This window comes from Acidovorax sp. Root217 (genome assembly GCF_001428645.1).
GTDB lineage: Bacteria > Pseudomonadota > Gammaproteobacteria > Burkholderiales > Burkholderiaceae_C > Acidovorax.
Map to the genome: position 1 here is coordinate 714,516 of NZ_LMIH01000012.1, position 55,949 is coordinate 770,464.

The following is a 55,949-nucleotide window of genomic DNA, read 5'->3' on the forward strand; positions in this document are numbered from 1 at the left end:
GGGAGTCACTGCCTTGCCGTGCGTACGTTGCCCGGCAGGGCCTGCGGGTGGCTGGTGCGCAGCGGGTTGATGTCCAGGCCGCCGCGGCGTGTGTAGCGCGCGTAGACCGTGAGTTTGAGCGGCTTGCAGCGCGTCCACAGGTCCATGAAGATGCGCTCCACGCACTGCTCGTGGAACTCGTTGTGGTTGCGAAAGCTCACCAGGTACTGCAACAGGCCTTCCTGGTCGATGGGGGCACCGGTGTAGCGGATCTGCACGCTGCCCCAGTCGGGCTGGCCGGTCACCAGGCAGTTGCTCTTGAGCAGGTTGCTGGTGAGCACTTCGGTGACGGCGGGCTCGTCGTGCACGGCATGCAGCAACTGCGGCGCAGGCTGGTAGTGGGTGCACTCCACGTCCAGGCGGTCCAGGCTCAGGCCGTCGAGCTCGTGCACGGGTTCCTGGTCAAACAGTTCTGGCAGCAGCAGCCGCACGCCCACGGTGGCCGGGTGTTCAGCTCCGCGCCACACGGCCTCGCTCACGTCGGCACGGATGCGTGCCTGCACCTCGGAGGCATCAGCAAAGCGCGTGTTGTTGAAGCTGTTGAGGTAGAGCTTGAACGACTTGCTCTCGACGATGTTCGGCGTTTCGCAGGGGATGGTGATGTGCGCCAGGGCCACCTGCGGCTTGCCGCGCTGGTTGAGCCACGACAGCTCGAACGCTGTCCACAGGTCGGCGCCGAAAAAGGGCGGTGCGGTGGTGACGCCGATCTCGGCGCGCTTGCCCGCGCGCGGGATGGGGAACAGCAGCGAGGCATCGTACTGGTCCACATAGGCCGAGGCCTTGCCCAACTGGGATTTTTCGGGGGTGTTGTCGTTCATGGAGGGATCCCTTGGTGGCGAGCCTGCGGCGTGCCCGCAGGACTGGCGGCAGGCCTTTGGTTACTTGAATTCGCGTTCGCGCAGCCACTTGGTGGCAATCCACTTCTCGCCGGCGATCACGGGCGCGCCGCCGTGCAGGGTGCGGGTGGAGGGCGCTGCGCGCTCGTAGCTGAAGAACACGGCATTGCCGCGCTGCGGGCCGACTTCGACATGCACGTCGGGGAAGGTGGTGCCGCCGCCTTTTTCGGGCGTGTTGAGGTACATCACCAGGGTGCCCACGCGCTGGCCGCCGCGCTTGAGGATGGTCGCGGTACCGGGCTCGCCCGGGTCGAAGTAGTCGTAGTGCGGCTTGTATTCGGCGCCGGGGCGGTAGTGCAGCACCTGCAGGCCCTCGCCATTCTCGATCGGCCAGTCCAGCAGGCGGGCGATGCGCTCCTCGATGCGCTGCACCACGGGATTTTCGCCGCGCTGGAAGAACATGCCGTCGCTGGTGCGGTCGTCGTTGACTTCCTCGCCGCCGGTCTTGGTGGCCACCGTGAGCGAGCGCGCCATGCGCGGCTCGGCAGCGGCGATCAGGGCATCGCACTCTTCCGGCGAGAGCAGGTTGCCGAAGACCACGATGCGCGGCTTGGCCATCGCCAGCAGAATGCTCACCATGCGGTCGCCGGCATCGATCTGGGCGGGCGATTCACCCATCAGGGGCTCGGGCACCTTCACGGCGGACGGCTGGCCCTGCTGCTCGGCAAGCGCGTTGAGGTGGTCCTGCAGCGTGATTTCCAGCGCCTCGGCGGCTGTGTCCTCGTTCCAGCCGGCATCGCGCATGGACTGCAGCACCACGGGTGCGGCAAAGCCGGCCTCGGCCTGCTCGATGATCCAGCGGCGCAGCTCGGGCGTGATGGCCTGGCGTGCCGCTGCGGCGGTGGTTGCGGTGGACGGCGACTGTTCGGAAGACGATGCCATGGCAGATCTCACTCGTTGGTCTTGCGCCGGAACACCAGGCGCTCGGGTTCTGAGGCGGCGGGAGCAAAAGTGTAGCCCTCCAGGTCAAAGCCCTGGAGGGCATGCGGGGTCGCAAGGCGGTGGGTCACGGCGTAGCGCGCCATCAGCCCGCGTGCGCGCTTGGCGTGGAAGCTGATGATCTTGTAGGTGCCACCCTTCCAGTCCTCGAACACGCATTCGACCACGCGCGCCTTGAGGGCCTTGGTGTCCACCACCTTGAAATACTCCTGCGAGGCGAGGTTCACCACCACCGGCGTGGTGTCGGCCCGCAAGCGCTTGTTCAGGTGCTCCGCGATGCGGCTGCCCCAGAACTGGTAGAGGTTGCTGCCGGCATCGGTGGCCAGGCGTGTGCCCATTTCCAGGCGGTAGGGCTGCATCCGGTCCAGCGGGCGCAGCATGCCGTACAGGCCGCTCAGAATGCACACATGGTCCTGCGCCCATTGCAGGTCTTCGCTGTCCAGCGTGCGCGCATTCAGGCCTTCATAGACGTCGCCGTTGAATGCCAGCAGGGCCTGGCGCGAGTTGGCGGCGGTGAAGCGCGGCCTGAAGGCCTGGTAGCGCGCCACATTCAGGGCCGCGAGCGGGTCGCTCAGCGACATCAGTGTGGCGATGTCCTGGTGCGACTTCTCGCGCAGCACCTTGATCAGGGCCGTGGATTGGGCCACGAACTGCGGCAGCGTGTGCGGCATGTCCGGCGGCAGCGGGGTTTCATAGTCCAGCGATTTGGCGGGAGACAGCAGGAACAGCATGGAGGCGTGGTGGTTCGTCGAGGTCGAACAGAAGGAAAGTGAGACACCGAGGTCGTGGCCGCAAGGATACCGGCATCGGCCGTGCGCCAGCGCAAAGGCGGGGCCCAAAAAGCAAGAAGGCGGCCGAGGCCGCCTTCTTGCGCGCTCACCGCATCAAGCCGCTGGAGGCTGCTCGAAGGGGAGTTTCATCGCCGAGAGGTCGCGGCGGGTTTCCACCAGCACCAGCGGGCCCTCATCGGCCACCACCACGGGTGGACGCTCGCGCGGCACATGGATGGGCTTGGGTTCTGCCGCGATGGCGGCCTGCACGGCAGCGATCTTTGCGGCATCGGAGTTCACCCACTGCAGGCCCGACGATTCGGCGACCTGCTGCAGCGCATCCAGTGGCAGCGTGAACGCCTGCACACGGGGCAGACCCGCTGCGGGGGCCGGCGCTGCCACGGGGGCGGCGGCTGCAGGCGCAGGGGCCGCTACCGGTGCTGCCACAGGTGCTGCTATGGGGGCGGGGGCCTGTACCACCGGTGCGGGGGCTGCCACGACCGGTGCAGCAGCAGGAGCCGGGGCCGGTGCGACGGGAGCGACGGCCACAGGGGCCGGGGCGCTCTCTTGCACTGGAGCCGCGACAGGTGCCGCCACGGGCGCTGCGGCTTCGGTGGCGGCAGCAGGGGCTGCTGCGCTGAAGTAGCTGCGGCGTGGTGGCTCGTCCTGGGGCTCGGCCGTTGCTGTGGCCGGTACATTCGAGGTATCGAAGTCCAGCAGGGGGGCTGCCGGTGCTGCGGCAGCTTCGGCGCCATCGCGTGGACCGCGCTCACCGCGTTCACGGCGGTCACGGCCATAGCGGTCGCGCGAGCGGCGCTCACGGCGCTGCTCTTCAGTGCCTGCGGCTGCGGACTCGTTGCCCGTCAGGTCCAGATCAGGCAGCAGCGCCAGCGGCGAGGTGTCGGCAAAGTCGCCTGCCGGTGCAGCGGCTTCCGTGCCCTCGGCGTTGCGGGGCGCACGCTCGCCACGTTCGCGGCGGCCGGTGCCGTCGCCGCGCTCGCGGCGGGGGCCGCGCTCGCCACGTTCACTGCGCGGTGCCTGGCCGGCGGCGGCGTCGGCGCCACTGCCGATCGGGCCTTCCACCTGGGCACCGGCGACTGCCGCTGCCTGCTCGCCATTCAGGGCGGCGCCATTGGCCTGGTTGCGGCCTTCGCTGTCGTTGCGGCCACCACGGCCGTTGCGGCCGCCGCGTCCTTCACGTCCCTCGCGGCCTTCACCCTCGGGGCGGCGCTCGCCGCCTTCGCGCGGTGGGCGGCTGCCCTGGACTTCGGCGTCGCGGGGTGCACGGCCTTCGGCCGGGCGTTCGCCACGGCGGCCACGTCCTTCTGTGGCGCCATCGCGGTTGCCGCCTTCACGGCCGCCACCTTCGCGCTGGCCATCGCTGCGGCCGGGCGCATCGCGGTTGCTGCGGCGTCCGCCACGGCCTTCGCCGCGGCCATCACGGCGGGGTTCGCGGGCGGTGGTTTCCGCGGCGGGTGCGGCTGCTGGTGCAGGGGCCGCCACCGGTGCAGGTGCTGCCGCCGGTGCGCCACCAAAGCCGAACAAGCCCTTGATGAAGGCAAGAATCCCTTGCTCCTGAGGTGCAGCAGGCGCTGCCGCAGCGGGTGCCGGTGCGGGCGTGGGCGCAGCAACTGGCGTGGCCGCAGGGCGCTGGCCCTGGCCGGCGCGCGGTGGGCGGGCCGCGCCTTCGGGGCGGGGCTCGACCTGCGGTGCCGGTGCGTCGGGCAGCACGCCCTTGATCACCGGGGTCTGCTTGTTGGTGGGCTCCTGCGAGCGGCGCGTCACGGCCGTGGGGTCTTCCACTTCTTCGGCGAGCTTGTAGCTGGCTTCGATGTGGTCCAGGCGCGGGTCGTCGTGCTTCAGGCGTTCCAGGCGGTAGTTGGGGGTTTCCAGCGTCTTGTTGGGAACCATCAGCACGGCCACGCGTTGCTTGAGCTCGATCTTGGCGATTTCGGTGCGCTTTTCGTTCAGCAGGAACGAAGCCACTTCCACCGGCACCTGGCAGTGCACGGCGGCCGTGTTGTCCTTCATCGACTCTTCCTGGATGATGCGCAGGATCTGCAGCGCCGAGGATTCGGTGTCGCGGATGTGGCCCGAGCCGCCGCAGCGTGGGCAGGGGATGGACGAGCCTTCGGACAGCGCGGGCTTCAGGCGCTGGCGGCTCATTTCCATGAGGCCGAACTTGCTGATGGTGCCGAACTGCACGCGGGCGCGGTCCTGGCGCAGCGCGTCGCGCAGGCGGTTTTCCACTTCGCGGCGGTTCTTGCTCTCCTCCATGTCGATGAAGTCGATCACGATCAGGCCGCCCAGGTCGCGCAGGCGCATCTGGCGGGCCACTTCGTCGGCGGCTTCCAGGTTGGTGCGCGTGGCGGTTTCCTCGATGTCGCCGCCCTTGATGGCGCGGGCCGAGTTCACGTCCACGCTGACCAGCGCTTCGGTGTGGTCGATCACGATGGCGCCGCCCGAGGGCAGTTGCACGGTGCGGGCGTAGGCCGATTCGATCTGGTGCTCGATCTGGAAGCGGCTGAACAGGGCGGCGTCGTCGCGGTAGCGCTTCACGCGGGCGGCATGCTCGGGCATGACGTGCGCCATGAACTGCTGCGCCTGTTCGTAGATGTCGTCGGTATCGATGAGGATGTCACCGATGTCGTTGTTGAAGTAATCGCGGATCGCGCGGATGACGAGGCTCGATTCCTGGTAGATCAGGAAGGCGCCCTTGCCACCCTTGGCCGCGCCGTCGATGGCGTTCCACAGCTTGAGCAGGTAGTTCAGGTCCCACTGCAGCTCGGGCGCGGTGCGGCCGATGCCGGCGGTGCGCGCGATGATGGACATGCCATTGGGGTACTCCAACTGGTCCATCGCCTCCTTGAGCTCGGCGCGGTCCTCGCCCTCGATGCGGCGCGAAACGCCACCGCCACGGGGGTTGTTGGGCATCAGCACCACGTAGCGGCCGGCCAGCGAGACGAAGGTGGTCAGGGCCGCGCCCTTGTTGCCGCGCTCTTCCTTTTCGACCTGGACCAGCAGTTCCTGGCCTTCGCGGATCACTTCATTGATGCGCGCCTGGCTGGGCGAGACGCCCGGGGCGAAGTAGCTGCGCGAGATTTCCTTGAACGGCAGGAAGCCGTGGCGGTCTTCGCCGTAGTCGACGAAGCAGGCCTCCAGCGAGGGCTCGACGCGTGTGACGACGGCCTTGTAGATGTTGCCCTTGCGCTGTTCGCGCCCTTCGATCTCGATCTCGTAGTCGAGGAGCTTTTGTCCGTCGACGATGGCCAGGCGCCGCTCTTCGGGCTGCGTGGCGTTGATGAGCATCCGCTTCATGATGCGTTTCCTTCTTGTGTTTCGCGGAGGGCAGCGGCGCAGCCAACACAGCTGCAGCGGGCTGCCACCCGCAGTTCCAAAACAATGAACAAGCTCTACAGGAGCTGTGAATGCCTGGACTGACGCATCGAAACGAAGGGAATTGCCGGGGATGCCGAAAGCCTGCCGCGCGTTAGCGCGGCAGCGAAAGGCAGGGGCGCATGGAAGGGGGCGAGTGGGAGAGGCGCAGTTTTGCCACGAACAAGGTGGCTGGTTGCGCTGGCCGGACGGTCGTTGCAGGCAATTGCGCGCGCATGGCCAGGGGCATGCGCCACCGCCACAAGGTCACAATCCAAGCCATCAACAACCACATGCTCGCTTCGATCCGCTGACAGACCCTGCCCTGGTGGGGCGCATCTGCCAGCTTGGGGGATTCCGTATCAGTGTTTCAATCTGTCAGCCCGCCGGCTGGCACCCAGGCCATTGCAGGCATCTGGCCTGCAATCTGCGTGGGCGACACCCGCTGGCATCGACCTGCCTGCGCCCGTGTTGTGATCGCGTGGACTAAACTCCAGACAAATCAACCACTTACACAGCAACGCGCAGGTGAAACACATTATAGGGGGCAAACCGCCGTCCGGCCCCGCCCCGGCTTCCAACCCGCCCGCCGCCCGGCTCGTCGAGGTCGATGAGGACTCTGCAGGCCAGCGCCTCGATAACTTTTTGATACGCCACCTCAAGGGCGTGCCCAAGACGCATGTCTACCGCATCATCCGCAGCGGCGAGGTGCGCATCAACAAGGGCCGCGCCAGCGCCGATACCCGCGTGGAAGCGGGCGATCTGGTGCGCCTGCCGCCCGTGCGCATCTCCGAGAAGGTGGCCGAGAAGGCCGAGCGGCCTGCGCCCGCGCGCGAATTCCCCATCCTGCTCGAAGATGAGCACGTGATCGCAATCGACAAGCCTGCGGGTGTGGCCGTGCATGGCGGCAGCGGGGTGAGCTTTGGCGTGATCGAGCAGCTGCGCCAGGCGCGACCCACCGCGAAGTTCCTGGAGCTGGTGCACCGGCTGGACCGGGACACCTCGGGCATTTTGCTGGTGGCCAAGAAGCGCTCGGCGCTCACCCACCTGCAGGACCAGTTCCGCGAGCGCGAAACCGGCAAGACCTACCTGGCGCTGGTCACCGGGGTGTGGACCGCCAGCAACAAGGTCATCGACCTGCCACTGCACAAGTATTTGCAGGCCGATGGCGAGCGCCGCGTGCGCGTGACCACGGCCGACGACCCTGACGGCATGCGCTCGATCACCCTGGTCAAGGTGCGCCAGGCCGTGCCGGCGCGCCAGGAACAGGGCCTGCCGGCCATGACGCTGCTGGAGGTGACGATCAAGACCGGGCGCACGCACCAGATCCGGGTGCACTTGGCGAGCCAGGGCCACGCCATCGTCGGTGACGACAAGTACGGCGATTTCGAGTTGAACAAACGCTTGCAGAAGCTGGGCATGCGGCGCATGTTCCTGCACGCGTGGCGGTTACAGTTCAACCACCCGGCCAGTGGCGAGCGCGTGGCGCTCAACGCCCCACTGCCGCCCGAGCTGGCCGATTTCGTACCCTCTGCCTGAGTGCCTTGCCCCATGCGTCCCACGTCCCGCCCCCGCCGTTTCGACCTGATTGCCTTTGACTGGGATGGCACCCTGTTCGACTCCACGCAGATCATCGTGCGCTGCATCCAGGCGGCCGTGAAGGACGTGGGCGGCACCGTGCCCACGGACCAGGCGGCCTCGTACGTGATCGGCATGGCCCTGATGCAGGCGCTGGCCCATGCCGCGCCCGACGTGCCGCCCGAAAAGTACCCGGAGCTGGCCAATCGCTACCGTTTTCACTATGTGCAACACCAGGACGACCTGAGCCTGTTCGAGGGCGTGCTGCCGATGCTGGCCGACCTGCGCGATGCCGGGCACCTGATCACGGTGGCCACGGGCAAGAGCCGGCGCGGCCTGGACGATGTGCTGCATTCCAAGGACCTCAAGGGCGTGTTCGACGGTTCGCGCACGGCCGACCAGACGGCCGGCAAGCCCCACCCGCTGATGCTGCAGGAGCTGATGGCTGAGTTCGACGTGCTGCCCGAGCGCGTGCTCATGATCGGCGACACCACGCACGACCTGCAGATGGCGCTCAACGCCGGCTGTGCCAGCGTGGGCGTGAGCTATGGGGCGCACGAGCCCGACGCCTTCCACGTGCTGCAGCCGCTGGCCGTGGCGCATTCGGTGCGCGAGCTGCACGACTGGCTGCGGGCCAACGGATAGCCTCTTCATCGGTCACTTTCTTCATCTGCCACTGCCGTTGTCCTCCCATGAGCACTGCCGAGCCTGCCTCCATTCCCTTGTGCAACAGCGCCGATCTGGTGGATGGCGGGCTGGCGGTGCCCTTTGATGTGAAATACGCGGGCCAGACCTGCAGGGCCTTTGCCATTCGCTACAGCGGGGCGCCGCATGCCTACCTCAACCGCTGCACGCATGTGGCGATGGAGATGGACTACCAGCCCGACCGGTTTTTCGACGATTCCGGCAACTGGCTGCTGTGCGCCACGCATGGCGCGGCCTACCTGCCCGACACGGGCCAGTGCGCGGGCGGGCCGTGCAGGGGCGGGCTGGTGAAGATAGCCCTGTCGGAGTCCGATGGTGCAGTGCACTGGCATACTGCATACAACCTCCAGCCCGTCGAGTTTTAGGGGCGTTCCCTGGCTCGTCCTGTTTTTTGCATATTTGCCTGTGGCGGCCTGCCCGCCAAGGGCCGCATGGTGTCTCAAAAGGCCTGAAATGACCGATCCCCAACAGCCTGGAATCCCGGGTTCCGACAAGAATTTCCCCCCGTCGCAGGACCTGTGGTCGCAATCAGCCGCCCCGTCCGGCGCCCGCGCGGCTGTGCAGGAGCCTGGGTGGGAGCGCGCCACGCTGGAGAAGCTGGCCTTTGCGGCCCTCAGCGAGCAGCGCTCGGCCCGCCGCTGGAAGATCTTTTTCCGCTTTGCCTGGTTGCTGCTGATCGTTGCGCTGGCCTGGGGCGCCATGCGCCAGGCATCGACCGGCGCGAGCAAGAGCACGCCGCACACGGCGGTGGTGGACATCAAGGGCGAGATCGCCTCGGGTGCCGAGGCCAGTGCCGAGTTCGTGGTGGCCGCCATGCGCAGCGCCTTCGAGGACGAAGGCTCTCAGGCCGTGGTGCTACTGATCAACTCGCCGGGCGGCAGCCCGGTGCAGGCCGGCATCATCAACGACGAGATCGTGCGCCTGAAGGCCAAGTACAACAAGCCGGTGTATGCCGTGGTCGAGGAGACCTGTGCCTCGGCCGCCTATTACATCGCTGCGGCGGCGGATGAAATCTTCGTGGACAAGGCCAGCATCGTGGGCAGCATCGGCGTGCTGATGGATGGCTTTGGCTTCACCGGCATCATGGAAAAGCTCGGTGTCGAGCGCCGCCTGCTCACGGCAGGCGAGAACAAGGGGTTCCTCGATCCCTTCAGCCCCCAGACCGAAAAGCAGCGCGAATACGCGCAGGCCATGCTCAACCAGATCCACCAGCAGTTCATCGGCGTGGTGAAGGCTGGCCGGGGCGACCGGCTCAAGGTCACGCCCGAAACCTTCAGCGGCCTGTTCTGGACCGGCCAGCAGGCCGTGGAGATGGGCCTGGCCGACAAGCTCGGCAACCTCGACTACGTGGCGCGCGAGGTGGTCAAGGCCGAGGAGATCATCGACTACACGCGCCGTGACAACGTAGCCGAGCGCCTGGCCAAGCGCTTCGGCGCGGCCATGGGCATCGGCGCCGCCAAGGCGATGATGTCTGCCGGGCCGCAGCTGCGCTGATCAGGAATCCAGTCCGCCAGCCTTGCGCTGGCGCGATCCGTCTTCCAGGATGGTGTCGTCGGCCAGCAGCTTGCCGGATTCGTCCCACTGCTTGCGCGCTTCCAGCCGCGTGCGGCCCCGGTTGTCCGGTGCCGTGTATCGGTCTTCCTGGGCCACGCGGCCATTGGCGTGGAACTGCTGCTGAATGCCGGTGCGCTGCTGCTGTTCGGTGAGCAGTTCCCGGCGCGTGAGCCGGCCCTCGTCATCGCGCAGTTCGCGCTGGATGCGGGTGGACTCCCCGATGCCGGTCATCGTCGAGCGTTCGCGTGCTGCCCCGTTGAGGTACCAGCGCTCAAGCAGCACTTCGCGCCTATCGGCATAGCCATGCTGTTCGATCAGCTGGCCCGTGCTGCCAAAACGGCGCAGGCTGTGCAGCGGGCCGCGCGTGTCGCGCAGGAAGCGCTGCTCATCTGGCGTGAAGATGCGCTCTTCGCGCAGCACGCTCTTGCCGCCTTCGGTGAAAAAGCTGCGGTGCACGCGCCGCCCTTCCTCGTAGAGCATCTGCTGCGCCACCACGCCATCGCTCGTCCATTCGGTGGACAGCAGCAGCCGGCCCTGGTCGTAGCGCACCTGGCCGGCCTTGGTGCCAGCACTGGTATACAGCGGGGTGTCCGCAGCGCCTTCGAAGCCGCAGGGCTTGCGGTCTTCGGGCAGGACGCTGGCGCGCGGGCACTGCAGCCGCGTGGGCTGGCCGGTAGCGTTGTATTCGATGACGAACTGCTCCTGCCCTCCCGTATGGAAAGAAAGGCGTTCGGGCCGGCCATTGGCATCGAAGCGGCGCACTGCCCCGACCGTGCTGCCGTTCTCGGCGAATTCCTCGCGCTTGAGCTGTCCGTTGGGCCAGAACTCGGCCACGCGGCCCTGGCTGTTGCCGCGCTCGTTCACGCTGCGCTCGCGCGTGAGCTTGCCTTCGCGGTCGAAAAAGCGCTCCCGGCCCAGGTACTTGCCGTCCTTGAGTTCCTGCTCGCGCTGCAGCTGGCCGGTGTTTTCGTCGCGGCAGCGCAGCAAGCCGGTCAGGCCCGCGGTCTCGGCGCCGTTGGACGGGTTGACGCTCTTGCCGTTGAATTCGCAGCGGACGATGGCGTGTGCGCCCGTGGCACAGGTGCCCAGGGCAAGGAGCAGAAGGGCTGCTGAGAGGCTTTGCATGGCATGGAGCGGGCTCAGCGGCCCAGGGCAAACACGATGGGGGTGCGGTTGCTGGGTACCAGGGGGTGGGCGCGCCACTGGCGCACGAGCTGGCTGCGGATCTGGGCGCTGGGCAGCGTCAGGCCACTGGCCAGTGCCAGGCGGGTGTGGGGCTGAAGGGTCTGCACCAGGGCCTGCCAGAGCGCGGGGTTGCGGTAGGGCGTCTCGATGAACAGCTGGGTCTGGCCGGTCTTGAGGGCCAGGGATTCGAGCTCGCGGATGCGCTGCGTGCGTTCCTGCCCGTCCTGTGGCAGGTAGCCGGCAAAGGCAAAGCTCTGGCCGTTCAGGCCGCTTGCGGACAGCGCCAATAGCAGCGAGACTGGGCCGACCAGTGGCACCACGAGAATGCCCAGGTCGTGCGCGGCGCGCACCACGGACGATCCCGGGTCGGCCACCGCCGGCATGCCGGCCTCGCTGACCAGGCCCATGGCGTGGCCAGCCAGTGCCGGGGTCAGCAGGGGCTTGGCGTCGAACGTGGCGGAGCCCTTGTCGCCGTGGTCGCCTTTCTTGTGCACCTCGCGTGGTAGCTCGGTGATCTGTTGCTGCTGCAGAGGTGTTGCCAGTGGGTGCAGGGCATCGATGCGCTTCAAATATGCGCGGGTGCTCTTGGCGTTCTCGCAGATCCAGTGGGTGAGCTGCGCGGCCTGCTGCAGGGTGCCGGCGGGCAGGGCGTCCTGCAGGGGGGCTTCCACCTCGCAGCCGAAGTCGAGGGGGGCGGGTACCAGGTACAGCGTGCCGCTGGCGGCGGCGCCTGATGGTGCATCCGTGGGGGTGGCGGGGCGGGTGCTCATGGCAGAACCACTCCGGCAGCGCGCAGCATGCGGCAGGTGCGGATCAGCGGCAGGCCGATGAGGGCTGTGGGGTCGTCGCTGTGGATGGCGTCGAGCAGGGCGATGCCCAGGCCTTCGCTCTTGGCGCTGCCGGCGCAGTCGTAGGGCTGCTCGGCGCGCAGGTAGCGCTCGATTTCGTCGTCCGACAGGTCGCGAAAGCGCACTTCCACGGGGGCGATGTCCACCTGCTCGAAGCCGCTGGCCTGGCACACGGTGGCCACGGCGGTCTGGAAGATGACTGTCTGTCCGCGCATCTGGCGCAGCTGCTGAACGGCGCGCTCGTGGGTGCCGGGCTTGCCCAGCGGCTGGCCGGCCAGGTCGGCCACCTGGTCGGAGCCGATGACCACGGCCTCGGGATAAAGATGTGCCACGGCCCGGGCCTTGGCCAAAGCCAGGCGCAAAGCCAGATCGCGCGGGGCCTCGCCCGCGCTGGGGGTTTCGTCCACATCGGGAGAGGCGACCTCGAAAGGCAGGTTCAGGCGCGAGAGCAGTTCGCGGCGGTAGCGCGAGGTGGAGCCCAATACCACAGGGCGTTGCAGGGCAGGGGATTGATGCATTCGCTGATTCTCTTACACTGCCGCCATGACCAAGGAATTCTCAGTGGACCGGCTCGACGTCAAAGCGTTTGCTTTGGCCGGCGCGCGCCTGGCCGGCCATGATTCCCTTTTGAAGTATGAGCGCCTGGCCCAGGAGGCCCGGGGGCTGCACCCCGACCTGCTGGTGGACTGGCAGGCGCAGGGAGAGGTGCGCACGGCGCTTGGCGGCGCAGGCCAGGTGTGGCTGGTGCTCAAGGTGCGTGCGTCCTTTCCCATGGAGTGCCAGCGCTGCCTCACGCCGGTGGATGTGCTGCTGGAGGTGGACCGCGCGTTTCGCTTCGTGGCCGACGAGGCTACCGCCGAAGCCCTCGACGACGAGAGTGAAGAGGACTTGCTGGCAATGACCCGTGAGTTCGACCTGCACGAGTTGATCGAGGACGAATTGCTCATGGCGCTGCCCGTGGTGCCCAAGCATGACGAGTGCCCGACGGCTGTGCCGCTGGCATCGACGGACGATGACTTCGAGGCGGCAAGCGCCGACAAGCCCAATCCTTTTGCAGCGTTGGCAGGCCTCAAGAAAGACCGCAAGGGACACTGAATCCATTTGGGATATAATCGAGGGCTTCGCGCGAATCCCCTCGTGTCTTCTATGGGCTCATCGCGTATTTACCAACCTATTTAAGACCAGGAGCCATCATGGCCGTTCAGCAAAACAAAAAGTCCCCTTCCAAGCGCGGTATGCACCGCTCGCACAATGCCCTGAATGTGCCAGGCATTGCAGTGGAGCCCACCACCGGCGAAACCCACCTGCGCCACCACATCAGCCCCAACGGTTTCTACCGCGGCCGCCAGGTGCTCAAAAACAAGTCTGAAGCCTGATCTTCAGTACCCTTCAAAGGCCCGTAGCTACGGATTCTGTAGCGCGGGCCTTTGTTTTGACCGTTGTATCCATCTTCCGGCCAGCGCAGTTGGCCGGACAAGTCGCCCATGATCACACTGGCTGTTGACTGCATGGGGGGCGATCACGGCCCCCGCGTCACGCTCGCGGCGTGCCGTCAGTTCCTTGGCAATCACCCGGATGCCCGCTTGCTGCTGGTCGGCCTGGCGGACAGCCTGAAGGATTTTTCCCATGACCGCGCCACCATCGTCCCCGCCACCGAGGTGGTGGCCATGGACGATCCGGTCGAGGTGGCCCTGCGCCGCAAAAAAGACTCTTCCATGCGCGTGGCCATCCAGCAAGTCAAGGATGGAACTGCGGGAGCGGCGGTTTCTGCTGGCAACACCGGTGCCCTGATGGCCATTGCGCGCTATCTGCTCAAGACCCTGGACGGCATCGACCGGCCTGCCATTGCCACCCAATTGCCCAACAACCAGGGGCGCGCCACCACGGTGCTCGACCTGGGTGCCAATGTGGACTGCTCGGCAGAGCATCTGCTGCAGTTTGCGGTGATGGGTTCGGCCCTGGTGTCTGCCTTGCGCGATGATGGCGGCGAGCCCACCGTTGGGTTGCTCAATATTGGTGAAGAGATCATCAAAGGCAGCGAAGTCATCAAAAAAGCGGGTGAACTGCTGAGATCTGCTGCCGAAGCGGGCGATCTCAATTTCTACGGCAACGTCGAAGGCAATGACATCTTCAAGGGCACGGTGGACATCGTGGTCTGTGACGGATTTGTCGGCAACGTGGCGCTCAAGGCCAGCGAAGGGGTGGCTGCGATGGTGATAGGAGGGCTCAAAAATGAGTTTTCTCGCAACATTTTCACAAAAGCTGCTGCTATCGTTGCCTATCCGGTGCTAAAGGCGCTCATGATCCGCATGGATTATCGGCGCTACAACGGCGCGGCACTTTTGGGGTTGCGCGGACTGGTGTTCAAGAGCCATGGCTCGGCCGATGCCATGGCCTTCGAGCAGGCCTTGAACCGGGCGTATGATGCAGCCCGCAACAACCTGCTCGACCGTGTCCGGACCCGGATTGCGCATGCGGCGCCGCTCCTGGCCCCTGCCGATGCCCAGCCCAGGCCTGCTGCGGCGACGACGACACATTAATGAGACGCTATTCCCGCATCACCGGCACTGGCAGCTATCTGCCACCGCGCCGGCTCACGAATGCCGACCTCGTGGCCGAGTTGGCCCGCGCTGGCATCGAAACCTCGGACGAGTGGATCGTTGAGCGCACGGGGATCCGGGCGCGGCATTTCGCCGCCTCTGATGTGACGGCCAGCGACCTGGGTCTCGAAGCAGCTCGCAATGCCTTGCAGGCTGCGGGCCTGCAAGCGCAGGACATCGACCTGATCATCGTCGCCACGTCCACGCCGGACATGGTGTTTCCCTCGGTCGCTTGCATCCTGCAGCACAAGCTGGGTGCCAATGGCTGCCCGGCGTTCGATGTGCAGGCCGTGTGCAGCGGTTTCGTCTATGCATTGGCCGTAGCCGATTCGATGATCCAGACCGGCGCGGCGAACCGTGCCCTGGTGATTGGCGCCGAAGTCTTCAGCCGCATCCTCGACTTCAAGGACCGGACCACCTGCGTGCTGTTCGGTGATGGTGCCGGTGCCGTGGTGCTGGAGGCGTCCGAGACGCCCGGCATCCTGTCGAGCGACCTGCATGCCGATGGCAAGCATGTCGGCATCCTGTGCGTGCCGGGCAATGTCTCGGGTGGCCAGGTGCTGGGCGACCCGGTGCTCAAGATGGACGGCCAGGCCGTGTTCAAGCTGGCCGTGGGCGTGCTGGAAAAGGCCGCCCATGCCGCGCTGGCCAAGGCGGGCATGACCGAAGCCGATGTGGACTGGCTGATCCCCCACCAGGCCAACATCCGCATCATGCAGGGCACGGCCCGCAAGCTCAAGCTGTCGATGGACAAGGTGGTGGTCACGGTGGACCAGCATGGCAACACCTCGGCAGCGTCGATTCCCCTGGCGCTCGACCATGCGGTGCGCAGCGGGCAGGTCAAGAAGGGTGAAACGCTGCTGCTGGAAGGCGTGGGCGGTGGATTCACCTGGGGTGCCGTGCTCCTGAAGCTGTAGCCCGCCGCCTTTTGGGCGGCCTGCAGAACCCGATTCCTCTTATCTATCTGTGCTGGCATGAAGTCATTTGCATTTGTTTTTCCCGGGCAGGGCTCGCAGTCGGTCGGCATGCTCGATGGCTGGGGTGGCCACCCTGCGGTTGCCGAGACCCTGCGTGAGGCCTCGGATGCCCTGGGCGAGGACATTGCCCTTTTGATCAAGGCAGGCCCCAAGGAGGCGCTGGCCCTGACCACCAACACGCAGCCTGTGATGTTGGCCGCCGGTGTGGCGGCATGGCGCGTGTGGCGTGCCGAGGGTGGTGCGGCGCCCGTCGCGCTGGCTGGGCACTCGCTGGGTGAGTATTCGGCGCTGGTTGCGGCAGGTGTGCTGACGCTGTCGCAGGCTGCGCCCCTGGTGCGTCTGCGCGCTGCCGCCATGCAGGAGGCTGTGCCTGTGGGTACCGGTGCCATGGCGGCCATTCTTGGCATGGATGCGGCCAAGGTCATCGCCGGTTGCGCCGAAGCGGTGGCCACATTTGGCCCTGGCAGCGCCGAGGTGGTGGAGGCCGTGAATTTCAACGACCCCATCCAGACCGTGATCGCCGGTACCAAGGCGGCGGTGGACAAGGCCTGCGAGGTGCTCAAGGCCGGCGGCGCCAAGCGTGCGCTGCTGCTGCCGGTGTCGGCGCCTTTCCATTCGAGCCTGATGAAGCCCGCAGCCGACAAGCTGCGCGAGGCCCTGGCTGCGGTGGTGCTGGCGGCGCCCGCCATTCCCGTGGTCAACAACGTGGATGTGGCAGTGCACAGCGATGCCGACGCGATCCGCGACGCCTTGGTGCGCCAGGCCTTTGGCGCCGTGCGCTGGGTGGAGTGCGTGCAGGCGCTCAAGGCGCGCGGCGTGACGCACATTGTGGAGTGTGGCCCCGGCAAGGTGCTGGCGGGTCTGACCAAGCGCATCGACCCCGAGTTGGTCGGTGCTGCAGTATTTGACACGGCCTCGCTGGCCGAAGCACGGGAGTTGCTGGCATGACGGATTCTGTTCAACCCACCCAGGTGGCCCTGGTCACTGGCGCATCGCGCGGCATTGGCGCGGCGATCGCGCTGGAGCTGGCCGTGCGCGGCTACCAGGTGGTCGGCACGGCCACTACCGATGACGGCGCTGCCCGCATTTCGGCGGCCCTGGCGGCCTACCCGGGCTCCAAAGGGGTCAATCTGAACGTGAACGACGGTGCGGCCATCGAGGCCACCATCGATGCCATCGTGAAACAGCAGGGTGGCCTGCACGTGCTGGTGAACAACGCCGGCATCACGCGCGACACCCTGGCCATGCGCATGAAGGACGACGATTGGGATGCGGTGTTGGACACCAACCTCAAGGCGGTCTTTCGCGTGAGCCGCGCCGCCATCCGTCCCATGATGAAGCAGCGCTTCGGGCGCATCATCAGCATCACCAGCGTGGTCGGTGCATCGGGCAACCCAGGCCAGGCCAACTACGCGGCCGCCAAGGCCGGCGTGGCCGGCATGACGCGCGCATTGGCGCGTGAACTGGGCAGCCGCAGCATCACGGTGAACTGCGTGGCCCCTGGATTCATCGAGACCGACATGACCGCCGGCCTGCCCGAAGAGCAGCAAAAAGCCCTGCAAACGCAGATCGCTTTGGGTCACCTTGGCAAGCCTTCGGACATCGCACACGCGGTCGCCTACCTCGCATCTCGCGAAGCGGGCTATGTGACCGGGCAGGAGTTGCATGTCAATGGCGGCATGTACATGTAATTATTGAAAGATAACGCCGGTTCATCCGGACGGCGGGCTGCTGAGGGGCTTCTCCTTAAGCGGCTAGAATCGCGGATTCATTCACAACCCCCAGAGGGAAACCATGAGCGATATCGAAGCACGCGTCAAAAAAATCATTGCCGAACAACTCGGTGTGGAAGAGTCCCAAGTCACCAATGAAAAGGCCTTCGTGGCAGACCTCGGTGCCGACTCGCTCGACACCGTGGAACTGGTGATGGCCTTGGAAGACGAGTTCGGCATCGAGATCCCTGACGAAGACGCCGAGAAGATCACGACGGTGCAAAACGCCATCGATTACGCCAACACCCATCAGAAGGCCTGAGCCGGCGCACTGCGCCTGACTTGAGCGATCAGCAGAAGGTTTTTACGCATGAGCCGTCGTCGCGTTGTCGTGACCGGCCTGGGTTGCGTCAGCCCCGTGGGAAACACGGTGGCCGATGCCTGGGCCAATGTCCTCGCTGGAAATTCCGGCATTGACCTCATCACCAAGTTCGATGCGTCGAACTTTTCCTGCAAGATCGCAGGGGAGGTCAAGGGGCTTGACCTGGAGTCGTACATCAGCGCCAAGGACGCGCGCGCGATGGACGCCTTCATCCATTTCGGCATTGTCGCGGCAGCGCAGGCCATACAGGATGCCGGGCTGCCCACCGGAGAGGCGCTGGACGACGAGTTCGCCACGCGCATCGCCTGCGTGATCGGATCCGGAATCGGCGGCCTGCCGCTGATCGAGGACACCCATGCCGAGCTGACCAACCGCGGACCACGGCGTATCACGCCGTTCTTCGTGCCGGCATCCATCATCAACATGGTGGCGGGCCATGTGTCCATGCGTTTTGGCTTCAAGGGCCCGAACCTGGCGGTGGTGACCGCCTGCACGACGGGCCTGCACTGCATTGGCGAAGGCGGGCGCATGATCGAGTACGGCGATGCCGATGTGGTGGTCGCTGGCGGTACGGAATCGACGGTGTCCCCGTTGGGCATTGGTGGCTTTGCCGCGATGCGTGCGCTGTCCACCCGCAACGATGACCCCAAGACGGCGTCGCGCCCCTGGGACAAGGACCGTGACGGCTTCGTGCTGGGTGAGGGTGCGGGGGTGCTGGTGCTCGAAGAGTACGAGCACGCCAAGGCCCGTGGCGCCAAGATCTATGCCGAGCTCAGCGGCTTTGGCATGAGTGCCGATGCCGGGCACATGACCGCGCCGAACATGGACGGCCCGCGTCGCGCCATGATCAGCGCCATGCGCAATGCCGGCATCAATCCCGGCGATGTGGGTTACCTGAACGCGCACGGAACCTCCACACCCCTGGGCGACCTCAACGAGACCAATGCCATCAAGGCGGCCCTCGGCGAAGCCGCATACAAGACGGTGATCAGTTCCACCAAGTCGATGACGGGCCACCTGCTCGGCGGGGCGGGCGGGATCGAAAGCGTGTTCACCGTGCTGGCACTGCACCACCAGAAGGTGCCGCCGACCATCAACCTGTTCAACCAGGATCCCGAGTGCGATCTCGATTACTGCGCCAACACGGCCCGTGATGTGAAGATGGACTATGCGCTCAAGAACAACTTCGGCTTCGGCGGGACCAACGGTTCCCTGGTATTCAAGCGGGTTTGACGGCTTGATGCCAGTGCCCTTGCGGGTACTGGCATGCTGTTTGCGGCAAACTGCAGGACGATGATGCACCTGCATTCCCCCTCCTTTCCATGAATTCCATGGCGCGCCAGGCCCCTGCCGTGCGCTTGCCCGTGCGGCGCAGCCGCGCCGTGGGCGCTGTGCTGGCCGCCGTGGCGCTGGCCGGTGCTGCGGTGCTTTGGGCCTGGTGGCTGCTGGGGGCCGGGCAGGGGCTGATCCCTGCACTGGCCGGTTCGAGCGCCTGGCTGGCCGCCGTGGCAGGTGCCTGGCACTGGTGGCTGGGCCAGTTTTGCGGAGAGTTGCATTGGGATGGCCAGCAGTGGTGGCTGGATGCGTTGCTTCCAGGAACCTCGCCGGTGATGCTGCAAGGTGCTCCAGAGGTGCAGTGGGACCTGCAAGGCCACTTGTGGGTATGCGTCCAGGAGGCGCAAGGCCGTCAGCGCTTCTGGCTATGGCTGGAGAGCCGCCAGCAGCCCGAGCGGTGGACCGATCTGCGCCGTGCGGTATATTCGCGCGCCGGAACGGGCACTGTGAGTGCCGGAGAGTTCGCGCCGATCCACAGCCGAGAGGCGTGAACCCAGAGATTCGATGACAGCCCAAACGCCGCCTCCCACACCCGACAACAGCGATCTTCTCCTGGTGGAGCGCGCGGTGGCGGGCGATCAGCGGGCGTTCGAGCTGCTGGTCATCAAGTACCAGCGCCGTATCGAGCGCCTGATCGGCCGCATGGTGCGCGACACCGACATCATCCCGGACATCGCGCAGGAAACCTTCATCCGCGCCTACCGGGCCTTGCACCAGTTCCGGGGCGACGCCCAGTTCTATACCTGGCTGTACCGGATTGCCGTCAATACCGCCAAGAAGGCGCTGATGGACATGAAGCGCAACCCGGTGATTTCAGAAAATGCCTTGAGGGGCTCTGACGATGAAGATGAAACTTCTCGTGTCGGGCATGAACTAACCAGCGACGAGACCCCTGAAACGGTGCTGGCTGCCCAGGAAATCGCCCAGGCGGTAAATGCTGCCATGGAGGCGCTGCCCGAGGATTTGCGCCAGGCAGTGACGCTGCGCGAGATCGAGGGGCTCAGTTACGAAGAGATCGCTGCTGCCATGGGCTGCCCCATTGGCACGGTGCGGTCGCGTATTTTCCGCGCGCGGGAGGCGATTTCGGCCCGCGTGCGCCCGATGCTGGAAAACCAGACGGGCAAAAGGTGGTGATGGTGCGGTGTACGGCAAGGGTAAAGCAGTGTCTGGTGACGGATATGCAGGTGAGACCATGAACAATGATGTGATGACGACGAAGCGCGAACAGATTTCGGCGTTGGCCGATGGCCAGTTGCATGGCGATGCGTTTGCGGATGCCATCGCCTGCACAGGCGATGACGAAGGGCTGGCCACATGGCAGCTCTACCACCTGGTGGGTGATGTGCTGCGCTCGAACGAGCTGGCGCGTGCCGACAGTGGCAATGTGCTGCTCTCGCGCCTGCGCGAACAGATGGCCCAGGAGGCGCCGGTGCGGCGCCCGGCCGCGTTGGTACCCGAACCGGCCCTGGGTGTGGTGGCGCAAGCCCGGTTGCCTGCGGCCAATGCCTCGGTGTTTCGCTGGAAGATGGTGGCGGGGGTGGCCTCGCTGGCTGCCGTGGCGGCCATCGGGTGGTCTTCCGTCGGCATGCTGCAGGGCGGCAGCGGGGTTTCGGGGGCCCAGATGGCTTCTGTGGGAGCGCCTGTGATCCAGACTGCTCCGGCACCGCAGGGTGTCACGCAGTCGGGCTCCATGATCGCCGTGGCCGAGAACGAAGGCCAGCAGGTGATGATCCGCGATCCGCGCCTGGACGAGCTCCTGGCGGCCCACAAGCAGTTTGGCAGCACGTCCGCGCTGCAGATGCCTGCGGGCTTCCTGCGCAATGCCACCTTTGCCACGCCCAGCCGCTGAATTTGCCTGACCTGACGCGCCACAATGGGATGGATCTCTGACTTTGCCCTGGCGCATGCCGCCGCACGGGTGTGGCGGCGTGCTGCGATCGCTGGCCTGGCCTTGTGGCTGTGCGCTGGCTTGTGGCCTGCTCCAGCGCATGCGCAGTCTGCGCAGAGTTCGGTAGCGTCCGCGTTGCCGCCCCTGTCTCCGGTGAGTCCCGTGCGCGACATCGGCCAGTGGATAGAGCGCATGCACCAGGCGCCCCGCAATCGCCCCTATGTCGGTACCTTCGTGGTGCTGTCCTCCTCGGGCGCGATGTTCAGCTCGCGCATCTGGAATGCCTGTGACGGCAAGCAGCAACTGGAGCGGGTGGATGGCCTGAGCGGCACGCCGCGCAAGGTGTTCCGGCGCGACGGTGAAGTGCGCACCTTCTTGCCAGAGGAGCGCACGGTGCGCACCGAGCGCGGTGACGCGCGCGGGCTGTTCCCGCAGTTGCCGTCGGTGCAGGGCACGTCCCTGGCCAGGCACTATGAGGCCCAGGTGCTGGGCCAGGAGCGCGTGGCCGGCCTGGATGCGGACGTGGTCTGGTTCAAGCCGCTGGATCCCCTGCGTTTCGGCTACCGCATCTGGAGCGAAAAGGAGTCGGGCCTGGTGGTCAAGTTGCAGACCCTGGCGACCGATGGCCGGGTGCTGGAGCAGGCGGCCTTTTCCGAACTCGACCTCAATGCCACCGTGCCTCTGGACAAGCTTTCGCGCATGATGGACGACGTATCGGGCTACAAGGTGATTGCCCCTGCGGCGGTGAAGACCACGGCGCTGGAAGAGGGTTGGCGCATGCGCCAGCCGGTGGCCGGCTTTGTGCCGCAAAGCTGCCACAAGAGGCTGGCGGCTGCGGGGCCCGCAGAGGCGTTGCCGGTGCTGCAGTGCCTGTACTCCGATGGCCTGGCGACTGTGTCGTTGTTCATCGAGCCCTTCGATGTGAAACGGCATGGCGCACAAGGCCAGTTGGGCAGTGTGGGCGCCACGCAGATGCTGGGCCAGCGCATGGCCTCCGATGCCTGGGTGACGGCCGTCGGTGAGGTGCCCATGCAGACGCTGCGCCTTTTCGTCGGTGCATTGGAGCGCGCGCGCTGACCTGGCGCGGCGAACAGCCCTGGTACTGCGTGGTTTTCGGGAACCAAATGCAGGCCCGCCTCTTCACAGGCTGTGACACTCTTTTTCGCGTTCCCCACAATTTGAAAGGTCGATGATGCCCAAGTTTGATTGGAGTATGCTGCGCGCCCTCGCCGTTTCGGGCGTGGTGGCGACGGTGGCCAGCGTGGCGGTGCTGCCCCAGGGCGCGGCCATGGCGCAGTCTGCCGTGGTCCGGGGCTTGCCGGACTTCACTGACCTGGTGGACCAGGTTGGTCCGTCGGTGGTGAACATCCGAACGCGCGAGAAGGCGTCCGAGCGTTCGGGCGCCAACGGCATGGACGAGGAGATGGCGGAGTTCTTCCGCCGCTTCGGCGTGCCGATTCCCAACGTGCCGCGCCAGCAGCGCCCTCAGCGTCCGCAGCAGGATGAGGAGGCGCAACCGCGCGGCGTGGGCTCGGGCTTCATCCTCACGGCCGATGGCTTCGTGATGACCAATGCGCACGTGGTCGAGGGGGCCGATGAGGTCATCGTTACGCTCACCGACAAGCGCGAGTTCAAGGCGCGCATCGTGGGTGTCGACAAGCGCACCGACGTGGCCGTGGTCAAGATCGAGGCCACCGGGTTGCCGGCTGTGAAGGTGGGCGACGTGAGTCGCCTCAAGGTGGGTGAGTGGGTCATGGCCATCGGCTCGCCCTTCGGCCTGGAAAACAGCGTGACCGCCGGCATCGTGAGCGCCAAGCAGCGCGACACGGGCGACTACCTGCCCTTCATCCAGACCGACGTGGCCATCAACCCCGGCAATTCCGGTGGCCCGCTGATCAACATGCGCGGCGAGGTGGTGGGGATCAACAGCCAGATCTACTCGCGTTCGGGTGGTTTCATGGGCATCTCGTTTGCGATCCCGATGGACGAAGCGATCCGCGTCAGCGAGCAGTTGCGCTCGTCGGGCCGCGTGACCCGGGGCCGCATTGGCGTGCAGATCGGCGCGGTGAGCAAGGACGTGGCCGACGCGATTGGTCTGGGCAAGTCGCAGGGTGCAATGGTGACGGGGGTGGAGTCGGGCTCGCCGGCCGACAAGGCCGGGGTCGAGGCAGGGGACATCATCACCCGCTTCGACGGCAAGCCCATCGAGAAGGTGGCCGACCTGCCGCGCCTGGTGGGCAACACCAAGCCCGGTACCAAGAGTGCCATCACGGTGTTCCGCCGCGGCAGCGCGCGCGACCTGACCATCACCATCGCCGAAATCGAACCCGACAAGCCGGTCGCCAAGGCCGTGGAGCGCGAGGAGAAGCCCAAGGCGTCGGCGGCAGCCCAGCAACTGGGTCTTTCCGTGCTTGAACTCACCGATGCACAGAAGAAGGAACTCAAGCTCAAGGGCGGCGTGGCCGTGGCATCGGCCACCGATGCCGCTGCGCGGGCGGGCCTGCGTGAAGGCGATGTGATTCTGTCTGTGGCCAATACGGAGATCGCGGGCCTCAAGGACTTCGAGTCGGTCGTGTCCAAGGCGGACAAGAGCAAGCCCTTGAGTCTGCTCTATCGCCGCGGCGAGTGGGCCCAATATGCGGTGATCCGCCCTCTGCGCTGAAGGAGGAGGTGGCCGAATTCCAGATGGGCAAAGGGGTAGTCCCATGGGCTATTCCCTCGGTATTTGATGGGTTTTCCCAAATAACTCCCTGGAGGCGGGCCCCTGCTGCGGCCCTGAAAAAAACTTAGAGGTTAGCTTTCGCTAACTTCCGGAACGGGGCATCAACCAGTTTCGATAGAATGCAGGGGTCTGTTCAACCGTTATGTGCATATTGAACGGTTCCTGCTCCACCATGCGGGATGCACCGTGTTCATGCACAGCTGATCCACAGCTCACCCACAAGTTGTTCATCATCGCGCGGACTGAATCTGTGAATAAACTGTGTATAAAATCCCTGTTGCAGTCAGGCAACGACCCTTTTCGTGCCAGTGCCGGGCTGCTTCCGACCCGCTTTTTGCCTACAATGAAGATCCAACTATCGCAGTTGCCAATGATTGTTGGTTCAGGGCGCGTCGCCACTCGACGCGCCCTTTTTTCTTGTGCGCGCCGTTTTAATTCAATTACTTGACGCTTCCCGTTGATGAACCACATCAGAAATTTTTCCATCATTGCGCACATCGACCATGGCAAGTCGACGTTGGCTGACCGCTTGATCCAGCGATGTGGTGGCCTTGCAGACCGCGATATGGAGGCCCAGGTTCTGGACTCGATGGACATCGAAAAAGAGCGTGGGATAACCATCAAGGCGCAGACCGCTGCGCTGCAGTACAAGGCCCAGGATGGGCAGGTCTACAACCTCAATCTGATCGACACGCCAGGTCATGTCGACTTCTCGTACGAGGTGAGCCGTTCGCTGTCCGCATGCGAAGGCGCGCTGCTTGTTGTCGATGCCTCGCAGGGCGTGGAAGCACAGACCGTGGCCAACTGCTACACCGCGCTGGACCTCGGTGTGGAAGTGGTGCCGGTGCTCAACAAGATGGACCTGCCCAATGCCGATCCAGAGAATGCGAAGGCCGAGATCGAGGACGTGATCGGCATCGATGCAGAGCATGCAATTCCCTGCTCGGCCAAGACCGGCATGGGCATCGACGAGATCCTCGAAGCCATCGTGGCCAAGGTGCCCGCACCGCGTGGCAATGCCGACGGTCCGCTGCGCGCGATGATCGTCGACAGCTGGTTCGACAGTTACGTGGGCGTGGTGATGCTGGTGCGCGTGGTCGATGGCCGCCTGCTCAAGGGCGAGCGCATCAAGATGATGGCCAGCGAAGCGGTGTACAACGCGGACAACCTGGGCGTGTTCACCCCCGCCAACGAGCCGCGCAACTCGCTTGACGCGGGCCAAGTGGGCTACATCATCGCAGGCATCAAGGAGCTGCAGGCCGCCAAGGTGGGCGACACCATCACGCTGGAAAAGAAGCTGCCCAACAATGCCGGTCCCGCCACTGAAGCGCTGCCGGGTTTCAAGGAAATCCAGCCCCAGGTGTTTGCAGGCCTGTACCCGACCGAAGCCAGCGAGTACGACTCGCTGCGCGATGCGCTGGAAAAGCTCAAGCTCAATGACGCCTCGCTGCACTACGAGCCCGAGGTCAGCCAGGCGCTGGGTTTCGGCTTTCGCTGCGGCTTCCTGGGCCTGCTGCACATGGAGATCGTGCAGGAGCGCCTGGAGCGCGAGTTCGACCAGGACCTGATCACCACCGCGCCCAGCGTGGTCTACCAGGTGGTCCGCGCCGATGGCGAGACCGTCATGGTCGAGAACCCGTCCAAGATGCCCGACCAGGGCCGCCTGGAAGAGGTGCGCGAGCCCATCGTCACGGTGCACCTGTACATGCCCCAGGACTACGTGGGCCCGGTGATGACGCTGGCCAACCAGAAGCGCGGTGTGCAGATCAACATGGCCTACCATGGCCGCCAGGTCATGCTGACCTATGAGATGCCGCTGGGCGAGATCGTCCTGGACTTCTTCGACAAGCTCAAGTCCGTCTCGCGCGGCTATGCGTCGATGGACTACGAGTTCAAGGAATACCGCGCATCCGACGTGGTCAAGGTGGACATCCTGCTCAACGGCGAGAAGGTCGATGCGCTGTCCATCATCGTGCACCGTTCGCAGTCGCAGTACCGCGGCCGGGCCGTGGTGGGCAAGATGCGCGAGATCATCAGCCGCCAGATGTACGACGTGGCCATCCAAGCCGCCATCGGCGCCAACATTATTGCGCGCGAGACCATCAAGGCCCTGCGCAAGAACGTGCTGGCCAAGTGCTATGGCGGGGACATCTCCCGCAAGCGCAAGCTGCTCGAAAAGCAGAAGGCGGGCAAGAAGCGGATGAAGCAGATCGGTTCGGTCGAGGTGCCCCAAGAGGCCTTCCTCGCCATTTTGCAGGTGGAAGATTGATGCAGTTCATGCAAATTCTCACGGCCGCCATCCTGGCTGCCTTTCTTGGCTACGTGGGGTCCTGGTACTTTGGCCTCATCGAGGGCAATTTTGCGCTGCTGTTGTTCCTGTCCACAGTGGTTACGGGGGCCTTCTGGCTGGCCGAGCGGCTGTACTTCCTGCCGCAGCGCCGCCGTGCAGCCCAGGCGATCGAAGACGCTGCCGTGCAGCGCCGGGCTGAACTGGACCGCATGGGCATCCAGAAGGTGGATCTGGATGTGCAGGAAGCCCAGGGGCGCCTGCTCATGCAGCCTTGGTGGCTGGACTGGACGGCCGGGCTGTTCCCGGTGATCGCAGCGGTGTTCGTGCTGCGCTCTTTTCTATTCGAACCGTTCAAGATTCCCTCCGGCTCGATGATCCCGACCTTGCTGGTAGGCGACCTGATCCTGGTGAACAAGTTCACCTATGGCGTGCGCCTGCCGGTGATCAACACCAAGATCATCGAGGGCAACAAGCCTGCGCGCGGCGATGTCATGGTGTTCCGCTACCCGCCGCAGCCCAGTCTGGACTACATCAAGCGCGTGATCGGCGTGCCGGGCGACGAAGTGGCGTACCTGAACAAGCGCCTCACGATCAACGGGCAGGTGGTGCCCACCACGGCCGTCCCGGATTTTCTGGACGAAGTGAAGTACTACCCGCAACTCGAAGAGCAGATCGATGGCAAGGCACACCGGTTGCTGAACTATCCGGATGCTCCCGCCTTCATCCAGGGTGCGACCAGTTTTGCGTATCGTGACAACTGCCGCTACAGTGTTGAAGGCGTGGTGTGCAAAGTGCCGGAAGGCCACTATTTCATGATGGGGGACAACCGCGACAATTCGCTGGATTCTCGCTATTGGGGCTTTGTGCCCGACGCCAACATTGTGGGCAAGGCCTTTTTCGTCTGGATGAATTTCAGCAACCCCAGGCGCATCGGGTCTTTCCAATGATCCATGGCCTGTTTTAATCAGTAAGCACGGAGAGGGGAGAGTATGTATTCCAACCGTTTTGCCAGCCGTTCGCGCCAGCGTGGTCTGTCGTTCATTGGCGTGATTTTCATTGGGTTGATCTGCGTGGCCGCGTTTGCCATCGGCGGGCAGTCTGTGCCGATCTTTCTGGAGTACCAGGCGATCAACAAGGCGGCAACCAAGGCAGCCAGGGAAGAGACCACGGTTGCTGGTGTACGCGGCAACTTTGACCGGGCTGGAGCGATTGACAACATCAGCTCAGTACAGGGCAAGGATCTGGAGGTCACCAAGCGCGGTGACAAGACTGTGGTGAGCTTCAAGTATTCACGCGAGATCCCCCTCGCTGGTCCAGCTTATCTCGTCTACCGCTTCGAGGGACAGACCAAGTAGTGTCCCCCAGTCTTCTTGCGCTGCAGGACCGCCTGCAGCACCCCTTTTCCGACCCCTTGCTGCTGCAACGTGCCATTACGCACCGCAGCTTTTCGGCCGACCACAATGAGCGGCTGGAGTTCCTGGGGGACTCCGTCCTGAACCTCGCGGTAGCGAGTCTTCTGTACCAGCGCCTGGGGTCCTTGCCTGAAGGCGACCTCTCGCGCGTGCGGGCCAACCTGGTCAAGCAGGACACCCTGCACCAGTTGTCCCTGCGCCTGCGTGTGTCCGAGGTGTTGCGCCTCGGTGAGGGTGAATCCAAATCCGGTGGCCACCAGCGTCCTTCGATCCTTGCCGATGCGCTGGAGGCGCTGATCGGCGCGGTCTACCTCGACGCCGGTTACATCCAGGCCGAAGCCCTGGTGCACCGCCTGTTCCAGGCCATGGAGATCAACCCGCAGATGCAGGCGGCCTCCAAAGACCCGAAGACCGCGTTGCAGGAGTGGCTCCAGGGCCGCAAAATGAAGCTTCCGCAGTATGCCGTCGTGGCCACCGTGGGGGCGGCGCACCGCCAGACCTTCGATGTCGAGTGCGATATTCCCGAACTGGGCCTGATAGAGCGTGGCATCGGCGGCTCCCGCCGTGCCGGTGAGCAGGCTGCGGCAGCGGCCATGCTGGCCACACTGAAAGCAAAGAATCTATGAACGACGACAACGCCACCAACGACACAGCGGGCGATGCCGGTACCCCTGCAGACCATCCCCAAACCCCGGGGGATCTGGATGCCATGCTGGCGGCTGCAGGTGCACCTGCGGCCATGCCAGGCCAGCGCTGCGGCGTGATTGCCATCGTCGGCAAGCCCAACGTGGGCAAGTCCACCCTGCTCAATGCACTGGTGGGCCAGAAGATCAGCATCACCTCGCGCAAGGCACAGACCACGCGCCACCGCATCACCGGCATCCGCACGCGCGAGCAGACCCAGTTCGTCTTTGTCGACACCCCAGGTTTTCAGACCCGGCATGCCACGGCCCTGAACAAGTCGCTCAACAAGACCGTGATGGGCGCCATCGGCGACGTGGACCTGATCCTCTTCGTCGTGGAGGCGGGCAACTTCACGCTGGCCGACGCCAAGGTGCTGTCGCTGTTCAAGCCCGGCATTCCCACCTTGCTGATTGCCAACAAGCTCGACATGGTCAACCGCCGTGCCGAGCTGGCCCCCTGGCTCAAGAGCATGCAGGAGCGCCACCCGTTCGCCGAATTCGTGCCCATGTCGGCCAAGAACAAGGGCGATATCGAGCGTCTCTTCGGTATCTGCGCCAAATACCTGCCCGAGCAGGCCTGGTGGTATGGCGAGGACGAGCTCACCGACCGCAGCGAGAAATTCCTGGCCGGCGAAACCGTGCGCGAAAAGCTGTTCCGCTTCACGGGTGACGAGTTGCCTTACACCTCCACTGTGGTCATCGACAAGTTTGAGGAAGAGGCGAGCAAGCAGCACAAGCGCCTCGTGAAGATCGCCGCCACCATTGTGGTCGAGCGCGACAACCACAAGATGATGGTCATCGGCGACAAGGGCGAGCGCTTGAAGCGCATCGGCACCGAAGCCCGCCAGGAACTCGAAAAGCTCATGGATGCCAAGGTGTTCCTGGAGCTATGGGTCAAGGTGCGCTCGGGCTGGGCCGATGACGAGGCGCGTGTGCGCTCCTTCGGTTACGAGTGAGGATGGCCGCCGCGCTGCTCCGTGCAGAGGCGCTTCAACGCCTGCGGCCTGGCTGAAAGCCGCCCATGGCCGTTGCCAAGCGCATTTCCGATGAACCGGCCTTCGTACTGCACAGCTACGATTGGAGCGAGTCGAGCCTGATCCTGGAGGTGTTCTGTCGCCGCCAGGGCCGTGTCGCCCTGGTCGCCAAAGGCGCCAAGAAGCCCACCTCCAATTTTCGCCCCGTGCTGCTGCCGCTGCAGCCGCTCTTGCTCACCTACACCCTGTCGGGCGATGGCTCGGCCGACATCCACACGCTCAAGGGGGCCGAGTGGGTTGGCGGGCATGTCATGCCGACGGGTGATGCCCTGCTGTCGGGCATGTACCTCAATGAGCTGCTGCTGCGCCTGCTGGCGCGGGCTGATGCACACACTGCGCTGTTCGATGACTATGCCGGCGTGGTGCGCGTGCTCGCCAGCGAGCATGGCGATGCACTCGAGCCCGTGCTGCGCAGTTTCGAGCTGCTGCTGCTGCGCGAAATCGGCCTGCTGCCCAGCCTGGACGCGCAGACCATGACCCTGGAGCCCTTGCATGCCAGCACGCGCTACACGCTGGTCGCCGAAGGGGGGCTGCGTGCTGCCTCGCCGGGCGATCGCGTCGCGCTGCCCGGAAGCCAGTGGCAGGCCCTGCAGGCGGCACTTGACAGCAATGCATCCAGCTACACCGCCACCCTGCGCGCCTGCGCTCCGGTGGCTGCCGAGCTCAAGCCCCAGTTGCGGGCGCTCTTGCAATACCATTGCGGCAGTCCCACGCTGCGCACCCGCCAGCTCATGATGGATCTGCAGTCTCTCTGACCTCTACATACCGCATGCCACACCCCACGCCGCACCGTACCGCCCTGTCGGTCAACGTCAACAAGGTCGCCCTGGTGCGCAACACGCGCCACCTGGGCATTCCCAGTGTCACGCGTGCGGCCCAGGTGTGCCTTGAAGCCGGCGCGCGGGGCATCACCGTGCATCCCCGTCCGGACGAACGCCACATCCGCAGCCATGACGTGTTCGAGCTGGCCGAGCTCATGAAGGCCTGGCCCGACCGGGAGTACAACATCGAGGGCAACCCCTCGCAGAACCTCATGGACTTCATCCGCCAGGTGCGCCCGCACCAGGCCACCTTCGTGCCCGACAGCGAAGACCAGTTCACCAGCGACCATGGCTGGAGTTTTCCGCAGGACGCCGCTCGCCTGGCGCCCCTGATCGCCGAGTGCAAGGCCCTGGGCGTGCGCGTAAGCCTGTTTATGGACCCCATTCCCGAGGCCATGGCCGCGGCCAAGGCCGTGGGCGCCGACCGCGTCGAGCTTTACACCGAGCCCTATGCCGACGCCTGGGGTACGCCTGGACAGGCAGAACAGCTGGAGCGTTACCGCACCGCCGCCCAGGCCGCGCTCGACGCCGGGCTGGGCGTCAATGCCGGCCATGACCTGAACCGCGACAACCTCACCGCTTTCGTGCGCGAGGTGCCCGGCGTGCTGGAGGTGTCCATTGGCCACGCGCTGATCGCCGATGCATTGGAGCTGGGCTACGCCGCCACCGTGCAGGCCTACAACGCCTGCATCGCCGCAGCAGGCTGAGCGCCTTGCCATGATCTACGGTATCGGAACCGACATCTGCGACGTGCGCCGTATCCAGGCCAGCCTGGAGCGCCATGGCGACCGCTTCGCCGAAAAGGTGCTGTCGCAGGGCGAGCTCGCCACCTGGCGTGCGCGCACGGCCCGCTGGCCGGACCGGGGTCTGCGCTATCTGGCCACGCGCTTTTCCGCCAAGGAAGCCTTCAGCAAGGCCATCGGCCTCGGGATGCGCATGCCCATGACCTGGCGCCATTGCGAAGTGGCCAAGCTGCCTTCGGGCCAACCCGTGATCGTGCTGCACGGCGCGCTCAAGGAATGGTTCGAAGAGCGTGGCCTGCAGGCCCACCTGAGCGTCACGGACGAGACGGACTACGCCGCCAGCTTCTGCGTGGTCGAAAAAGCGCCTTGATCCCCACGAGCACGCATTCGCTCGCGTATCCGCAATTTCATTTCCCCTGATTTCGAAAAACCCATGACCGAACACGCACCCGTCATCCTCGATGTGGCCGGCACCGCGCTCAGCGCCGACGACCGCCGCCGCCTGGCCCACCCGCTCACCGGCGGCGTGATCCTGTTCGCCCGCAACTGGGAAAACCGGGCCCAGTTGCTGGGCCTGACCAGCGCCATCAAGGCCGTGCGCGATGATCTGCTGGTCTGCGTGGACCATGAAGGCGGGCGCGTGCAGCGCTTTCGCACCGACGGCTTCACCCACCTGCCGCCCATGCGCGCCCTGGGCGCGATGTGGATGGACGATGGCAAGGGCGCCAAGGCGGTTGCCGGCAGCGGCGCCCTGCGCGCCACCAATGCCGCCACCGCCGCAGGCTATGTGCTGGGCACCGAACTGCGCGCCTGCGGCGTGGATTTCTCGTTCACCCCGGTGCTCGACCTCGACTGGCAGGACGAAGACGCCGGCTCGCGCAGCGGCGTGATCGGCGACCGCTCCTTCCACCGCGATCCGCGCGTCGTGGCGCTGCTCGCCAAGAGCCTCATGCATGGGCTGCTGCAGGCCGGCATGGCCAATTGCGGCAAGCATTTCCCTGGCCATGGTTTCGTCAAGGCTGACTCGCACACCGAGGTGCCGGTGGACACGCGCAGCCTCAAGGCCATCCTGGCCGATGACGCGGCGCCCTACCCCTGGCTCAGCAGCACGCTCACCAGCGTGATGCCGGCCCACGTGATCTACCCCAAGGTGGACAGCCGCCCCGCCGGGTTCTCCCAACGCTGGCTGCAGGACATCCTGCGCCGCGAGATGCGCTTTGACGGCGCCATCTTCAGCGACGACCTGAGCATGGAAGGAGCCCGCCGCCTCGACGGCCAACTGGTCAGTTACACCGATGGCGCCTTGGCCGCGCTGGAGGCCGGCTGCGACCTGGTGCTGCTGTGCAACCAGAGCGTGGGCGATGGCAAGGCCGTGGACGAACTGCTGGGCGGCCTGGCGGATGCGCAGGCCCAGGGCCGCTGGCAGCCCAGCGTGGACAGCGAGTCGCGCCGCATCGCCCTGCTGCCCGAGACCCTTCCCCAGGCCTGGGACGACCTCATGTACCAGCCGGCCTACCTGCAGGCGCTGGACCTGCTGCCCTGAAGCGATCGAGGCCTGCTGCCGCAGGCTCAGGGTGCTGGATACGCTGATGGAGCGCTCTGCGCGGGCAGTGCTGGAGCGGGTTCCGCCACAGGTGCCGCCAGGGGCGGGGGCGGCCCTCTCCAACGCCGTATCACGCGCTGGAAGATCAGGGCATTGGGTATCTGCAGCCAGGTGCCATCCGGGCCCGCATGGAGGTGGTCTTCGAGCGTGGTGTACAGCAGGTTGATGTCCACCACCCGGCCTTTGGCGCCGGGCTTTTCTGCCGTGTCCAGCACCTCGATGTAGTCGCCCACGCGGAACGGCCGCACCGTGAAGATCAGCAGCGCGCAGAACAGGTTGGACAACACGCTCCACGCCGCGAAAAAAGCCACGGCGCCCACGGTGGCAAAGCCCGTCAGGGCCGTCCACAGCACCGTGGCCGAAACCCCCATGCGTTCGAGCACCAGCAGGGAGGCGCTGGCCACGATGGTCCAGCGTATCAATCCCTTGATGGGTACCAGCAGCTCGTCGGGCAACTGGTAGTGGGCGGCGGCACGCGCCACCAGGCGCCGCAGCAGGCGCTGCAGCATCCAGGCCACAAAAACGACCAGCAGGATCTGCAGGCCGGGCACGATCACATCGAGCCAGTCCTGCACCCAGTCCGGGAGCCGTGTCTTCAAAACATGCAGACCGTTGGTGGCCATGGAAAAAGGGCGCGCTCGGGCGCGCAGAAAACGGAAAAGATCGCCATCAGCTGCGCAATTGCTCCACGGTGTCCATCTGCATCTCGAAACTGAAAAAGCGGTTGCGGCCCTGGGCCTTGGCCGCATACAGGGCCTGGTCGGCGCGCATGATCATGCTCTCGGCATTGGTGCTGTCGTCGGGTACGCAGGTGGTGATGCCACCCGACAGCGTCAGCGTGTCCCCCAGCGGCGAGTCGGGGTGGGCAATGCCGCGCACCTTGAGCAACTGGCCCAGGGCCCGCGCAAAGGTCATGGCGCCAGAGCGCGGGGTGTTGGGCAGGATCAGTGCGAACTCTTCGCCGCCATAGCGCGAAGCCACGTCGCGCGGCCGCACGCACACCTCGCGCAGCAACCGCCCCACCTCTTTCAGGCAGGCGTCTCCCTGCACGTGGCCGCTGGCATCGTTGAACAGCTTGAAATGGTCCAGGTCGCAGAGCATCAGCGTGAGCGGCGTGCCGTCACGCCGGGCCGATAGGATCTCGTTGTGCAGCATGCGGTCAAAGCCCCGGCGGTTCACCAGGCCGGTCAGCGAGTCCACTTCCACCATCTCGTTGAGGCGCTGGTTGGCCAGGTGCAATTCGGCCGATACCGACACCAGCCGCCGGCGCATGTCCAGAAGGCGCTGCATGGCGCGCAGCTTGGCCATCAGCACGATGGGCTTGACGGGCTTGACCAGGTAGTCGTCGCCCCCCACCTCAATGCCGCGCCATACGTCGAGTTCATTGTCCAGGCCCGAGAGGAAGATGATGGGCGTCCAGTCACCCGCCTCGCTCTCGCGCATCTGCTGGGCCACCCAGTAGCCGTCCTTGCCGGGCAGCCGGATGTCCAGCAGCACCAGGTCCGGCCGATGTGTCTTGAACAGGTGCAGTGCCGCTGCGCCTTCGGGGGCCTCGAAGATCTCCGACACCCCTGCGTGCCGCAGCTCGGCCACCAGCGCAGCCCTCACCGAATTCTGGTCCTCCACCACCAGTACCGAAAAACTGTTGCGGGAGGACGCAGTGGCGTGCGCTGCAGGGTAGGGCGCGCTGCTGGGGGTGAAGGGCACGGTAGCTCTCCTTGAAGCGAAGGGCGTTGCGCAGCAGCCGCTCAGGACTCCCGCCGCAATGCTGGGAACAGTATCACGTCGCGGATGCTCGGGCTATCGGTCAACAGCATCATCAGGCGGTCGATGCCGATGCCGCAGCCGCCCGTGGGAGGCATGCCGTACTCCAGCGCGCGCACGAAATCGTGGTCGTAGAACATGGCCTCGTCGTCACCGCTGTCCTTGGCGGCCACCTGGGCGTGGAAACGCGCGGCCTGGTCCTCGGCGTCGTTGAGCTCGCTGAAACCATTGCCGAACTCGCGCCCGGTGATGTACAGCTCAAAGCGCTCGGTCACCTCGGGCCGGGTGTCGTTGGCACGCGCCAGCGGCGAGATTTCGGTGGGGTGCTCCATGATGAAGGTGGGCAGCCACAGCTTGTCTTCCACCGTCTCTTCGAAATACAGCACCTGCAGGCTGGCCAGCGAACGCGTGGACAGCTTGTTCTTTTCTTCGTTCAGGCCCAGCTTCTTCAGTGCACTGATCAGCCACGCGGCGTCGTCCACATGGGCGCCTGCCTCGGTGTACTGGAAGATGGCTTCGCGGATCGTCAGGCGCGCAAACGGCTGCGACAGGTCCACCGCGCGCCCCTGGTAGGTCAGCTGCAGCGAGCCCGTGGCCTTGAGCGCCACTTCGCGGATCAGCGTCTCGGTGAAGTCCATCAGGTCCAGGTAGTTCCAGTACGCCGCGTAGAACTCCATCATGGTGAACTCGGGGTTGTGGCGCACAGAGATACCTTCGTTGCGGTAGCTGCGGTTGATCTCGAACACGCGCTCGAAACCGCCCACGATCAGGCGCTTCAAGTACAGCTCCGGCGCGATGCGCAGGTACATCTCCTGCTCGAGCGCGTTGTGGTGCGTCACGAAGGGCTTGGCATTGGCACCGCCCGGGATCGGGTGCAGCATGGGCGTCTCGACCTCAAGGAAGCCGTGGTCCACCATGAACTCGCGCAGGCCGCTCACGGCCTTGCTGCGCGCGATGAAGCGCCTGCGCGCCTGTTCGTCGGTGATCAGGTCCACATAGCGCTGGCGGTACTTCTGCTCTTGGTCGGCCATGCCGTGGAACTTATCGGGCAGCGGGCGCAGGCTCTTGGTCAACAAGCGCAGGCGCGTGACCTTGATCGACAGCTCGCCGGTCTTGGTCTTGAACGTGGTGCCCTCGGCGCCCACGATGTCGCCCAGATCCCAGTGCTTGAAGGCCGCATAGGCCTCTTCGCCCAGCGCATCGCGGGTCACGTACAGCTGGATCTGGCCGCCGGTGTCGCCCAGGGATCCGTCCTGCACCGTGGCAAAGCTGGCCTTGCCCATCACGCGCTTGAGCATCATGCGGCCGGCCACGCTCACCGTGGCCGGATTGGCCTCCAGGGCCTCGGCATCGAGTGGGCCATAGGTCAGGTGCAACTCGGCCGCCTTGTTCGCTGGCTTGAAATTGTTGGGGAAGGCCACGGCGCCGCCCTGGGCCTGGGTTTCGCGCAGCGCGCGGAGCTTTTCGCGGCGCTCGGCCATGAGCTTGTTGTCGTCCGGGGGCACTGGAGGGGTGTTCTGTTCAGACATAGGTGCTGTCAATGCGGTGCGAGCGTGGTGCGTCGAAAATAAGGGGCTGTCAGGGAGTCTGCGGCAGCCAACCCTTGATTTTATCGGCTTGGCGGGCACAACCCGGTTTTTTACCCGTGCAGTGCCGGTTTTTGGGCACTGTGGGCGGCCCTGCGCGGTCGCTGCGGTGGCTCAGCGCGGCGTATCCTGGCCCGGCGATGCATCCGGGCGCAGCACGGCGTGCACCGTCCGGGCCAGGATCCGCAGGTCCTGCCACACGCTGTGGTTGCGCGCATAGCGCGCGGCATAGTCGAGCTTCACGGGCAGGATCTCTTGCACGTAGGTGCGCTCGGGGTCGGCGCTCTGCGCCAGCAGCGCGCTTTCGTTGCGAAAGGCGATGGACGCCAGGTCGGTGATGCCCGGGCGCACGCTCAGCACGATGGCTCTGAGCTCGGCCGGGTACATCGCCACATAGCGCGGCACCTCGGGCCGTGGGCCCACCAAGCTCATGTCGCCCTTGAGCACGTTGAACAGCTGGGGCAGTTCGTCGAGCTTGCTGTGGCGCAACCAACGCCCGGCGCGGGTGATGCGCGCGTCCTCCCCCACGGTAATGGCCGGGCCCGCCCGGTCGGCCCAGGTGTGCATGGAGCGGAACTTGTAGATGTGAAAGCTGCGCCCGTGCCGACCCACCCGCTCCTGGCGAAACAACGCCCCGCCCGCCGAATCCCAGCGCACCCACAGCGCGATGGCGAGCAGCACCGGGCTGAGCGCCAGCAGGGCGCCGCCCGAGACCACGATGTCCATCAGGCGCTTGAGCATCCTCATCCCAGCAGGGTCTGCAGGGCCGCGATCACGCGGTCCTGGTCGGCGTCGGTCATGGCCGTGAACAGCGGAATGCTCACCATGGCCTGGTAGGCCGCATCGGCTTGGGGAAACATCTCAGGCGCGAGCTGGTAGCGGTCGCGCCAGTAGGGGTGGCGGTGCAGCGGCACGTAGTGCACGCTGGTGCCGATCCCCATGTCCGACAGGCCCTGCACCAGCGCATCGCGCGACAGGCGTGCACCCGGAGCCAGGCGGATCACATACAGGTGCCAGGCATGCACGTCGCCCATCGGCGCCTCGGCCGGCAGCACCAGCGGCAAGCCTGCCAGCGCCGCGTGGTAGCGCTGTGCCAGGTACTGGCGCCGCTGCACGAAGGCCGGCAGGCGCGCCAGTTGCTGCACACCCATGGCCGCAGCCACGTCGGTCATGTTGTACTTGAAGCCCGGCGCCACCACCTCGTAGTACCAGGCGGGCGTCTTGGAGGTGAAGCGGTCGAAGGCATCGCGGTTCATGCCGTGCAGGCGCATCACGCGCATGCGCTTGGCGAGCTCGGGGTCGCGTGTCACAGCCATGCCGCCTTCGCCGGTGGTGATGGTCTTGTTGGCGTAGAAGCTGAACACCGTCACGTCGGAGGCCAGTTGGCCCACCAGCGTCCCCCTCCAGGTCGTGGGCAGGGCATGGGCGGCATCTTCCACCACCTTGAGGCCATGCTCCTGGGCTACGGCCAGGATCGTGTCCATGTCGCAGGCCAGGCCGCCATAGTGCACCGGCATGATGGCCTTGGTGCGCGGGGTGATCGCGGCACGCACCAGTGCCGGGTCCATGTTCAGCGTCACCGGGTCGACGTCCACCAGCACCGGGTCGGCCCCAAGGTAGCGCACTACCTCGGTGGTCGCCGTGAAGGTCAGCGTGGGGGCGATCACTTCGTCGCCAGGGCCGATGCCCAGGGCTTCCAGGGCCAGATGCAGGCCCGCGGTGGCCGAGCTCACGGCCAGGCTGTCCACGCCGCCGCCCAGGTAGTCGGTGAAGGCTTGCTCGAAGGCCCGGGTTTGCGGGCCGGTGGTGACCCAGCCCGAGCGCATGGCCTCGGCAACGGCGTTCACCTCGGCATCGCCGATATCCGGGCGGGCAAAGGGGAGGAAGGGCAGGGCGGTGGTTTCAGCGTTCGGCATGGTGGTCTGGCAAGGGGGTGGTCGGGACAGCGCCACGGCCGATGGCGTGGTATTCCAGCCCTGCGGCGCGCAGCTCGGCGGGCTCGAAGAGATTGCGGCCGTCGAACACCACGCGTTCGCGCAGCGTGGCGGCCAGGTGGGCGAAGTCCGGGCTGCGGAACTCCTTCCACTCGGTGGCGATGACGAGCGCGTCTGCGCCTTGCAGCGCTGCATCGGCCAATTGCACGAAAGAAAGGCCTGTGCGTTCGCCCAGGGCCTGGCGCGCCTGGTCCATGGCCTGCGGGTCGTAGGCAACGACCTCGGCACCCAGGGCCAGCAGCCGTTCGATGATGGCCAGGCTCGGCGCCTCGCGCATGTCGTCGGTGCCGGGCTTGAAGGCCAGGCCCCAGAGCGCGAAGCGCCGGCCCGCGAGGTCGGCGCCGAAGCGGGCGACGATCTTGTCGGCCAGCACCTGCTTCTGGCGCTCGTTCACGGCCTTCACGGCCTGCAGGATCTGCAGGTCCTGCCCGGCATCCTGTGCCGTCCGGATCAGGGCCGTGACGTCCTTGGGAAAGCACGATCCGCCGTAGCCCGTGCCGGCGTAGAGGAAATGCGTGCCGATGCGCGGGTCCATGCCGATGCCGGTGCGCACGTTCTCGATGTCGGCGCCCAGCTTCTCGGCCAGCAGCGCCAGCTCGTTCATGAAGCTGATGCGCGTGGCCAGCATGGCATTGGCCGCGTACTTGGTGAACTCGGCACTGCGAACGTCCATCACCACCAGGCGGTCGCGGTTGCGCATGAAGGGCGCATACACCGCACGCATGAGTTCGGTGGCGCGCTCATCCTGGGTGCCCAGGATCACGCGGTCAGGCCGCATGAAGTCCTGCACCGCACTGCCTTCCTTGAGGAACTCGGGGTTCGATACCACCGCAAATTCCGGCTGCGCACCGCGGGAGGACAGTACGGCGGCCACAGCGTCGCGCACCTGGTCGGCCGTGCCCACGGGCACCGTGCTCTTGTTGACGATGAGCTTGTAGCCCGCCATGCGCTCGGCGATCGATCGCGCTGCCGCCAGCACATGCTGCAGGTCGGCCGAGCCGTCTTCGCTCGGGGGCGTGCCCACGGCGATGAACTGCAGCAGGCCATGCGCCACGGCGTGGTCGATGTCGGTGGTGAACTCCAGGCGGCCGCTGCGCGCGTTGCGCAGCACCACGTCCAGCAGGCCCGGCTCATGGATGGGCAACTGGCCCTGGTTCAGCGATGCGATCCTGCGCGCATCGAGGTCCAGGCACACCACGTGGTTGCCCATCTCCGAGAGACAGGCCCCGGTGACAAGGCCTACATAGCCGGTGCCGATGACGGTGATTTTCATGGAACGTGACTCAGTGCGGAACGGGGATGCCAACGGTCAAGCCGGCCTGGCCAGCCAGGTCAGTCGGTGGGTGCGCAGCGGGTAGAGCAGGGCGGATGCAGGCCCGATGCAGGCCGCAGGCAGCCTGCGCGCAATCGGCGGGGCCAGCGTGATCCGCCGCGACTGCACCTGCGCCCTGGAAAACAGCCGGTGCAGCTCGGCCAGGGGCACACCGCGCACATCCGGGTTGCGGGGATTGTCCACGATGAAATCGTAGACCAGCACACCGCCGCCCGGTGCCACCCAGCGCCACAGCACGTCGGCCATGTGCTGGCGGAACGCCGGGTCCAGCAACGAGCTGAACAGTGTGAAGGCCAGCACCGTGTGCTGGCTGCCCTCGGCCACGGGCGCCAGCGTGGCATCGCCTTCGGTGATGCGCACGGCGCTGGGCAAGATGCCGCGTGCCTGCGCGGCACGTTCGCCGATCAGCTCCAGCCCCTGCAGGCGTGCGGGGCTGGCACCCAGGCGCAACAGGTCCTGCAGGTTGCCTCCGCTGCCACAGCCCACCTCGGTGATGGATTTGTCCGCGAGGTCCGTCCAGCCATGCGCACTCCACAAACGCACCATGGCGCGCAGGCGCTCCTGCTGCGCCTGCAGGGCAGAGGCGCTGGTCAGCAGCCGGTAGTGCCGCGCGTCCTGCGCGGCATCGCGGCGCGCATAGCGCGCCTGCACGGCCTGGGGCTCGGTGGGGTCGCTCATCGCGTGATCCGGGCGAACCGGGCCGACGGTGCACGCGCGCGCAGCACGTCCCACAGGCCGCGCCAGGTGCCCAGGCCATAGGCCACATGGTAAGCCGCGATCACCACCGGCAGCCGCGCCAGCAATTGCCAGCGGCCTGCGCTGCGCGCGGCCGACACCGATGCCAAAGTCACGTAAGCCGCATACAGCGCGATCAGTGCCGCCAGCGGCAGCACGGTCCAGGGCAGACACAGCGCGAACAGGCCGAGCACGGCCACGAAGGCCGCCGGCACCAGTTGCCGAACCGAGCCGGCCTGCCCGTGCTTGCGCATCACGAAGGGGCGCCAGTAGCCGTATTGCCGCTGCTGTGCGAACAAATGGCGCAGCGAATTGCGTGGGTGGTAGAGCGAATGGATCAGCGGGCTTTGCCAGATGCGCCCGCCCGCCAGGCGCAGGCGCAGGTTGTGCTCGTCGTCCTGGTTGCGCACCAGGGCTTCATCGAAACCGCCGATGCGCTCGAACACGGCACGCGGCCAGCAGCCCAGGTAGACCGTGTCCACCTCGCCATCGTGCTGCGTGTCGCGCGAGCGCGCGCCACCCACCACCCAGCGGCACTGGAAGGCGGCGGCCACGGCCCGGCCCATGGGCCCCGTGCCTTCGGCCACCCAGGGGCCACCCACATTGTCGGCACCGCTGCGTTGCAAGGTTTCGATGCAGCGCGCCACATAGTCGGGCGCGAACCGGGTATGGATGTCCAGGCGCACGATGACTTCGCCACGGGCGCGTGCAATGCAGGCGTTGAGGCCGGTGGAGACGATGCGCCCGGGGTTGTCCACCCACTGCAGCCGCGCGTCCTGTGTGCTGCGCGCGACCAGCAATTCGCGCGTGCCGTCGTCGCTGCAGCCATCGGCCACCAGCACTTCCATCTGCCAGCCGGGCGGTAGCACCTGCGCCAGCGCACTGTCGCAGAATGCGGCGATGTGCCCCGCCTCGTTGCGGCAGGGCGCGATCACGCTGACCCATGCCGGGGTGTCCTGGGGCCGGCTCATGGGGTGCCCATCCGTTCTCGGTAAAGTCGATCCATCGTGTCCATCTGTACGGCGCGGTCGCCGTCGCGCGCAATGCGCTTCACATTCTCCTGTCCATGGCGCTGCATCCGGGCATCGTCGGCGGCCAGGGTTTCCAGGCAGCGCGCCAGCGCCGCCGCATCGCGTGGTGGCACCAGCAGGCTGGCGTCCAGCCAGGCGCGGTTGGCATCCAGGTCGCTGGCCACCACGGCCAGCCCGCAGGCCATGCTCTCGAGCACCGAGACCGAGGTCGCGTCGCTCGTCGGTACCGAGGCCGACAGCTTGCACTGCGCCAGCACCCGCGCCATGCCCGCATCGTCCAGCCGTCCGTGAAAAACCACGTGCCTTTCCATCCCCCTGGCGGTTACCAGTGCGCGCAGCGCTGCTTCCATCGATCCTCCGCCCAGCAGGTGCAGTTGCACCCCTGCCTCGGGATGGCGTGCCACCAGGGTGGCCACGGCTTCGACGATGGTGTCGATGTTGTAGTTGGGCTCCCAGGAGCGCAGGCTCACGATCTGCAGGCCGGTCTTGGCGGCCCAGGGCGCGGGCGCAAAGCGCGCCAGGTCCACACCCCAGTGGATCTCCTGCACGGGGCAGGCAGGGCCATAGGCCTTGGCCGCATCGATCAGGCTTTGCGAGTCACCGGTGATCAGGTCGGCCCGGCGCAGGCTCCAGCCCGTCAGCCAGCGCATCAGCGTGTTTTTTTGCGGCGTCACCAGCAGGTCGCTGCCCCAGGCCGTCATCACCAGCGGATGGCGGCCGCAGCGCGCGGCCAGGTAGCCGTAGGAGGTGATGTAGTGCGCGTGCACGATGTCGGGCGCCAGGGCCTGTACAAAGCGGCGCGCCTGCCCCACGCGCAGCAGCCAGTCGGTCGAGCGGCGCACGGGCGCCAGCACCTTCTGCTCCACCCCCTCGATGGGGGCCGGGCGGGCTGTGACCAGCGATACCCGGTAGCCACGCGCGCGCATTTCCACCGCCCAGCGCTGGATGTGCGGGCTGGTGGCATCGCCCAGCAGGCACAGATGCCTGTTTGCTTCAGCCATGGGTTCTTGCCTCCAAGGCCTGGGGCAACTCCCCCGCCCAGGCACGGTAGTGTTCGGCCCATTCGGGGAACTGCGCCAGCAGCGCCGCATCCGCCGTGCGCACGTCACCGACCTGGCGCGCAGGCGCGCCCGCCATCACGGCAAACGCCGGCACCTCTCCGCGTACCTGCGAGTAGGCGCAGATCAGCGCGCCCCGGCCGATGCGCGTGCCCGCCTCGATCAGGCTGTGTGGCCCCACGAAGGTGTAGGCGCCGATGTGCACGGCCGCTTTCACATAGCCGGGCATCTCGCCGCCCGCATGGGTGGCGTAGCCGCGCCCGAGCAGCCGGATGGAACGGTGCGAGCTGTGCGTGACGATGCTCACGAAATTGGTGATCTGCACGCCCTCGTCGATGGTGAGGCCCGCCGTGGCGTCGAGAAAGTTGAACTGGCCGATGAACACATGGTCTGCCAGCGTGAGGCCGTGCCCGCCCTCGATGCAGGTGCTGGGTGCAATGCGCGTGTGCGCCAGCAGCACGCCTGCAGGCGTGCGCTCGCCGAACACCATGCGGTACATCAGCGCCTGCCAGATCCGGCGCCGTGCGCGGTTAAGCCAGGCTTTCATCGGGGATGTTTTTCCAGTGCGCAAGGGTGAGAAAGTAGTAGGCGAAGTAGGGCAGCATGGATGCCGAGATGCCCCAGGCCGCGCCTTCCAGGCCGCCCAGGGCCAGCCCGGCCAGCAGCCCGGCAAAGAAGGCCAATTGTCCCACCAGCGCCAGCTTGAGCGCCCAGGCCTGTGCGCGCCAGGCCAGCGTGGTCACCGACAGCGGCGAGGCGATGAAGTGCAGGGCGATGTAGGGCGCAATTGCGCGCACCAGCGGGCCGGCCTCGCTCCACTGCGCACCGAACGCGGTGGTGAAAAGCCAGGGCCCCCAGAGCATCAGCACCGCGGCCATCGGCAGCGCGATGGCCGCCAGCGCCAGCATGCTCTTGCGCACCAGGGTGCGGGCCTGTGCCGCGCTGGGGGCCTGCAACAGCTGCGGGTACAGCGCCTGCGACAGGGCGCCGCCCAGCAAGGTGGCCGGCGCCTTGAGGTAGCGCAGCGACAGCGCCCACAGGCCCGCCGCCGCATCGCCCGCCCAGGCCGCGACGGCGATGAGCGTCAGCGTGTCCTGCAGCGCACCGATGAAGGCATGCGGCGTATTGAGCAGCGGGAAATCGCGGTGCTTCGCGGCCATGGCCCGCAGCGATGCCCAGGGTGTGCGCCACAGCACCGCCCAGCCCCCGGCAGGTGCCGGCCTGGCCAGGGCCGCCGCAGCCACCAGCCCTGCGGCCACCGCACCGGCCAGCAGCCCGGCTGCGCCCAGCTTGAGCAGGCCCAGCGCCAGCTGCAGCACGGCACCGCCGCCATGCTGCACCAGGCGCGCAATGGACAGCAGGCCAAAGCGCTGTGAGCGCGTGGCCCACAGCGTGAGCCACTGCGTGGCCGCGATGGACAGCACGGCCAGCGGCAGGGCCCAGGCCAGCGGCATGCCCTGCATGGCCGCCACCACGCCGCCGGCCACCACCGTACCGGCCGTGACCAGCAGCAGCAGGCGCGCGCACAACGCCATGAGCTCGGCCGCGCCCGGCTCGGCTTTTTCCAGTGGTAGCGCGAATTCGTAGCGCGCACAGCCGATCACCGCGACATTGGTGGCCAGGGCCCACAGCAGCGCGAACTGGCCGAATTCGGCCGGCGTGTACAGGCGCGTCAGCGCCGGGCCCAGCAGCAAGGGCAGCGCATGGGCCACCACACTGCCGGTCAGCAAGGTCGCCGTGGCGCGCAGCAGGGTGGAGCTCACGTCAGTGATCCATGGCACTGCGCGCCACCTGCGGCCCACGAAACTGGCACGCACAATGCCAGTGCCCCCGTGCAAGGGCCGCCCCGCCGCGAATGCGGCGCTTCGCTTGCGTGCACCGGGGGCGTCCCCCTCCCAGATTGCGAAGCAAACTGAGAGAGGGGGAAGGCGCGAAGCGACTCAGGGGGTGCTTCATGTCAGGCCTGCTGGGGCTCCTGGTGGAAGCCCGGCACCAGTTCGTGCAGCAGGACCATCATGGCGGCGCCGTCCGCCTGGTGGATGGCACGCTCCAACGCCTGCAGGCGGCTCTCCAGCACATCCCAAGCGAGGTGTTCCTCATGGGCACGCAGGATGCGCGGGTGCGGTGTGGGCTCTGCGCCATCGCCGATCAGCAATTCTTCATAGAGCTTTTCGCCCGGCCGCAGGCCGGTGAAGACGATCTCGATGTCACCCTCTGGGTGCCCCGGTGCGCGCACGCTCAGGCCCGACAGCGCGATCATGCGCTGCGCCAGCTCCAGGATGGGGATGGGCGCGCCCATGTCCAGCACGAAGACCTCGCCGCCCTGCGCCATGGCGCCGGCCTGCAGCACCAGTTGCGCGGCCTCGGGGATGGTCATGAAATAGCGTGTCACGTCCGGGTGCGTCACCGTGACGGGGCCACCCGCCGCGATCTGGCTGCGGAACAGCGGGATCACGCTGCCGCTGGAGCCCAGCACGTTGCCGAAGCGCACCATGGAAAAACGAGTGCGCGGTGTGCCGCCCTGCGAATCGGGCTGGCGGGTGCAGGACGCCACCGCCTGCAGCACCAGTTCCGCCACGCGCTTGCTGGCCCCCATCACGTTGGTGGGGCGCACTGCCTTGTCGGTGGAGACGAGCACGAAGTTTTCCACGCCACTGTCCATGGCCGCGCGCACCATGTTCAGCGTGCCGAAGGCGTTGTTGCGGATGCCTTCGCCCGCGTTGGCCTCCACCATGGGCACGTGCTTGTAGGCGGCCGCGTGGTAGATGGTGCGCGGGCGGTGCGCCTGGCACAGGTCGAGCATGTGCTGTGCGTGGCTCACGCTGGCCAGCAGCGGCACCAGCTCGCAGGCCATGGCTTCCTGCTGCACGATGGCCTGCAGCTCCTGGTGGATGCTGTAGAGCGCGAACTCGCTGTGGTCCACCAGCAGCAGGCGCGCCGCGCCTTCGCGCGCGATCTGGCGGCACAGCTCGCTGCCGATGCTGCCGCCCGCGCCCGTGACCATCACCGCCTGGCCGCGGATGTGGCGGCCCAGCAGCTCGGGGTCGGGCTCCACCGGCTCGCGGCCCAGCAGGTCTTCCAGGTCCAGGTCCTGGAAGTCGGTCACCGTCACACGGCCACTGGCCAGGTCCGTGAGACCGGGGATGGTGCGTATGCGCACGGGCAGCGAGCGCAGGTTCTCGATGATCTGGTGGCGGCGCTGGCGCGGCACGCTGGGCAGGGCCAGCAGCACGTCGGTGATGCCAAAGCGTTTCACCACCTCGGCCAGCGCGATGGGTGCATACACCCGCACGCCGTTGATGCTGCGGCCCACTTTGGCGCGGTCGTCGTCGGCAAAGGCCTCGAGCACGTAGTTGCGCGCGCTCACCAGCCCTGCCGCCGTCTGGGCGCCTGCCGTACCGGCGCCGTAGATCAGCAGCCGGTGCGGGGCCTTGGTGGTCTGCCCGGCCAGCCACATCCAGCCCAGCGAGCGGCTGGCGCCCACCAGCAGCAGAAAGATCACCGGCTGAAGAATGCCCACGCTGCGCGGGATGCCGACCCACTGGCCCGCCATCAGGATGGCGAACAGCAGCGCCCCGTAGATCGCCACGGCCTTGCCGGTGGTGACCAGGGCCGTGATGCCGGTGTAGCGGAAGATGGCGCGGTACAGCCCCAGGTTCACGAAGATGGGGAAGGCCAGCACGGGTGCCAGGGCATAGGCCAGCCACTGCATGCCTTCGGGCCAGTGCAGCACGTCCAGCCGCAGGGTGAAGGCCAGCCACATGGCGAACAGGCCCATGGCGATGTCCAGCGCCACCACCACCAGCCGCTTGACCGGGCGGGGCCACTCCAGAACGTTGCTCAGCACGGGCTGGCCGCTTTGCCGGATCCGCGGGTCACTGCGCGATGCCCGTGCGTTCCAGCACGTCGCCCACGAGCTCCAACCGCACCAGGGGGTTGTCCAGTTCCATCAGGCGCTGCTTGAGCTCCAGCGGCACGGGCAGCAGCTCGCACCAGCGGTTGGCCACCCAGCCGCAGTCGTCGAGCTGGGCGGCAGTAGGCACCAGCGCGCCGGGGCTGTCCGGGTCGCGCTGCTGCAGGGTGTTGAGCACCTGCGCCAGGGCCTGCGACGCCTTTTTCAGGTCGTCGGGCACGGGCACCGACATGTCGGGATCGAGGTGCGTCACGTCGGCAATCCACAGGCCGTGCACCAGGTGGCTGCGCTGCACGATGCGAAAGCGCTGGCTGCCCCGGCACTGCAGGGTGATGAGCCCGGGCTGGGGCGTGTCGAGTTGGTCGATGACGGCCAGGGTGCCGATCTCGCTGAACTGCTCCTCCTGTTCGCCTGCCTGGCGCACCTCGTGGCCCTGGGTGAGGGACACCACACCGAAGGGGGCGCCCATCTGGTGGCATTTGCGCACCATGTCCAGGTAGCGCACCTCGAACACGCGCAGGGCCAGCAGGCCCTCGGGAAAGAGGACGGAACCCAGAGGGAAAAGGGGCAAAGATGACAGTGAAAGGGGTTGTGTCATAAGGCAGGTTCTTCGCCCGCTATCATCCCATGGCGCGGGCTGCTTTCGCACCGCCCGCTTTCCTTTTTGCCGCTCCCATGTTCTTCCAGATCGCTTCCTTCCTGCTCGATGTCGTCGGTGGCCTGCTCACGGGCGCCTGTCTTTTGCGCCTGTACATGCAGTTGCAGCGCGTGCCGTTTGGCAACCCCATCGGCGGGCTGGTCTTTGCGCTCACCGACTGGATCATCCTGCCCCTGCGCAAGCTGATCCCCCCGGTGGGCAAGTGGGACCTGTCCAGCCTGGTGGCGGCGGTCCTGTTCCAGGTGCTGCAGTACGTGCTGTTCCTGCTGCTCGTCGGCGCGGCCGCCGCCTGGGCCTGGCTGCCCTGGCTGGTGCTTTTTGGCCTGGCCAAGGTCGCGGTGTCGGGGCTCATGGGCCTGCTCATCGTGCATGCGGTGATGTCCTGGATCTCCGCCCGCTCGCCGCTGTCCGATGTGGTGTGGCGCCTGTGCGCCCCCGTGCTGCGACCGTTCCAGAAGGTGATTCCCCTGCTGGGCGGGGTGGATCTGTCGCCGCTGGTGGTGCTGGTGCTGCTGCAGGTGCTGATGATTGTGCTGGCCAACCTGCAAGCCAACGTGATGCGCTGACTGGGCCCGCAGAGCAAAAAAGCGCCTGGTCTTTCGACAGGCGCTTTTTTCATGGGGCATGCCAAGGCATGCCTGTCGGATTGTTGCGTGCTTACACCACGGCGTCTGCGGGCAGGCGCTGCAGCATGGCCAGGCTGCTGGCCACGGTATTGCGCAGCTCGCGGCGGTCGCAAATGAAATCTACGGCGCCCTTGGTCTGCAGGAACTCGGCGCGCTGGAAGCCTTCGGGCAGGGTCACGCGCACGGTGGATTCGATCACGCGCGGGCCGGCAAAGCCGATCAGGGCCTTGGGTTCGGCAATCACGATGTCGCCCACGAAGGCGAAGCCGGCGCTCACACCGCCCATGGTCGGGTCGGTCAGCACGCTGATGTAGGGCAGGCCCTTCTTGGCCAGGCGTGTCAGCGAGGCATTGGTCTTGGCCATCTGCATCAGCGACAGCAAGCCTTCCTGCATGCGCGCACCGCCGGTGGCGGTAAAGCACAGGAAGGGCACCTTCTGCTCGATGGCGGTCTCCACGCCGCGCACGAAGCGCTCGCCCACCACCGAGCCCATGGAGCCGCCCATGAAGTCGAATTCGAAGCAGGCGACCACCACGTTGATGCTTTTGACCGCACCACCCATGACGATGAGGGCATCGGTCTCCCCCGTGTTCTCCAGCGCCTCCTTGAGGCGCTCGGGGTACTTGCGGCTGTCCTTGAACTTCAGCGCATCCACAGGCAGCACTTCCTGGCCGATCTCGTAGCGGCCTTCGGGGTCCAGGAAGGAGTCCAGGCGCGCCCGTGCACCGATGCGGTGGTGGTGGCTGCAGTGCGGGCAGACGTTCTGGTTGTGCTCCAGGTCGGACTTGTAGAGCACCGTTTCGCAGCTCGGGCACTTGATCCACAGGCCCTCGGGCACCTGGCGGCGCTCGGTCGGGTCGGTTTGCTGGATTTTGGCGGGCAGGAGTTTTTCAAGCCAGGACATGTGTTTTCCTCGTCAATGACAGGGTTTCAGGCCATTTCGACCGATCCAGGACCACCAGGGCAGGACGCGAAAAGACACAACCGTGTGTGCAACCATAGTGGGCGCCCGCCGGAGAGGGCGGGCGCCAAGGCCCACATTATGCGTCGAGTGCCTTGCGGATCCCGCGCAGGAAGTCGACCGTGATGGGGACGACCTTCTCGTGCGGCTGGTCCTCGATCAGCTGGATGATGCGCGTACCGATTACCACGGCGTCGGCCACCTTGCCGATGGCCTGGGCCGTGGCGGCATCGCGGATGCCGAAGCCCACGCCCACGGGGATCTGCACATGCTGGCGGATGCGCGGCAGCATCTGCTCCACGGCAGCGGTATCCAGCGCGCCCGATCCGGTCACGCCCTTGAGCGACACGTAGTACACATAGCCGCTGGCCACGCGCGCCACCTGGGCCATGCGCTCGTCGGTGCTGGTGGGCGCCAAGAGGAAGATCAGGTCCATGCCGTGCGCGCGCAGGCTGGCGGCAAAGGCCTCGCATTCCTCGGGCGGGTAGTCCACCACAAGCACGCCGTCCACACCGGCCGCTGCCGCGTCGCGCACGAAGGCGCCCGCGCCATGCACCTGGTCATAGCGCTCCACAGGGTTGGCATAGCCCATGAGCACCACCGGGGTGGTGGTGTTGCGCTTGCGGAAGTCGCGCACGTGGTCGAGCACCTGGGCCATGCCGATCCCGAGGGCCAGGGCCTTTTCGCCCGCCTTCTGGATCACCGGGCCGTCGGCCATGGGGTCGGAAAAGGGCACGCCCAGCTCGATCACGTCGGCGCCCGCCTCCACCATGCCGTGCATGAGGGCCGGGGTGATGTCGGCGAACGGGAAACCGGCGGTGACATAGGGCACCAGGGCCTTGCGGCCCTGCGCCTTCAATTGGTCGAAAGTGGTGCTGATGCGGTTCATGGCTTGGCCTCTGCACCCTTCACGGACAGTCCGCGCATGGAGGGGCGGTCGTAGAAATCTTCGCCCGACAGGTCGGCCACCGTGCCGATGTCCTTGTCGCCGCGCCCGGACAGGTTGACCAGGATGGACTGGTCGGCGCGCATGGTCGGGGCCAGCTTCATGGCATAGGCCAGGGCGTGGCTCGATTCGAGCGCGGGGATGATGCCCTCCACCCGGCACAGGTGGTGAAAGGCTTGCAGCGCTTCCTTGTCGGTGATGCCGACGTACTCGGCGCGGCCGATCTCCTGCAGCCAGGCGTGCTCGGGGCCCACGCCGGGGTAGTCCAGGCCTGCGCTGATGCTGTGCGTCTCGGTGATCTGGCCGTTGGCGTCCTGCAGGATGAAGGTGCGGTTGCCGTGCAGTACGCCCGAGCTGCCGCGCTGCAGCGATGCCGAGTGCTTGCCGCTGTCCAGGCCCTCGCCGGCCGCTTCCACGCCGATCAGGCGCGTCTTCTCGAACGGAATGTAGGGGTGGAAGATGCCCATGGCATTGCTGCCGCCGCCCACGCAGGCGATCACGGCATCGGGCTGCTCGCCCTGCACCTTCTGTTCGGCCAGCATCGAGGGCATCTGCGTGAGGCATTCCGTGCCGATCACGCTCTGGAAGTCGCGCACCATCATCGGGTAGGGGTGCGGGCCCGCCACCGTGCCGATGATGTAGAAGGTGTTGTCCACATTGGCCACCCAGTCGCGCATGGCTTCGTTCAGGGCGTCCTTGAGCGTCTTGCTGCCCGACTCCACCGGCACCACGGTGGCGCCCAGAAGCTTCATGCGGTAGACATTGGGGCTCTGGCGCTTGACGTCCTCCGAGCCCATGTAGACCACGCATTCGAGGCCGTAGCGCGCGCAGATGGTGGCCGTGGCCACGCCGTGCTGGCCCGCGCCGGTCTCGGCAATGATGCGCGGCTTGCCCATGCGCCGGGCCAGCATGGCCTGGCCGATCACGTTGTTGATCTTGTGGGCACCGGTGTGGTTGAGGTCTTCGCGCTTCAGGTAGATCTGCGCGCCGCCCAGGTCGCGGCTGGTGCGCGCGGCGTGGTAGACGGGCGAGGGCCGGCCCACGAAGTGCTTGAGCTCGTACTGGAACTCGGCCAGGAACTCGGGGTCGTGCTGGTAACGGGCGTAGGCCTCGCGCAGTTCGTTGATCGCGTGGGTCAGCGTCTCGCTGACGAAGCTGCCGCCGTAGGAGCCGAAATGGCCCGAAGGATCAGGTTGCTGATAGGAACTCATGGGGATTCTTTGCAAGTTGTGCATCGGCCGCACGCACGGCGGCAACGAAGCGATGGATTTTTTCGGCGTCCTTGATGCCCCTCAGGAGGCTTCCATCGGGCCCATGGGCCTCGACGCCGGAACTGACATCAACCGCCAGCGTGGTGCAACGCGGGCGTACTTGCAAAATGCCATCGGTCACGTTTGCAGGCGTGAGTCCACCAGACAAAACGAGGTGAGAGCCGACGCTTGGTGGAAGGAGTGACCAATTGAATGCCTTGCCGCCGCCGCCGTACCCCTCGACATGGGCGTCGAGCAGGATGGCCTGGGCGTTTGAAAAATCGTGTGCGTATTTTACGAGGTCGAATTGTGCCGCATCCGGGCCCAGGGGTATTCGGGCAGCGCGCAGGTAGGGTCGGGCACCGCCTCCGGTGGCTGCCTGGCATTGCTCAGGCGTTTCGTCGCCATGGAATTGCACGGTGGCGCCGGCAATCTGCGCGGTGGCGGCCACCACCTCCTCGGTGCTGGCATTCACGAACAGCAGCACTGGCGTGACAAAGGGCGGCAGGCGCCGCGCCAGCTCGGCAGCGCGCGCTGCCGTGACGGCGCGCGCACTCTGGGCGAACAGCACGAAGCCGATGGCATCGGCACCTGCCGCCACGGCGGCGTCCACGTCCTGTTCACGCGTCAGTCCGCAGATCTTGATGCGGGTGCGGGCGGCAGGCAGGGGCGTGGTGTGGGAAGGCGATGAAGTGCTCATAGGAGCCAATCATACGCAGCCGTGCGTTGGGGCAGGCCCCACGCGGCGTCGTAGACCGGTCCCTGGAAGTACAGCCCGTCAGGCGAGAAGGTGGGCGCCGCGGCGTCGCGCGAGCGTGCCTGCAGCACCTGCTCTATCCACCCGGGCGGCTGGTCGCCCCGGCCGATCGCCACCAGGCAGCCCATGAGGTTGCGGATCATGTGGTGCAAGAAGGCATTCGCCTCGAACTCGAAGCGCCAGTAGCAGGGGCTCCAGCCCAGCTCGGGATGTGGCTCGCCCAGGCCACGCTGCGTGATGTCGATGCGCGACAGTGTCTTCACCGGCGACTTGGCCTGGCAAGCCGAGGCGCGGAACGAGGTGAAGTCGTGCTCGCCCAGCAGGTGGTCTGCGGCCTGGCGCATGGCCGCATGGTCCAGGGGGTGGTAGACCCAGCCGACGCGCCCGGTGTCCACGCTCGGGCGCACGGGCGACTGCAGCAGCACATAGGCATAGCGGCGCGCCACGGCGCTGCCACGCGAGTGAAAGCTGTCGGGCACATGGCTGGCCCATTGCACCGCAATGTCGGGGGGCAGAAAGGTGTTGGTGCCGCGCACCCAGGAGGAGGGTGGCCGGTTCAGGGGGGTATCGAAATGCACCACCTGCATCAGGCCGTGCACCCCCGCATCCGTGCGGCCGGCGCACAGGGTGCTCACGCGGTGCGTGGCAAAGCGCGCCAGGGCCGCCTCCAGCTTGTCCTGGATGGTGTTGCCCGACAGCTGGCTTTGCCAGCCGCTGTAGGGCTGGCCGTTGTAACTGACACCCAGGGCCACCCTCATGGGCGGGCCTGGGCGGGGGTGGGGTAGCTCAGGGCCGTGGCAGCCGAGCGCATCAGCCCAGTTCGACCAGCATGCGCTGGGCGCGGGTGCGCAGGGCGCCGCTCGATTCGGCCACGACCTCTTCGATCAGTGTGCGGGCACCGTCGGTGTCGCCGATGGCGTTGAACTCTTCGGCCAGTGCCAGCTTGGTGGCCAGTGGGTCGTCCTGGGCGGCGGCCGAGCCATCGTCTTCCGAGATGGGCACGGCGGCCGTGGGGATTTCCGCTTCGCGCGAGGCGGGAGCGGCCATGGGCTTGGAGGGTGCCGTCAGGTCCAGCGACAGCTCGCCCAGATCGAAGTCCATCGGACCGGAGTCCTGGGCTTCGGCCAGCGGCATGGGGCCGGTGGGCGCCATGGTGAGTTCGTCGTTGGGCGCTGAACGGCCTGCAGGCGCTGGCGTGGGGGCTGGTGCGGGCGCATTCCACGCGGCATCGCCCGTCAGGTCAGGCAGGTCGAAATCTTCACTGGACAGCACGGGCTCCGTGCGTTGCGGTGCGCGCGGAGCAGGCGCTGCCGCGGTGGCGGCTGCAGCCGCTGCGGCAAACCCACCGGGAGGCGCGGGTGGTGCATCGGTGAGTGCGTCGTCGGGCAGATCGAGGTCGAGGTCCAGGTCCAGATCGGGCGGCAGGGCGGCGGAGGCCACGGGAGCGCCCGAGAAGGTGCTGACGAATGCGCCGGGAACCGATGGGTTCTCGTCCTCCACCATGCCGGGGCGGCCGCCGGGCTGGTACAGCGGGTTCTCTGGCTCGATGCCGCGGCCCAGGTCGACGATGCGCGCCCAGTCGGGACCTTCGCCCTGCGTGAGCTTGAACACTTCGCCGGCCACCGACTCCAGGGCCTTGCGGTCCTGGCGCTTGGCATAGATCTCGGCCAGCTTCACGTGCACGGACACGCGCGCCGGGTTGTGGCGGATGGCTTCCTTGAGGATTTCCTCGGCCTGCAGGTCGCGGCCATAGGCCAGGTACACGTCGGCTTCGGCCACGGGGTCCACGTCACCGCCAGCATCGAGCTGGCTGGGCGAGTAGGCCATGGACGAACCGGTGGTCATCTCGCTGTTGGCCGTGTCCACGCGCTGGCCGCCACTGGCGCCGAAGAACGAATCGGGCTGGATGCGGCTTTCGAGGAACGAGCTGTCCACGCCCGCATTGTTGCGGCGGCGCTGGATCACGCGGTAGGCGCCATAGCCCAGCAGCAAGGCCAGCAGGCCGCCACCGGCCAGGGGAATCAGCGGGTCGTCCAGCAGGCCGTCGAAGAAGCCGGGTTCTGCCACCGGTGTGGGTGGCGGCAGCACGATGGGCTTGGAGGCGGGGGCTGCGGGGGCGGCAGGAGCCGCGTCCGACGCAGGGGCTGCGCTGGCCTCGGCCGATGCACTGCTGGTGGGTTCGGAGGCCGCCATTGCCGGTGGGGCTTCTGGGGCGGCAGGCGTGGCGGGAACGCCGGGCACGGCCACCTGGGCCGTGCTGGCTGCGGGGACTGCCGCTGCAGGAGCGGTTGCCGGTGCTGCAGGCGTGGCTGGCGTCGAAGGTGCTGCGGCCGATGCGGCGCCGAGCTTGTTCAGGTCGCTGATGTTCTTGGACAGTTCGGCCATGCGGGCCGATGCGTCGCTGGCCTGCTTGTCCTTGGCCAACTGGTCTTCTGCGGCCTTCTGGCCCTTGACCGAGCCCTTGGACAGCGTGAGCTTGTCGGGCGCCGTTGTGGCGGGCTTGCTGTCTTCCACCCGGGTCTGCACAGAGCCCTTGGCCGAACGCTCGGCCGATGCGACGGTGGCGGAGGGGGCGGATTCGGCCAGCTTGCGGCGGAAGGCGCCGAAGTCACGGCTCTGCGCTGCCAGGATCTGGCGGGCTTCGGGCGCAGGCGTGGCCTGGGCCGTGGCCTGGTCAGGGATCTGCAGCACGGCGCCGGCCCTGATGCGGTTGATGTTGCCGCCGATGAAGGCGTCCGGGTTGGCGCGCTGCATGGCCACCAGCATCTGGTCGAGCGAGACACCGCCCTGGCGGTTGGCATTGGCAATGCGGCCCGCCGTGTCGCCGGCCTGCACGGTCACGCTGCCTTCGGCGGGCGTGGCGCGGGGGGCGGCGGGTGCACGGGGCGTGGCGGCGGGTGCCGATGCAGCATTCGAAGAGCGCCCGGCGACGGCGGGCGGAACCTCGGGGCGTGAAGCGGGAGAGCTGATCTGCGGGGATGCCGTGACCGCTGGCGCCGGGCGGCGCATGGCGGGCGGGTCGAACAGCATGGTGTAGCTGCGCACCAGGCGGCCCGAGCCCCAGGACGCATCGAGCACCAGGTCGACGAAGGGGTCGTTCACCGGGCGGTCGCTGGACAGGCGCAGCACGGCCGAGCCATCGGCACGGCGTTGCAGTTGCACCTGCAGGTTGTTCATGGTGGGCGAGTACTCCATGCCCTGGGCGCGGAACACCTCCGGCGTGGCGGTGCTGGCCTTCAGGGTTTCTGCCTCCGCAGGGGTGATCTGCGGCAGGTCGATCTCGGCGCGCAGGGGCTCGCCCAAGGCGGATTGCACGGTGATGCGGCCCAGCGCGAGCGCGGACGCATCGGTGGCGTAGAGCCCGGCAGTGGCCACGGCCGCAGCCGCCAGCACAGAAAATTTCCAACGATGCATGTTTGCCATCAACTGATTGGGTTGTGCGGCTCGGTCGAGCGGTGCTGTTTTTCTCATGGTCTGGTCCCGCCCCGGCGCGTGAAAATATGTAAAAAGCACCATAGCATCAATGTTTTGCACTGACAAGCTGAGGTGGCGCGGAAGCTTTGCCCCTGGTGTCCATGCACCAGATTGGGGCATTCAGATGTTGCCAATTGCCAACGTCACGTAACTGGGTGTGTCAGGCTGCTGGGCACAAAAAAGCGCGCGCAATCTGCATTGCGCGCGCTTTTACGGGGCTTGCCGGGGCGTAGTTTACGCTGCCAGCAGGATGCGCAGCATGCGGCGCAGGGGTTCGGCGGCACCCCAGAGCAACTGGTCGCCGATGGTGAAGGCGCCCACGTACTCGGGGCCCATGGCCAGCTTGCGCACGCGGCCCACGGGGATGGTCATGGTGCCGGTGACGGCCACGGGCGTCAGGTCCTTGATGGTGGCCTCGCGCGTGTTGGGCACCACCTTCACCCACTCGTTGTCGGCGGCGATCATGGCCTCGATGTCGGCCACGGGCACGTCCTTCTTGAGCTTGAAGGTCAGGGCCTGACTGTGGCAGCGCATGGCGCCCACGCGCACGCAGAAACCGTCCACCGGGATGGCGGGGGCGTTGAAGCCTTCGCCCTGGCCCAGGATCTTGTTGGTCTCGGCCATGCCCTTCCACTCTTCCTTGGACATGCCGTTGCCCAGGTCCTTGTCGATCCAGGGGATCAGCGAGCCGCCCAGCGGCACGCCGAAGTTGGCCGTCTCGGCACCGGAGAGGGCGCGCTGCTTGGCGATGACCTTGCGGTCGATCTCCAGGATGGCGCTCTTGGGGTCGTCCAGCAGGGACTTCACCTCGGCGTTCAGCGTGCCGTACTGCGTGAGCAGTTCGCGCATGTGCTGGGCGCCGCCGCCGCTGGCGGCCTGGTAGGTCTGGGTGCTCATCCACTCGACGAGGCCGGCCTTGTACAGTGCGCCCACGCCCATCAGCATGCAGCTCACGGTGCAGTTGCCGCCGACCCAGTTCTTGCCGCCCTTGGCCAGGGCATCCTGGATGACGGGCAGGTTCACCGGGTCGAGGATGATGACGGCGTCCTTTTCCATGCGCAGCGTGGAGGCTGCGTCGATCCAGTGACCGTTCCAGCCCGCAGCGCGCAGCTTGGGGAAGACTTCGGAGGTGTACTCGCCGCCCTGGGCGGTGATGATGATGTCGCAGCGCTTCAAGGCGTCGATGTTGAACGCGTCCTGCAGCGTGGTCTCGTTCCTGGCCACCGCAGGGGCCTTGCCGCCCGCGTTGGAGGTGGAGAAGAACAATGGCTCGATCAGGTCGAAGTCATTTTCTTCGGCCATGCGATCCATCAACACCGAGCCGACCATGCCGCGCCAGCCGACCAAACCTACCAACTTGCTCATTTCAACGCCCTTTCAGATTGAGAAACAGTGCCAGACCGGACTGCTCGCCTGGCTCGTCAGGCCAGGAGGGGCGCACGACGAACCAGGCTGAGTCAGCCCTTAATGGTCGTGGTTTTGGTGATGGTTGCGCGCGCAGCCACACCGGCCGTGGCGGCGGGTGCAATGTTCAGGGCGAACGTGTGGGCGGCAAACATAGGGTCAGGAGTATATCGCAAGCCCGGTACAGCGCTCAAGGGACCAGCGCGACGGCATTGCACAACGAAAAAGGGCGGCCCCGAGGCCGCCCCTTGCACCGTGCAGATGCCTGTTACTTGAGCGCCTGCACCACGGCGTCGCCCATCTGCGCGGTGCCGACCTTGGTCGTGCCTTCGCTCCAGATGTCGGGCGTGCGCAGGCCCTGGGCCAGC

General features: G+C 66.5%; 55 protein-coding genes (1 of these 55 only partly in view). 27 read left to right on the plus strand and 28 right to left on the minus strand.

Going from position 1 to position 55,949, the window contains the following annotated elements:
• Window positions 1-5: 5 nt before the first annotated feature.
• The 4 genes from queF to ASE31_RS13320 form a co-directional block, all read right to left on the minus strand.
• Complete coding sequence (gene queF / locus ASE31_RS13305) at window positions 6-857, minus strand: NADPH-dependent 7-cyano-7-deazaguanine reductase QueF (protein ID WP_057202085.1); 852 nt, start codon at window positions 855-857, stop codon at window positions 6-8.
• 60 nt (window positions 858-917) lie between these two features.
• Window positions 918-1,817 carry a 2OG-Fe(II) oxygenase gene (locus ASE31_RS13310; protein ID WP_057202086.1) on the minus strand — a complete coding sequence of 300 codons (900 nt, stop codon included), beginning with the start codon at window positions 1,815-1,817 and terminating at the stop codon, window positions 918-920.
• An 8-nt stretch (window positions 1,818-1,825) separates the two neighbouring features.
• On the minus strand, window positions 1,826-2,605 hold the full coding sequence (yaaA, locus tag ASE31_RS13315) for a peroxide stress protein YaaA (protein ID WP_057202087.1): 780 nt from the start codon (window positions 2,603-2,605) through the stop codon (window positions 1,826-1,828).
• Between the two features lie 153 nt (window positions 2,606-2,758).
• The gene (locus ASE31_RS13320; RefSeq protein WP_057202088.1) at window positions 2,759-5,962 is read right to left on the minus strand and encodes an Rne/Rng family ribonuclease; all 3,204 of its coding nucleotides are present in this window, start codon (window positions 5,960-5,962) and stop codon (window positions 2,759-2,761) included.
• Between the two features lie 585 nt (window positions 5,963-6,547).
• On the opposite strand from ASE31_RS13320, the gene ASE31_RS13325 reads away from it, so the two are divergent.
• The 4 genes from ASE31_RS13325 (at window position 6,548) to ASE31_RS13340 (ending at window position 9,796) form a co-directional block, all read left to right on the plus strand.
• Complete coding sequence (locus ASE31_RS13325) at window positions 6,548-7,558, plus strand: RluA family pseudouridine synthase (protein WP_057202089.1); 1,011 nt, start codon at window positions 6,548-6,550, stop codon at window positions 7,556-7,558.
• 12 nt (window positions 7,559-7,570) lie between these two features.
• A complete protein-coding gene (locus ASE31_RS13330) occupies window positions 7,571-8,242 on the plus strand; it encodes an HAD family hydrolase (protein WP_057202090.1) in 672 nt (223 codons plus the stop codon).
• 47 nt (window positions 8,243-8,289) lie between these two features.
• Window positions 8,290-8,667: a Rieske 2Fe-2S domain-containing protein gene (locus tag ASE31_RS13335; protein WP_057202091.1), complete on the plus strand. Its 378-nt coding sequence runs from the start codon at window positions 8,290-8,292 to the stop codon at window positions 8,665-8,667.
• Window positions 8,668-8,755: 88 nt separating this feature from the next.
• Complete coding sequence (locus ASE31_RS13340) at window positions 8,756-9,796, plus strand: S49 family peptidase (RefSeq protein WP_057202092.1); 1,041 nt, start codon at window positions 8,756-8,758, stop codon at window positions 9,794-9,796.
• Here ASE31_RS13340 and ASE31_RS13345 read toward each other — a convergent pair whose 3' ends face one another.
• The 3 genes from ASE31_RS13345 to ASE31_RS13355 are packed head-to-tail and all read right to left on the minus strand — an operon-like array spanning window position 9,797 to window position 12,407.
• Complete coding sequence (locus ASE31_RS13345) at window positions 9,797-10,981, minus strand: toxin-antitoxin system YwqK family antitoxin (protein WP_082604138.1); 1,185 nt, start codon at window positions 10,979-10,981, stop codon at window positions 9,797-9,799.
• A gap of 14 nt (window positions 10,982-10,995) precedes the next feature.
• Window positions 10,996-11,811 (minus strand): SAM-dependent methyltransferase, encoded by an 816-nt coding sequence (locus ASE31_RS13350; RefSeq protein ID WP_057202093.1) that lies wholly within the window; start codon window positions 11,809-11,811, stop codon window positions 10,996-10,998.
• Window positions 11,808-12,407: a Maf family nucleotide pyrophosphatase gene (locus ASE31_RS13355; RefSeq protein WP_057202094.1), complete on the minus strand. Its 600-nt coding sequence runs from the start codon at window positions 12,405-12,407 to the stop codon at window positions 11,808-11,810. The genes ASE31_RS13350 and ASE31_RS13355 overlap by 4 nt, the downstream gene beginning before the upstream one ends.
• 25 nt (window positions 12,408-12,432) lie before the next feature.
• On the opposite strand from ASE31_RS13355, the gene ASE31_RS13360 reads away from it, so the two are divergent.
• The 22 genes from ASE31_RS13360 to nagZ all read left to right on the plus strand — a co-directional run bounded on the left by ASE31_RS13360 (window position 12,433) and on the right by nagZ (window position 32,031).
• Window positions 12,433-12,984 (plus strand): DUF177 domain-containing protein, encoded by a 552-nt coding sequence (locus ASE31_RS13360; RefSeq protein ID WP_057202095.1) that lies wholly within the window; start codon window positions 12,433-12,435, stop codon window positions 12,982-12,984.
• Between the two features lie 98 nt (window positions 12,985-13,082).
• Complete coding sequence (gene rpmF / locus ASE31_RS13365; protein WP_005794249.1) at window positions 13,083-13,265, plus strand: 50S ribosomal protein L32; 183 nt, start codon at window positions 13,083-13,085, stop codon at window positions 13,263-13,265.
• A 108-nt stretch (window positions 13,266-13,373) separates the two neighbouring features.
• Entirely contained in the window at window positions 13,374-14,429 is a 1,056-nt protein-coding gene (gene plsX, locus ASE31_RS13370) for a phosphate acyltransferase PlsX (RefSeq protein WP_057202096.1), read from the plus strand.
• On the plus strand, window positions 14,429-15,406 hold the full coding sequence (locus ASE31_RS13375) for a beta-ketoacyl-ACP synthase III (RefSeq protein WP_057202097.1): 978 nt from the start codon (window positions 14,429-14,431) through the stop codon (window positions 15,404-15,406). Before plsX ends, ASE31_RS13375 begins: the two co-directional genes overlap by 1 nt.
• Before the next feature lie 57 nt (window positions 15,407-15,463).
• Window positions 15,464-16,414, plus strand: coding sequence for an ACP S-malonyltransferase (fabD, locus tag ASE31_RS13380; RefSeq protein WP_057202098.1), 951 nt, complete (start codon window positions 15,464-15,466; stop codon window positions 16,412-16,414).
• Complete coding sequence (gene fabG / locus ASE31_RS13385; protein WP_057202099.1) at window positions 16,411-17,157, plus strand: 3-oxoacyl-ACP reductase FabG; 747 nt, start codon at window positions 16,411-16,413, stop codon at window positions 17,155-17,157. The genes fabD and fabG overlap by 4 nt, the downstream gene beginning before the upstream one ends.
• Before the next feature lie 103 nt (window positions 17,158-17,260).
• Window positions 17,261-17,500: an acyl carrier protein gene (acpP, locus tag ASE31_RS13390; protein WP_003058049.1), complete on the plus strand. Its 240-nt coding sequence runs from the start codon at window positions 17,261-17,263 to the stop codon at window positions 17,498-17,500.
• Between the two features lie 48 nt (window positions 17,501-17,548).
• A complete protein-coding gene (gene fabF / locus ASE31_RS13395) occupies window positions 17,549-18,793 on the plus strand; it encodes a beta-ketoacyl-ACP synthase II (RefSeq protein ID WP_057202100.1) in 1,245 nt (414 codons plus the stop codon).
• A gap of 89 nt (window positions 18,794-18,882) precedes the next feature.
• Entirely contained in the window at window positions 18,883-19,386 is a 504-nt protein-coding gene (locus tag ASE31_RS13400; RefSeq protein WP_157412462.1) for a hypothetical protein, read from the plus strand.
• A gap of 13 nt (window positions 19,387-19,399) precedes the next feature.
• On the plus strand, window positions 19,400-20,029 hold the full coding sequence (rpoE, locus tag ASE31_RS13405; RefSeq protein WP_057202102.1) for an RNA polymerase sigma factor RpoE: 630 nt from the start codon (window positions 19,400-19,402) through the stop codon (window positions 20,027-20,029).
• 58 nt (window positions 20,030-20,087) lie between these two features.
• The gene (locus ASE31_RS13410) at window positions 20,088-20,744 is read left to right on the plus strand and encodes a sigma-E factor negative regulatory protein (protein WP_057202103.1); all 657 of its coding nucleotides are present in this window, start codon (window positions 20,088-20,090) and stop codon (window positions 20,742-20,744) included.
• Window positions 20,745-20,936: 192 nt separating this feature from the next.
• The gene (locus ASE31_RS13415) at window positions 20,937-21,860 is read left to right on the plus strand and encodes a MucB/RseB C-terminal domain-containing protein (RefSeq protein ID WP_235514442.1); all 924 of its coding nucleotides are present in this window, start codon (window positions 20,937-20,939) and stop codon (window positions 21,858-21,860) included.
• 115 nt (window positions 21,861-21,975) lie between these two features.
• Complete coding sequence (locus tag ASE31_RS13420) at window positions 21,976-23,445, plus strand: Do family serine endopeptidase (RefSeq protein ID WP_057202559.1); 1,470 nt, start codon at window positions 21,976-21,978, stop codon at window positions 23,443-23,445.
• Between the two features lie 520 nt (window positions 23,446-23,965).
• The gene (gene lepA / locus ASE31_RS13425) at window positions 23,966-25,774 is read left to right on the plus strand and encodes a translation elongation factor 4 (RefSeq protein WP_057202105.1); all 1,809 of its coding nucleotides are present in this window, start codon (window positions 23,966-23,968) and stop codon (window positions 25,772-25,774) included.
• Window positions 25,774-26,742 (plus strand): signal peptidase I, encoded by a 969-nt coding sequence (lepB, locus tag ASE31_RS13430; protein WP_057202106.1) that lies wholly within the window; start codon window positions 25,774-25,776, stop codon window positions 26,740-26,742. The genes lepA and lepB overlap by 1 nt, the downstream gene beginning before the upstream one ends.
• A 42-nt stretch (window positions 26,743-26,784) precedes the next feature.
• Window positions 26,785-27,150, plus strand: coding sequence for a DUF4845 domain-containing protein (locus tag ASE31_RS13435; protein ID WP_057202107.1), 366 nt, complete (start codon window positions 26,785-26,787; stop codon window positions 27,148-27,150).
• The gene (rnc, locus tag ASE31_RS13440) at window positions 27,150-27,833 is read left to right on the plus strand and encodes a ribonuclease III (RefSeq protein ID WP_057202108.1); all 684 of its coding nucleotides are present in this window, start codon (window positions 27,150-27,152) and stop codon (window positions 27,831-27,833) included. The genes ASE31_RS13435 and rnc overlap by 1 nt, the downstream gene beginning before the upstream one ends.
• The gene (gene era, locus ASE31_RS13445) at window positions 27,830-28,846 is read left to right on the plus strand and encodes a GTPase Era (protein WP_057202109.1); all 1,017 of its coding nucleotides are present in this window, start codon (window positions 27,830-27,832) and stop codon (window positions 28,844-28,846) included. The genes rnc and era overlap by 4 nt, the downstream gene beginning before the upstream one ends.
• A gap of 65 nt (window positions 28,847-28,911) precedes the next feature.
• Window positions 28,912-29,679 (plus strand): DNA repair protein RecO, encoded by a 768-nt coding sequence (gene recO / locus ASE31_RS13450; protein WP_057202110.1) that lies wholly within the window; start codon window positions 28,912-28,914, stop codon window positions 29,677-29,679.
• A gap of 14 nt (window positions 29,680-29,693) precedes the next feature.
• Window positions 29,694-30,452: a pyridoxine 5'-phosphate synthase gene (locus ASE31_RS13455; RefSeq protein WP_057202111.1), complete on the plus strand. Its 759-nt coding sequence runs from the start codon at window positions 29,694-29,696 to the stop codon at window positions 30,450-30,452.
• Between the two features lie 10 nt (window positions 30,453-30,462).
• Window positions 30,463-30,858 (plus strand): holo-ACP synthase, encoded by a 396-nt coding sequence (gene acpS, locus ASE31_RS13460; RefSeq protein WP_057202112.1) that lies wholly within the window; start codon window positions 30,463-30,465, stop codon window positions 30,856-30,858.
• 63 nt (window positions 30,859-30,921) lie between these two features.
• A complete protein-coding gene (gene nagZ / locus ASE31_RS13465; protein ID WP_057202113.1) occupies window positions 30,922-32,031 on the plus strand; it encodes a beta-N-acetylhexosaminidase in 1,110 nt (369 codons plus the stop codon).
• 26 nt (window positions 32,032-32,057) lie between these two features.
• Here nagZ and ASE31_RS13470 read toward each other — a convergent pair whose 3' ends face one another.
• The 13 genes from ASE31_RS13470 to ASE31_RS13530 form a co-directional block, all read right to left on the minus strand.
• Window positions 32,058-32,714 carry a mechanosensitive ion channel family protein gene (locus tag ASE31_RS13470; protein WP_057202114.1) on the minus strand — a complete coding sequence of 219 codons (657 nt, stop codon included), beginning with the start codon at window positions 32,712-32,714 and terminating at the stop codon, window positions 32,058-32,060.
• 46 nt (window positions 32,715-32,760) lie between these two features.
• On the minus strand, window positions 32,761-33,798 hold the full coding sequence (locus ASE31_RS13475; protein ID WP_057202115.1) for a diguanylate cyclase domain-containing protein: 1,038 nt from the start codon (window positions 33,796-33,798) through the stop codon (window positions 32,761-32,763).
• A 41-nt stretch (window positions 33,799-33,839) separates the two neighbouring features.
• A complete protein-coding gene (gene lysS / locus ASE31_RS13480; protein WP_057202116.1) occupies window positions 33,840-35,384 on the minus strand; it encodes a lysine--tRNA ligase in 1,545 nt (514 codons plus the stop codon).
• A 171-nt stretch (window positions 35,385-35,555) separates the two neighbouring features.
• A complete protein-coding gene (locus ASE31_RS13485; RefSeq protein ID WP_057202117.1) occupies window positions 35,556-36,182 on the minus strand; it encodes a sugar transferase in 627 nt (208 codons plus the stop codon).
• 2 nt (window positions 36,183-36,184) lie between these two features.
• Window positions 36,185-37,357: a DegT/DnrJ/EryC1/StrS aminotransferase family protein gene (locus ASE31_RS13490; protein WP_057202118.1), complete on the minus strand. Its 1,173-nt coding sequence runs from the start codon at window positions 37,355-37,357 to the stop codon at window positions 36,185-36,187.
• Window positions 37,344-38,708, minus strand: coding sequence for a UDP-glucose/GDP-mannose dehydrogenase family protein (locus ASE31_RS13495; RefSeq protein WP_057202119.1), 1,365 nt, complete (start codon window positions 38,706-38,708; stop codon window positions 37,344-37,346). The genes ASE31_RS13490 and ASE31_RS13495 overlap by 14 nt, the downstream gene beginning before the upstream one ends.
• A gap of 36 nt (window positions 38,709-38,744) precedes the next feature.
• Window positions 38,745-39,446 carry a methyltransferase domain-containing protein gene (locus ASE31_RS13500; RefSeq protein WP_057202120.1) on the minus strand — a complete coding sequence of 234 codons (702 nt, stop codon included), beginning with the start codon at window positions 39,444-39,446 and terminating at the stop codon, window positions 38,745-38,747.
• Window positions 39,443-40,474, minus strand: a complete 1,032-nt coding sequence (locus ASE31_RS13505) for a glycosyltransferase family 2 protein (RefSeq protein ID WP_057202121.1) — start codon at window positions 40,472-40,474, stop codon at window positions 39,443-39,445. The genes ASE31_RS13500 and ASE31_RS13505 overlap by 4 nt, the downstream gene beginning before the upstream one ends.
• Window positions 40,471-41,535, minus strand: coding sequence for a glycosyltransferase (locus tag ASE31_RS13510; protein WP_057202122.1), 1,065 nt, complete (start codon window positions 41,533-41,535; stop codon window positions 40,471-40,473). The genes ASE31_RS13505 and ASE31_RS13510 overlap by 4 nt, the downstream gene beginning before the upstream one ends.
• A complete protein-coding gene (locus ASE31_RS13515; RefSeq protein WP_057202123.1) occupies window positions 41,528-42,139 on the minus strand; it encodes an acyltransferase in 612 nt (203 codons plus the stop codon). The genes ASE31_RS13510 and ASE31_RS13515 overlap by 8 nt, the downstream gene beginning before the upstream one ends.
• Window positions 42,123-43,355, minus strand: a complete 1,233-nt coding sequence (locus tag ASE31_RS13520) for a lipopolysaccharide biosynthesis protein (protein ID WP_057202124.1) — start codon at window positions 43,353-43,355, stop codon at window positions 42,123-42,125. Before ASE31_RS13520 ends, ASE31_RS13515 begins: the two co-directional genes overlap by 17 nt.
• A 194-nt stretch (window positions 43,356-43,549) precedes the next feature.
• On the minus strand, window positions 43,550-45,439 hold the full coding sequence (locus tag ASE31_RS13525) for a nucleoside-diphosphate sugar epimerase/dehydratase (protein ID WP_057202125.1): 1,890 nt from the start codon (window positions 45,437-45,439) through the stop codon (window positions 43,550-43,552).
• Between the two features lie 28 nt (window positions 45,440-45,467).
• On the minus strand, window positions 45,468-46,103 hold the full coding sequence (locus tag ASE31_RS13530; protein ID WP_057202126.1) for an LON peptidase substrate-binding domain-containing protein: 636 nt from the start codon (window positions 46,101-46,103) through the stop codon (window positions 45,468-45,470).
• 77 nt (window positions 46,104-46,180) lie between these two features.
• On the opposite strand from ASE31_RS13530, the gene ASE31_RS13535 reads away from it, so the two are divergent.
• Window positions 46,181-46,729: a YggT family protein gene (locus ASE31_RS13535; protein WP_057202561.1), complete on the plus strand. Its 549-nt coding sequence runs from the start codon at window positions 46,181-46,183 to the stop codon at window positions 46,727-46,729.
• Between the two features lie 91 nt (window positions 46,730-46,820).
• On the opposite strand, the gene accD is transcribed toward ASE31_RS13535, so the two are convergent.
• The 8 genes from accD to leuB all read right to left on the minus strand — a co-directional run.
• On the minus strand, window positions 46,821-47,693 hold the full coding sequence (gene accD, locus ASE31_RS13540) for an acetyl-CoA carboxylase, carboxyltransferase subunit beta (protein ID WP_057202127.1): 873 nt from the start codon (window positions 47,691-47,693) through the stop codon (window positions 46,821-46,823).
• A 136-nt stretch (window positions 47,694-47,829) separates the two neighbouring features.
• A complete protein-coding gene (gene trpA / locus ASE31_RS13545; RefSeq protein ID WP_057202128.1) occupies window positions 47,830-48,639 on the minus strand; it encodes a tryptophan synthase subunit alpha in 810 nt (269 codons plus the stop codon).
• Window positions 48,636-49,907: a tryptophan synthase subunit beta gene (trpB, locus tag ASE31_RS13550; protein ID WP_057202129.1), complete on the minus strand. Its 1,272-nt coding sequence runs from the start codon at window positions 49,905-49,907 to the stop codon at window positions 48,636-48,638. The genes trpA and trpB overlap by 4 nt, the downstream gene beginning before the upstream one ends.
• Window positions 49,885-50,646 carry a phosphoribosylanthranilate isomerase gene (locus tag ASE31_RS13555; RefSeq protein ID WP_057202130.1) on the minus strand — a complete coding sequence of 254 codons (762 nt, stop codon included), beginning with the start codon at window positions 50,644-50,646 and terminating at the stop codon, window positions 49,885-49,887. Before ASE31_RS13555 ends, trpB begins: the two co-directional genes overlap by 23 nt.
• On the minus strand, window positions 50,643-51,461 hold the full coding sequence (truA, locus tag ASE31_RS13560; protein WP_057202131.1) for a tRNA pseudouridine(38-40) synthase TruA: 819 nt from the start codon (window positions 51,459-51,461) through the stop codon (window positions 50,643-50,645). The genes ASE31_RS13555 and truA overlap by 4 nt, the downstream gene beginning before the upstream one ends.
• 52 nt (window positions 51,462-51,513) lie before the next feature.
• Entirely contained in the window at window positions 51,514-54,117 is a 2,604-nt protein-coding gene (locus ASE31_RS13565) for a FimV/HubP family polar landmark protein (RefSeq protein ID WP_235514444.1), read from the minus strand.
• A gap of 294 nt (window positions 54,118-54,411) precedes the next feature.
• A complete protein-coding gene (gene asd, locus ASE31_RS13570; RefSeq protein ID WP_057202133.1) occupies window positions 54,412-55,542 on the minus strand; it encodes an aspartate-semialdehyde dehydrogenase in 1,131 nt (376 codons plus the stop codon).
• Between the two features lie 307 nt (window positions 55,543-55,849).
• Window positions 55,850-55,949, minus strand: partial view of a 3-isopropylmalate dehydrogenase gene (leuB, locus tag ASE31_RS13575; RefSeq protein WP_057202134.1) — the 3' end only. 971 nt of this gene lie beyond the right edge of the window; 100 of the gene's 1,071 nt are visible here — the last part of the coding sequence; its start codon lies beyond the right edge, outside the window; it ends in the stop codon at window positions 55,850-55,852.

Excerpts from the sequence above, each read along its gene's own strand:
- queF (WP_057202085.1), bottom strand. The coding sequence starts at position 857 with ATGAACGACAACACCCCCGAAAAATCCCAGTTGGGCAAGGCCTCGGCC.
- ASE31_RS13310 (WP_057202086.1), bottom strand. The coding sequence starts at position 1,817 with ATGGCATCGTCTTCCGAACAGTCGCCGTCCACCGCAACCACCGCCGCA.
- yaaA (WP_057202087.1), bottom strand. The coding sequence starts at position 2,605 with ATGCTGTTCCTGCTGTCTCCCGCCAAATCGCTGGACTATGAAACCCCG.
- ASE31_RS13320 (WP_057202088.1), bottom strand. The coding sequence starts at position 5,962 with ATGAAGCGGATGCTCATCAACGCCACGCAGCCCGAAGAGCGGCGCCTG.
- ASE31_RS13330 (WP_057202090.1), top strand. The coding sequence starts at position 7,571 with ATGCGTCCCACGTCCCGCCCCCGCCGTTTCGACCTGATTGCCTTTGAC.
- ASE31_RS13335 (WP_057202091.1), top strand. The coding sequence starts at position 8,290 with ATGAGCACTGCCGAGCCTGCCTCCATTCCCTTGTGCAACAGCGCCGAT.
- ASE31_RS13340 (WP_057202092.1), top strand. The coding sequence starts at position 8,756 with ATGACCGATCCCCAACAGCCTGGAATCCCGGGTTCCGACAAGAATTTC.
- ASE31_RS13345 (WP_082604138.1), bottom strand. The coding sequence starts at position 10,981 with ATGCAAAGCCTCTCAGCAGCCCTTCTGCTCCTTGCCCTGGGCACCTGT.
- ASE31_RS13350 (WP_057202093.1), bottom strand. The coding sequence starts at position 11,811 with ATGAGCACCCGCCCCGCCACCCCCACGGATGCACCATCAGGCGCCGCC.
- ASE31_RS13355 (WP_057202094.1), bottom strand. The coding sequence starts at position 12,407 with ATGCATCAATCCCCTGCCCTGCAACGCCCTGTGGTATTGGGCTCCACC.
- ASE31_RS13360 (WP_057202095.1), top strand. The coding sequence starts at position 12,433 with ATGACCAAGGAATTCTCAGTGGACCGGCTCGACGTCAAAGCGTTTGCT.
- rpmF (WP_005794249.1), top strand. The coding sequence starts at position 13,083 with ATGGCCGTTCAGCAAAACAAAAAGTCCCCTTCCAAGCGCGGTATGCAC.
- plsX (WP_057202096.1), top strand. The coding sequence starts at position 13,374 with ATGATCACACTGGCTGTTGACTGCATGGGGGGCGATCACGGCCCCCGC.
- ASE31_RS13375 (WP_057202097.1), top strand. The coding sequence starts at position 14,429 with ATGAGACGCTATTCCCGCATCACCGGCACTGGCAGCTATCTGCCACCG.
- fabD (WP_057202098.1), top strand. The coding sequence starts at position 15,464 with ATGAAGTCATTTGCATTTGTTTTTCCCGGGCAGGGCTCGCAGTCGGTC.
- fabG (WP_057202099.1), top strand. The coding sequence starts at position 16,411 with ATGACGGATTCTGTTCAACCCACCCAGGTGGCCCTGGTCACTGGCGCA.
- acpP (WP_003058049.1), top strand. The coding sequence starts at position 17,261 with ATGAGCGATATCGAAGCACGCGTCAAAAAAATCATTGCCGAACAACTC.
- fabF (WP_057202100.1), top strand. The coding sequence starts at position 17,549 with ATGAGCCGTCGTCGCGTTGTCGTGACCGGCCTGGGTTGCGTCAGCCCC.
- ASE31_RS13400 (WP_157412462.1), top strand. The coding sequence starts at position 18,883 with ATGAATTCCATGGCGCGCCAGGCCCCTGCCGTGCGCTTGCCCGTGCGG.
- rpoE (WP_057202102.1), top strand. The coding sequence starts at position 19,400 with ATGACAGCCCAAACGCCGCCTCCCACACCCGACAACAGCGATCTTCTC.
- ASE31_RS13410 (WP_057202103.1), top strand. The coding sequence starts at position 20,088 with ATGAACAATGATGTGATGACGACGAAGCGCGAACAGATTTCGGCGTTG.
- ASE31_RS13420 (WP_057202559.1), top strand. The coding sequence starts at position 21,976 with ATGCCCAAGTTTGATTGGAGTATGCTGCGCGCCCTCGCCGTTTCGGGC.
- lepA (WP_057202105.1), top strand. The coding sequence starts at position 23,966 with ATGAACCACATCAGAAATTTTTCCATCATTGCGCACATCGACCATGGC.
- lepB (WP_057202106.1), top strand. The coding sequence starts at position 25,774 with ATGCAGTTCATGCAAATTCTCACGGCCGCCATCCTGGCTGCCTTTCTT.
- ASE31_RS13435 (WP_057202107.1), top strand. The coding sequence starts at position 26,785 with ATGTATTCCAACCGTTTTGCCAGCCGTTCGCGCCAGCGTGGTCTGTCG.
- era (WP_057202109.1), top strand. The coding sequence starts at position 27,830 with ATGAACGACGACAACGCCACCAACGACACAGCGGGCGATGCCGGTACC.
- recO (WP_057202110.1), top strand. The coding sequence starts at position 28,912 with ATGGCCGTTGCCAAGCGCATTTCCGATGAACCGGCCTTCGTACTGCAC.
- ASE31_RS13455 (WP_057202111.1), top strand. The coding sequence starts at position 29,694 with ATGCCACACCCCACGCCGCACCGTACCGCCCTGTCGGTCAACGTCAAC.
- acpS (WP_057202112.1), top strand. The coding sequence starts at position 30,463 with ATGATCTACGGTATCGGAACCGACATCTGCGACGTGCGCCGTATCCAG.
- nagZ (WP_057202113.1), top strand. The coding sequence starts at position 30,922 with ATGACCGAACACGCACCCGTCATCCTCGATGTGGCCGGCACCGCGCTC.
- ASE31_RS13470 (WP_057202114.1), bottom strand. The coding sequence starts at position 32,714 with ATGGCCACCAACGGTCTGCATGTTTTGAAGACACGGCTCCCGGACTGG.
- lysS (WP_057202116.1), bottom strand. The coding sequence starts at position 35,384 with ATGTCTGAACAGAACACCCCTCCAGTGCCCCCGGACGACAACAAGCTC.
- ASE31_RS13485 (WP_057202117.1), bottom strand. The coding sequence starts at position 36,182 with ATGCTCAAGCGCCTGATGGACATCGTGGTCTCGGGCGGCGCCCTGCTG.
- ASE31_RS13490 (WP_057202118.1), bottom strand. The coding sequence starts at position 37,357 with ATGCCGAACGCTGAAACCACCGCCCTGCCCTTCCTCCCCTTTGCCCGC.
- ASE31_RS13495 (WP_057202119.1), bottom strand. The coding sequence starts at position 38,708 with ATGAAAATCACCGTCATCGGCACCGGCTATGTAGGCCTTGTCACCGGG.
- ASE31_RS13500 (WP_057202120.1), bottom strand. The coding sequence starts at position 39,446 with ATGAGCGACCCCACCGAGCCCCAGGCCGTGCAGGCGCGCTATGCGCGC.
- ASE31_RS13505 (WP_057202121.1), bottom strand. The coding sequence starts at position 40,474 with ATGAGCCGGCCCCAGGACACCCCGGCATGGGTCAGCGTGATCGCGCCC.
- ASE31_RS13510 (WP_057202122.1), bottom strand. The coding sequence starts at position 41,535 with ATGGCTGAAGCAAACAGGCATCTGTGCCTGCTGGGCGATGCCACCAGC.
- ASE31_RS13515 (WP_057202123.1), bottom strand. The coding sequence starts at position 42,139 with ATGAAAGCCTGGCTTAACCGCGCACGGCGCCGGATCTGGCAGGCGCTG.
- ASE31_RS13530 (WP_057202126.1), bottom strand. The coding sequence starts at position 46,103 with ATGACACAACCCCTTTCACTGTCATCTTTGCCCCTTTTCCCTCTGGGT.
- ASE31_RS13535 (WP_057202561.1), top strand. The coding sequence starts at position 46,181 with ATGTTCTTCCAGATCGCTTCCTTCCTGCTCGATGTCGTCGGTGGCCTG.
- accD (WP_057202127.1), bottom strand. The coding sequence starts at position 47,693 with ATGTCCTGGCTTGAAAAACTCCTGCCCGCCAAAATCCAGCAAACCGAC.
- trpA (WP_057202128.1), bottom strand. The coding sequence starts at position 48,639 with ATGAACCGCATCAGCACCACTTTCGACCAATTGAAGGCGCAGGGCCGC.
- trpB (WP_057202129.1), bottom strand. The coding sequence starts at position 49,907 with ATGAGTTCCTATCAGCAACCTGATCCTTCGGGCCATTTCGGCTCCTAC.
- ASE31_RS13555 (WP_057202130.1), bottom strand. The coding sequence starts at position 50,646 with ATGAGCACTTCATCGCCTTCCCACACCACGCCCCTGCCTGCCGCCCGC.
- truA (WP_057202131.1), bottom strand. The coding sequence starts at position 51,461 with ATGAGGGTGGCCCTGGGTGTCAGTTACAACGGCCAGCCCTACAGCGGC.
- ASE31_RS13565 (WP_235514444.1), bottom strand. The coding sequence starts at position 54,117 with ATGCATCGTTGGAAATTTTCTGTGCTGGCGGCTGCGGCCGTGGCCACT.
- asd (WP_057202133.1), bottom strand. The coding sequence starts at position 55,542 with ATGAGCAAGTTGGTAGGTTTGGTCGGCTGGCGCGGCATGGTCGGCTCG.